Below are 57,671 nucleotides of genomic sequence, written 5' to 3' on the forward strand. Positions count from 1 at the left end.
GGCTGAGTTGCGGATCAGATCGAGAATGAGCACCAGCGATTGTGACAGAGGGTCGAGGCTGGACAGCCACTTGCCAACCTGTTCATCGCGATATTCCTGGGGCATATGCAACCAGATATGTAGCGTTGGGAGATCAAAGCTGCAGCAACCGCCAGGGATACTTAAGCGTTGACGTACCAGCCCGACCAGGCGATCTTCGCGCAGATATTGACCAATGCGAGGGGCTGAGATCAGCATGCTGGATAACTGCTTCAACTGCTGGCGCAGCGTATTGATACGTTCCTGATCGACACCAGGGACTTCTGCCCAGGATTGTAATTTCCGCTGTTGGCGTTCCAGCTCTTTCATCAGATCGGTACGGACTTCGCCACGTTCAAGGACATCTAAGAGATCGCCGATATTACGGAAAAAATGAAGCGCATCCGCATGGCTGGTGATAGTTGGGTATACGGATAGCTGCTGAAGCAAAAACTCAATACGCAGCCAGGTGCGCATTTTTTCATTGAGCGGATGTTCAAATAGAACAGGGGTATGCATTACGTTTTTTCCTGTGAGGCGGCCTGCAATGCCAGCGTTTGATACTTTTTATGCAGGCGGGCGACATCTGCTGCAATAGCCGCAGGTGGACCCATATTTTCAATAACATCATCCGCAACGGCAAGGCGCTGCTCGCGCGTGGCCTGAGCGGCGAGAATATGTTCCGCATGTTGGCGGCTGACCCGATCGCGGAGCATCGTGCGCTCTATTTGCGTCTCTTTTGGCACATCGACAACCAGTACGCGATCGGCTTTGGCGAACAAACGATTTTCGACCAGTAATGGTACGACCCAGAGAATATAAGACGAGGTTGCAAGCTGCATCTGTCGACGCGTTTCCTGCTGAATTTGGGGGTGCAACAGCGCGTTAAGCCAGGTTTTATCCTTAGCATGAGCAAAGATGTGTTCACGCAGAGCGCGACGGTTCAGCGTTCCGTCTACGTTGAGTATCTGCTGGCCGAAGCGTTCAGCGATAGCATCAAGCGCCGGGGTTCCGGGCTCTACAACCTGACGTGCGATAACATCGGCATCGATAACGTTAACTCCAAGATGTGCAAATGCATCGGCTACGGTACTTTTACCACTGCCGATGCCGCCCGTTAACGCTACCGTGTACTTCATAGGCTTCAATCCTGAAACTGACAACATGCACATTTTTCTTTGAGACAGTCCGCTATTCACGGGAGACTACACTGTGGTGGCGGTTTTTATCGGTTGGTTGTCAAACCGATAAATTGCTTTCACAACGCATTCTTGTTTTTTTGTACATGTAAATCAATTGGTTAAAAATGATACGTTGATGATTGAGTGTTGCAAAATCACTTTTGGCTATTCACCAGGTAAATTTATACGATTGTAGCGTAAAAAAAGTGAAAATCGCAGTCTTGCGCGGTCATGATTCGTGCGTATGATAACGTCACTGGAGTTGTGCTCTCACAATAATGCAATTAACCCCAGGAATTCGCACATGCGTATTGAAGAAGATTTGAAGCTTGGTTTTAAAGACGTTCTTATCCGCCCGAAACGTTCTACCCTCAAAAGCCGTTCTGATGTACAGCTGGAACGTGAATTCACCTTCAAACACTCTGGCCAGACCTGGTCCGGTGTGCCAATCATTGCGGCCAATATGGATACTGTCGGCACCTTTGCTATGGCTAAAGCTCTGGCCTCCTTTGGCGTTCTGACTGCAGTCCATAAGCATTACAGCGTTGAGCAGTGGCAGGCGTTTGTACAGGGCGAATCCGCAGATATAGTGAAACACGTCATGGTCTCGACCGGCACTTCCAATGCAGACTTTGAAAAAACCCAACAGATCCTGACCCAGAATCCGCAGCTTAGCTTCGTGTGTATTGACGTCGCAAATGGTTACTCCGAACACTTTGTGCAGTTTGTTGCCAAAGCCCGCGAAGCCTGGCCGCAAAAAACCATTATTGCGGGTAACGTTGTTACCGGTGAAATGTGTGAAGAATTGGTTCTTTCTGGCGCTGATATTGTGAAAGTCGGTATCGGCCCGGGCTCTGTGTGTACTACCCGTGTGAAAACCGGCGTGGGCTACCCTCAGCTTTCCGCTGTTATCGAATGTGCCGATGCGGCACATGGCCTGGGCGGGCAGATCATTAGTGATGGTGGCTGTACCATGCCTGGCGATGTGGCTAAGGCATTCGGCGGTGGTGCTGATTTCGTGATGCTGGGCGGTATGCTGGCAGGTCACGAAGAGAGCGGCGGTACCGTAGTTGAAGAAAATGGTGAAAAATTCATGCTGTTTTACGGTATGAGCTCTGAATCAGCAATGACCCGTCACGTTGGCGGCGTCGCTCAGTATCGTGCAGCAGAAGGTAAAACTGTTAAGCTGCCTCTGCGCGGTCCGGTTGAAAATACCGCGCGTGATATCCTCGGCGGCCTGCGTTCAGCGTGTACCTATGTGGGTGCTTCACGCCTGAAGGAACTGACCAAGCGTACTACCTTCATTCGCGTACAGGAACAAGAGAACCGCGTGTTCAATAGCCTGTAATGCCTCTCGCTGGCGCATTCGCGCCAGCGTTTATCCGCCCATCCCGCTAATGGCATCACCCAGATGAAAAATGGGTAAGTACATTGCCACAACCAGCACCCCGACAATCGCTCCAGTTATCACCAGAATCATAGGTTCAAGTAGGGTTGCCAGGTTATCTGCCTGCTGATGCGTTTGCTCACTATGATGGCGAGCCAGATTCTCCAGCATAGTATCCAACGAGCCTGAAGCTTCACCGGTACGAATGAGTTGTAGACAGAGCGGTGTAAAACCTCCGCTATGAGTCAGCGCCTGCCAGATGGGTTCTCCATGGGTAATTTGCAGACCGACCTGCTGGAGCCTTTGTCGCCATAACGGGCAGCTTAGGGTTTCCTCCACGCTTTGCAGGCCCTGTAAGAAGCTGATACCCGCGCTTTGCGTTAACGCAAGTACGGTGAAAATCTGGCTAAGCCGTTGCCCACTCAGCAATTTACCAAATACTGGCAGCGCGTGGAGTAGCTTTTGGCGATGCAGCAACCAGCCTGGTCTCTGGCGAATCAGCCGATTAATAATTGCAGGTAAAACGACCAGTACTGCCAGAACAGGCCAATAGTGAGTTAACCCATCGCCGACGCTCATCACCGCTCGGGTCAGTAATGGTAGCGGAGTATTGAAGGTTCGATAGATAGCGGCGAACTCCGGTAAGACGAAGCACAGCATCCCCATGACCACCAGCAGCGCCAGGGATAAAATAATAATCGGATAGCGCAGCGCTTTTTTCACTTTCTCGCTAAGACGCAGCTGTTCTCGCTGCTGAAGGGCTAACTGTGTGCAGCAAAGCTCCAGCTTGCCGGTGAGCTCACCGGTACGGATCATGGCCAAATAGAGTGGGGGAAATACTTCAGGCCATTTCTCCAGGGCAGCCGAAAGTGAAATGCCTTGCGCCAGGTCATCAGCCAACGTTTGCAGCAGGGCCTGCCATTGTGCGTTGGGTTGCTGTTGCGCCAGCAGTTCCAGCCCCTCCGCCAGTGGGAGGCCAGCTTGCAGTAGCGCGGCTAGCTGGCGGATGATTTCACCGCTGTGGCGTGGATGCCACAGTGAATTTTGCACGCTACAGCGGCGCAGCGTCAGTGGGATGATTCGCTCCTGTTGCAACATCTGCAATGCCAGCGGGCGATTCTCTTTCCAAAGCGTGCCCTGGCAGGGGACGCCCTGAACATCGATACCACGCCAGCGCCACAGCCGCTTAGTCGCCATGCGGGATCCCCAGAACGCGAACCACCTCTTCGAGGCTGGTCAGTCCTCGTTCCACGGCCAGACAGCCGCTCTCAAACAGCGTCATCATTCCCGCTTCTCGCGCCAGGGATTCGATTTCAGTAGCGCTAAGCTCCTGAGTGATGGCTTGCCGTAGCGCGGTGTTAACGGGTAAAAGCTCAAATAGCGCCAGTCGCCCGTAGTAGCCGTGATAACAGTGCTGGCAGCCCGGAGCCTGCCAGCGAGGAAGCGCTCGTGGCCACAGGCTATGCGGGACATCGGCCGAGCTGCCGGTTTCCCGGCGACAGTGTGGGCACAACCTGCGCACAAGGCGTTGAGCAACAACCAGCGAGAGTGCTGATGAGATCATCCAGCGAGCGACGCCCATTTGCTGCAGGCGCACCAGGGTTTCGCTGGTCGAATTAGTGTGTAAGGTAGAGAGGACCAGGTGTCCGGTTTGCGCCGCTTTTATCGCAATTTCAGCCGTTTCCGCATCGCGTATTTCGCCCACCATCACGATGTCGGGGTCCTGACGCAGCAGGGCGCGCAGTACGCTATGGAAGGTTAGCCCGGCACGGGGATTAATCTGCGTCTGATTCATCCCCACAATCGGAATCTCCAGCGGATCTTCCACGCTACAGATGTTTACCTCATCGCGATTTCTCGCCTGCAGCGCGCTATATAAGGTGACGGTTTTTCCGCTTCCCGTTGGGCCTGTGACCAACAGCAGACCCTGCGGTTGGTTAAGCGCCGAGCGAAAGTCAGCAAGCTGTTGAGAGGAGAGCCCTAGCGCTTCGAGATCCAGAGCTTGTTCGACCTGGTGTAATAAACGCAGAACGATTTTCTCTCCGCCGCGGCAGGGAAGCGTAGCGATACGAAAAGAGACCGGGCGATCGGCAAGCGTAAGAGTAAACTGACCGTCCTGCGGTAAACGGTGCTCGGCGATATCCAGATTACTCAACACTTTCAGCCGGGCCGTAATCGGTGCGGCAAGCTCCGGGGCCAGAGGCGAAAGCGGGTGCAGCACGCCGTCTACCCGCAGGCGAATTCTCAGGTGGTTTTCGCCGGGTTCGATATGAATATCGGACGCGCGTTGACGTAGGGCTTGTTCCAGGATGTGATTAACCTGTTCAACTACGCTTGCCGAGGCTTCATTATGCATTGGGGCTACCGCTATCCCTGGTGTCTGTAGCCGTTTGTCCATCCGGTCCTGACTCCAGCACTCAATATCGATTCGTTTCTGGGTCGCGAAGCGTAGTGCTTCCATAAGCCCTGGTGCTGGCGCATCTACAACGGCGATGGCAATAGTGTGTGCATCGCTATTGAGCAGTAATGCCTGGTAGCGCTGGCACAGAGGTATCAATTGTTCAGTTTTCATTGCCTCACCCTCAGTTAAAACGGAATACGTCTTCGCAGGCTTGCTTAAGCGCGCTGTCGCCGGTAATGCTGCAAACGCGCTGCCAGCCGGTGATGCCGTTAGCGTTATCCCAGCTTGGTGTCATCGTGACGCTTAAGCCATTGAGGCTTTCCTGGCCGGTGAGCGTGACAACGCCGGTGGCGACACTCATTGCCGAGACGTAACGCGTGGTAGCGGGTGAGGGGATGCCATTGCTGCCGCCATCACAGGTTGTTAATCCTCCGTGCTCTAGCGCGCAAAGCTCAATGGCGGTGCGAAAAGGTACAAATGTTTGCAGCATGTCGGTGAGAGCCGCTTTTCGCAGGTAGTTCTGGTAAGCAGGAATGCCGATAGCGCTGAGAATTGCGATGATCCCAATGACCACCATCAGTTCAATAAGGGTAAAGCCACGTTGTTTATCCATAAGTTGCTCCTTGTTGTTTTCGGGAGCACTTTGCCAGGCTTTAATACGCTGTGCGAGTCGCTGATCGCGCCTAAGGAAGCAAGGTTCCAGGCTTTTTTTGCGGGTTGCATTGAGGGATTATCGGTGTGCGAGTCGGCTCGCAAAAAGAGCCCCGGTGCAGGATATCAACCGGGGCAGGACAGTTAGCGGAAACGCATTGAGAGATCGAGCGCGCGAACGTGCTTGGTTAGTGCGCCAACGGAGATGTAATCGACGCCGGTTTCGGCAAATTCACGGATAGTATCGAAGGTGACGTTGCCGGAAACCTCCAGCGCCGCCTGACCATTGGTGCGTTTCACTGCTTCACGCATCAGGTCGGTGGTGAAGTTGTCGAGCATAATGATGTCAGCCCCCGCTTTCAGCGCTTCTTCAAGCTCCTCAAGGGTTTCAACTTCAACTTCTACCGGCACATCAGGATGCAGCCAAAACGCTTTTTCTACCGCCTGGCGCACTGAGCCGGAAGCGATAATATGGTTCTCTTTGATCAGAAAGGCATCGGACAGACCCAGGCGGTGGTTCGCTCCGCCTCCGCACAGGACCGCATACTTCAGCGCCGTGCGCAGACCAGGCAACGTCTTACGCGTATCGAGAAGTTGGGTTTTGGTTCCAGCAAGCAGGTCGACATAGCGGTGGACTTCGCTTGCCACCCCGGATAATGTCTGCACGAAATTGAGCGCGGTGCGCTCGCCGGTTAACAGAACACGGGAGGGGCCATCCAGTTCAAACAGCGGCTGATCTGCCTTAACCGCGTCGCCATCGGCAACATGCCAGGTGAGGTTGACATCATCTCCGGCGAGCTGAATAAAGACCTCTTCTACCCAGCGTTTACCGCAAAATATGCCGTCTTCACGAGTGATTACCACTGCATGCGAGCGCGCGTCTTGCGGCAACAATTGTGCGCTAATGTCGTTATTAGCATCTACTTCACCGCCCAGATCTTCACGCAGGGATTGGGCGACGGCGTCAGTAATATCATGATTAACACGTTCCAGCAGCGCGTCACGGCGGCGGTCGGGATTGTAGCGACGAGGCGACATGATAAAGCTCCAGATAGATAGGATTCAGAAGTGGGAAACATGCTAACCTGAACCACGTTTCTGTACCACATCCACTTCATCCTTCCGGCGGCTTCACCGTGGGTCTCAAGTTAGTTTTGTGATGAGTGATAGTGCGTATAACAGCAGGCATTCTTTGGCCCCCGGGCGCCGCGAATGCACAGGTTAGTAAAAGGAGACTCGACATGCAGTTGAACGGGGGATGGCTGGTAGATGCGCGTCGGGTTCCTTCGCCGCACCACGATAGCCGCCCGGATAATGAAACCCCTTCTTTGCTGGTGGTGCACAATATCAGTTTGCCGCCCGGCGAATTTGGCGGTCCATGGATTGATGCCCTATTCAGCGGTACGCTCGATCCCGATGCCCATCCTTTCTTTGCTGAGATAGCCCATCTTCGCGTTTCGGCGCATTGTCTGATTCGCCGGGACGGTGAAATCGTGCAGTATGTGCCTTTCGATAAGCGCGCGTGGCACGCGGGCGTTTCCAGCTACCACGGACGTGAGCGCTGTAATGATTTTTCAATAGGCATTGAGCTGGAAGGGACCGACACACAGGCCTATACCGAGGCGCAATATCAGCAACTGGCGGCTATTACCCGGCAGCTTATTTCGCTCTATCCGGCCATTGCAGACCATATCACCGGCCACAGCGATATTGCTCCTGTGCGTAAAACGGATCCCGGCCCGGCTTTTGACTGGGCAAAATTTCGCGATTTGTTAACCTCGTCGTCAGATAAGGAGATGCCATGACGTTGTTTACCACGCTGTTAGTGCTTATTGCCGAGCGTTTGTTCAAGCTGGGCGAACACTGGCAGCTTGATCACCGGCTGGAAGTGTTGTTTCGCCGGGTAAAGCATTATTCACTCTTTGGCACCGTACTGATGACGGCTGCAGCGGTAGCGGTGGTCTTTATTATTCAGCGCTTGCTACAAGGGCAGCTATTTAACGTTCCGCTGCTGGTGTTCTGGATTTTGCTCGGCCTGCTGTGCATTGGTGCTGGGAAAGTCCGCTTGCATTACCATGCGTATCTGAAAGCCGCTGCCCGTGATGATAGCCGCGCCTGCGACGCCATGGCCAGTGAGCTTACCCTTATCCACGGCGTGCCGCCGGGTTGCGATCAGCGTGAATATCTCAGCGAGCTGCAAAACGCACTGCTGTGGATTAACTATCGCTATTATCTTGCCCCGCTGTTTTGGTTCGTTGTTGGCGGGCCGTGGGGGCCGTTAACGCTAATCGCTTATTGTGTGCTGCGAGCCTGGCAAACGTGGCTGGCGCGTTATCAGACGCCACATCATCGTTTACAGTCGGGAATCGACGGTATCCTGCACGTAGTGGACTGGGTGCCGGTACGCCTGGTTGGCGTGGTTTATGCGCTGGTAGGGCACGGAGAAAAAGCTTTACCGGCCTGGTTTGCGTCGCTGGGCGATCGCCACTCTTCGCAATATCAGGTATTAACCCGTCTGGCGCAGTATTCGCTGGCTCGCGAGCCGCACGTCGATAAAGTGGCTACGCCGAAAGCGGCGGTTTCCATGGCGAAGAAAACGTCGCTGGTGGTAGTGGTGATTATGGCGCTGCTGACGATTTACGGGACGTTGATTTAACAACCTGAACGCGCTTTGCCGGGCGGCGGCTTACGCCTTGCCCGGCCTACAAAACCCGCCCCTGTAAGCGTAGTGCTACAATGTATCAGCCGCTGGGATGCCAAAATCAGGCATCCCATTTTCTTGCCAGCGAACCAATTTCAGACGGGTATGACGATTCGGATCGTACAGCGGATCGCCTTCGATTTCGGTGTAGTTGCGCGCGTGATACACCAGCACATCTTCTCCCTCCGACGTTTGCGTAAAGCTGTTGTGTCCCGGCCCATACTGACGATTTTCGTAGCTGGTGCGGAACACCGGCTGCGGTGCTTTATGCCAGTTTTCCGGCTGGAGCGGATCGGCGTTGACGTCTATCCACAGTAAGCCCATGCAATAGTTTTCATCGGTAGCGCTGGCGGAGTAGCTGATGAACAGTTTGTCATCGTGGAACAGCGCCGCCGGACCCTCGTTGACCAGAAAGCCGCGGCACTCCCAGTCAAACTCCGGCTTACTCAACATCACTGGTTTGCCTTTTAGCGTCCACGGGTTTTCAAGTTCAGCCAGATACAGGTTGGTGTTGCCCGCAATATCCGGGTCTTTTTGCGCCCACAGGTACCACTGCTTGCCCTGATGGTGGAAGGTGGTGGCATCCAGCGCAAAGGTATCAAACGGCGTTTTTACCTGGCCCTTTTCCTGCCACTTGCCGGTTAGCGGGTCGCTATCCGCGCATTCCAGAGCGAACATGCGATGCTGGAACATGCCCAATTCATCGAGATCATGCGTGTGGCTGGCGGCAAAGTAGATGTACCATTTACCTTCGATTTCATGTAGTTCCGGGGCCCAAATCAGCTGACTCATTGGGCCGCTCTCCGGCTTGCGCCAGACCACCACCGGCTGGGCGTCGCGCAGGCCTTCAAGGGTTGCAGAGCGGCGAATTTCCAGTCGGTCATACTCCGGAACCGAGGCAATAAAATAGTAGCAATCCTGATGGCGCAGAATAAACGGATCTGCGCGTTGTTCAATAAACGGGTTTGGCCAGTTTTTCATCAAGCTTTCCTTACGTGTTCACTGGTTTTGTGATCCTGGAACTCATTTAGTTCACTGTAGTTGATGCGGCGTTTCTCCAGGTCTGACTGAATTTGGCGCATGAACTCGCGGTTCACTTTCAGCATGCGTACGACACCGGCGGTAATCAGGTAACCGACGCCAGGGATGACGCTAAACAGCAGCACAATACCGTTAACAGCTGAGGCGCTCTGCTCTTTAGCGCCAGCATCGTAGCCATACCAGGAGAGCAGGAAGCCAACCATTGCCCCGGCAATCGCCAGTCCGACCTTCAGGAAGAACAGGTTACCGGAGAAGCTGATGCCGGTAATACGTTTGCCGGTCTTCCACTCGCCGTAGTCGTCAACGTCAGCCATTAGCGACCAGTGCAGCGGCGATGGGATTTGATGCAGAATATTCAGCAGGAAGTAGAGCACCATAATCATCATGGTGGCATGCGGATCGAAGAAGTAGAACGCGCAGGAGAAAATGGCGAGCACGATGTTGGTCCAGAAAAATACCTGCAGTTTGCACCAACGGTCGGTCAGTACTTTTGCCAGCATGCTGCCAATCATCATTCCCACCACGCCGAGGCTGATAAACAGCGTCGCGAAGTGGGTGCTTTGCTGCATGACCCAGGTGACGTAATACATGGTGGCGGCCATGCGGATAAAGCCCGGACAGACGTTGCACAGGGTTAGCAGCAGGATACGTACCCACTGATCGTTCTTCCAGACGTCTTTCAGATCTTTTTTCAGTTCGTCGTTAGTCTGCACTGCCGGGCGTACGCGTTCACGAACGGTAGCGAAGCAAAACAGGAACATACACATGCCGATAAAGGCGAGCACCGTCATCGCCATCTGGTAGCCTTTGGCTTTATCTTCACCGCCGAACCAATCCGCCATTGGCAGCAGCGTCAGAGAGAGCAGCAGGGTGGCGATACCGACCATGACAAAACGATAGGACTGGCAGGCTACGCGTTCCTGCGGGTCATTAGTAATCACGCTACCCAATGAACAGTAAGGAATGTTGATCGCGGTATAGGTCAGCGAGAGCAGGAAGTAAGTGACGAAAGCATAGATAACTTTGCTGTTGTAGGACCATTCGGGGGTGGTAAACATCAGCACGCTAAACAGCGCGTACGGGAAGGCAATCCACAGTAGCCATGGACGAAAACGGCCATATTTACTGCGAGTACGGTCAGCCATTGCGCCCATAATCGGGTCGGTCACGGCATCGATAACGCGTACGGAAAGCAGCAGAACGCCGACCAGGGCCGGTGCGAGCCCGAAGATATCCGTATAAAAATAGTTAACAAACAACATGATGGCGCCGAAGATGATGTTACATCCGGCATCGCCCATCCCGTAGCCAATTTTCTCTTTAACTGAAAGCTTATTGCCATTCATGGTGGAGATCTCCCCGTTGCGGTATGGAGAGAATTATTAGCTGGATAATGGATAAATGCGTTGCAGGAAAAGGTCAACGATATGGACAAATAGGTTGTTGCGAGGAAAGTGTGAAGCAGATAACAATGCTCTGTGCCCGCAAAATGGCGGCGGGCACAGATTCTGGAGATGTATGATTATGCTTTTATGGCGCTAGCTGTTTTTTGCTTAAACAGATAGCCAATGCCGAGGATCACAATCCATACCGGGATCAGGTAAACGGAAATTGCCATACCTGGAGTCATTAGCATGATGACCAGCACACCGACCATAAACAGTAGGCAAATCCAGTTTCCTAGCGGATAAAACAGCGCAGGGAAGCGGGTGACTACGCCCTGCAGCTGTTTGGCGCGACGGAATTTGATGTGTGCCAGGCTAATCATCGCCCAGTTGATTACCAGCGCAGAAACGACCAGCGCCATCAGCAGACCAAACGCGGATTCCGGTGCGAAGTAGTTAATCAGGACGCACAGTGCGGTCACTACCGCGGAAACCAGAATGGTGTTAACCGGTACGCCGCGTTTATCGACGTTCATTAGCGCTTTTGGTGCGTTACCCTGCTGTGCCAGGCCGAACAGCATCCGGCTGTTGCAGTAGACGCAGCTGTTGTAAACGGAAAGCGCCGCGGTCAGTACCACGACATTCAGCGCGTTAGCCACAAAAGTATCGCCCAGTTCGTGGAAGATCAGGACGAACGGGCTGGTGTCAGCGGTCACGCGGCTCCACGGCAGCAGGGAGAGCAGAACGGCCAGCGAGCCCACATAGAAAATCAGGATACGGTAGATAACCTGGTTGGTGGCTTTAGGAATGCTTTGCTCTGGATTATCGGCTTCTGCTGCCGTAATACCGACCAGCTCCAGACCGCCAAACGAGAACATGATAATCGCCATCATCATCACCAGCCCGGTGAATCCGTGCGGCAGGAATCCACCCTGCTCCCACAGGTTGCGTACGGTGGCCTGCGGGCCGCCGTTGCCGCTGAACAACAGCCAGCCGCCGAACAGGATCATCGCCACGACGGCGACGACTTTAATGATTGCGAACCAGAATTCCATCTCGCCAAACACTTTGACGTTGGTCAGGTTGATGGCATTGATGGCAACGAAGAAGATGGCTGCAGAAACCCAGGTCGGGATTTCAGGCCACCAGAACTGGACGTATTTCCCTACGGCAGTGAGCTCTGCCATGGCCACCAGAACGTAAAGAACCCAGTAGTTCCAGCCGGAAGCGAAGCCTGCAAAGCCGCCCCAGTATTTGTAGGCGAAATGGCTAAATGAACCTGCTACAGGCTCTTCTACCACCATTTCACCCAGCTGACGCATGATCAGAAAGGCGATGAAACCGGCAATTGCGTAGCCCAGAATAATACCCGGGCCTGCGTTTTGGATGACGGATGCACTACCCAGAAATAAACCGGTACCGATAGCGCCTCCCAGCGCAATAAGCTGAATATGGCGGTTTTTAAGGCCGCGCTTTAGCCGATCGCCATGCTGTTGACCTTCCATCATGAAACCTCGTGTGTGGTTATGGTTATTATGTTTGTACGCGTCATCCTTCAGGTGACTTCTTCACTGTCTGTCCCTGCCTGATAGCATAGTCAGCGAAATTTCAGCGAGCCTGCGCCCCGTTTTACCCTGAGTGATACGATGCACATATTGTTGTGTTTGTGTAATTATGAAATTCCGTTTCTGTACTGATTTCTTTACGCAAGGCAGGGTGGTAATTCATGAAAAGGCCTTTCGTATCATGGAGAATAGTGATAAGCGGCAGTGAATGCACCTGCTTTATGAAGGGATGATGACGAAGCGAGCAAAAAGAAACCATTTGTAAATCATGCCTGCATACCCACTACCTACCTCTTATTTTCTTTAAATTCATAAATAATGAATTTTTATTCACTTGATGGTGAGGTGAATCGGTTCAGATAGCGTATTATTTCGTTTCGATTACGTTAACGCTACCTCATTGTGGGTAAACATAACATTTGTGCAAAGTTACATTTTTGAAATGTTATTTCTGTATGTTTGTTAAAACATGCTGGGTTTACTGATTTCAATCAAAACCTGTATGGACAGAAGGTGAATACTTTGTTACTTTAGCGCTACGAACTATGAATTGGTAAGACCAATTGACTCCGGGCTAATGGCAGAGACAGGGAATATGGCCTACAGCAAGATCCGCCAACCAAAACTATCCGATGTGATAGAGCAGCAGCTGGAGTTTTTGATCCTTGAGGGGACGTTGCGCCCCGGTGAAAAGCTCCCGCCTGAACGCGAACTGGCAAAACAGTTCGACGTTTCCCGCCCCTCGCTGCGTGAGGCGATTCAACGCCTCGAAGCCAAGGGGTTGTTGCTTCGTCGCCAGGGAGGTGGAACGTTTGTACAAAGCCGCCTGTGGCAGAGCTTCAGCGACCCGCTGGTAGAGCTCCTGTCCGACCACCCTGAATCCCAATTTGATCTGCTGGAAACTCGGCACGCGCTTGAAGGCATTGCGGCTTATTACGCAGCGCTGCGCAGCAATGATGAAGACCGCGAACGTATTCGCGAGCTGCATCAGGCCATAGAGCGAGCCCAGCAGTCCGGCGACCTTGACGCCGAATCCGATGCCGTCGTCCAGTATCAAATTGCCGTCACCGAAGCGGCGCATAATGTGGTGTTGCTCCATTTGCTACGCTGCATGGAACCGATGCTGGCCCAAAACGTTCGCCAGAATTTTGAATTGTTGTATGCCCGCCGGGAGATGCTCCCGCAGGTCAGCAATCATCGCACTCGGATTTTCGAGGCGATAATCGCCGGGGAGCCGGAGCAGGCGCGTGAAGCCTCGCATCGTCACCTGGCGTTCATTGAGGAAATTTTGCTGGATCGCAGCCGTGAGCAGAGCCGTCGTGAACGCTCACTGCGCCGTTTACAGCAACGAAAAGATGAGAACTCCGGTTCTTAAGCGCCATTTTTAGAGCGCGGCAACTAAACGCAGAACCTGTCTTATTGCACTTTTAGTTGTTCAAAATAATTTTGGGTGTATCGCGGCGGCAAGCGCGCGAATCCCCGGGAGCATAGTGAACTATGTGACTGGGGTGAGGAAGCGAAGCCAACAAAGAGACAGCCAGAAGTATGAAGAACAAAGAGCGCAATGGGACAGGTTCCAGATTAATCAACGATTAGATAGATAAGGAATACCCCCCATGTCAGAACGTTTACCCAATGACGTGGATCCGATCGAAACTCGCGACTGGCTACAGGCGATCGAATCGGTCATCCGTGAAGAAGGTGTTGAGCGCGCTCAGTATCTGATTGACCAACTCCTTTCTGAAGCCCGCAAAGGCGGGGTGAAAGTGGCTGCTGGCACATCGACTGGCAGTTACGTAAACACTATTGCCGTTGAAGATGAACCGGAATACCCGGGAAATCTGGATCTGGAACGTCGTATCCGTTCTGCGATCCGCTGGAACGCTATTATGACCGTTCTGCGCGCATCGAAAAAAGATCTCGAACTGGGTGGCCACATGGCTTCCTTCCAGTCTTCCGCGACTTTCTACGAAGTGTGCTTCAACCACTTCTTCCGTGCACGCAACGAGCAGGATGGCGGCGATCTGGTTTACTTCCAGGGCCACATCTCTCCGGGCGTATACGCACGTGCATTCCTGGAAGGTCGTCTGACTGAAGAGCAGATGAACAACTTCCGTCAGGAAGTTCATGGCAAAGGCCTGTCTTCCTACCCGCACCCGAAACTGATGCCGACCTTCTGGCAGTTCCCGACCGTTTCCATGGGTCTGGGCCCAATCGGTGCAATCTACCAGGCTAAATTCCTGAAATATCTGGAACATCGTGGCCTGAAGGACACCTCCAAACAGACCGTTTATGCCTTCCTGGGCGATGGCGAGATGGATGAACCAGAATCCAAAGGTGCGATCACCATCGCTACCCGTGAGAAACTGGACAACCTGGTCTTCGTTATCAACTGTAACCTGCAGCGTCTTGACGGCCCGGTCACCGGTAACGGCAAGATCATTAACGAACTGGAAGGTATCTTCGCAGGTGCTGGCTGGAACGTTATCAAGGTTATCTGGGGCGGTCGTTGGGATGAACTGCTGCGTAAAGATACCAGCGGTAAACTGATCCAACTGATGAACGAAACCGTTGACGGCGACTACCAGACCTTTAAATCCAAAGACGGCGCTTACGTTCGTGAGCACTTCTTCGGTAAATATCCGGAAACCGCAGCGCTGGTTGCCGACTGGTCTGACGATCAGATTTGGGCACTGAACCGCGGTGGTCACGATCCGAAGAAAGTCTTCGCTGCACTGAAAAAAGCGCAGGAAACTACCGGCAAAGCAACCGTCATCCTGGCCCATACCATCAAAGGTTACGGCATGGGTGATACCGCTGAAGGTAAAAACATCGCTCACCAGGTTAAGAAAATGAACATGGACGGCGTGCGTCACATTCGCGACCGTTTCAATGTGCCGGTAACCGATGAGCAGGTGGAAAACCTGTCTTACATTACCTTCCCGGAAGGTTCTGAAGAACATACCTATCTGCACGCACAGCGTCAGAAACTGCACGGTTACCTGCCGACTCGTCAGCCGAACTTCGATGAGAAGCTGGAACTGCCTCAGCTTGCTGATTTCGGTCCGCTGCTGGAAGAGCAGAACAAAGAAATTTCTACCACTATCGCGTTTGTTCGTGCTCTGAACGTGATGCTGAAGAACAAGTCCATCAAAGACCGCCTGGTACCAATCATCGCCGATGAAGCGCGTACCTTTGGTATGGAAGGCCTGTTCCGTCAGATCGGTATTTACAGCCCGAACGGTCAGCAGTACACCCCGCAGGACCGTGAGCAGGTTGCTTACTATAAAGAAGACGAGAAAGGTCAGATCCTGCAGGAAGGTATCAACGAACTGGGTGCTGGCGCATCCTGGCTGGCGGCTGCGACTTCTTACAGCACCAACAACCTGCCGATGATTCCGTTCTACATCTACTACTCCATGTTCGGGTTCCAGCGTATCGGTGACCTGTGCTGGCAGGCTGGCGACCAACAGGCTCGCGGCTTCCTGGTCGGTGGTACCTCCGGTCGTACGACGCTGAACGGCGAAGGTCTGCAGCACGAAGATGGCCATAGCCATATTCAGTCTCTGACTATCCCGAACTGTATCTCTTACGATCCGTCTTACGCGTACGAAGTTGCGGTCATCATGCATGATGGTCTGGAGCGTATGTACGGTGAGAAACAAGAGAACGTTTACTACTACATCACCACCCTGAACGAAAACTACCACATGCCGGCAATGCCGGAAGGTGCCGAGGAAGGTATCCGTAAAGGTATCTATAAACTCGAAACCATCGAAGGTAGCAAAGGTAAAGTTCAGCTGCTGGGTTCCGGTTCTATCCTGCGTCACGTGCGTGAAGCCGCTGAGATCCTGGCGAAAGACTACGGCGTAGGTTCTGACGTTTATAGCGTCACCTCCTTCACCGAACTGGCGCGTGATGGCCAGGATTGTGAGCGCTGGAACATGCTGCACCCGCTGGAAACTCCGCGCGTTCCGTACATCGCCCAGGTGATGAACGACGCTCCGGCTGTGGCATCGACTGACTATATGAAACTGTTCGCCGAGCAGGTTCGTACTTATGTACCGGCTGATGATTACCGCGTACTGGGTACCGACGGCTTCGGTCGCTCTGACAGCCGTGAGAACCTGCGTCACCACTTCGAAGTTGATGCTTCCTACGTGGTAGTTGCAGCGCTGGGCGAACTGGCTAAACGTGGCGAAATCGATAAGAAAGTGGTTGCAGACGCAATTGCCAAATTCAATATCGATGCAGATAAAGTTAACCCGCGTCTGGCGTAAGAGGTAAAAGAATAATGGCTATCGAAATCAATGTACCGGACATCGGGGCTGATGAAGTTGAAATCACCGAGATCCTGGTCAAAGTGGGCGACAAAGTTGAAGCTGAACAGTCGCTGATCACCGTAGAAGGCGACAAAGCCTCTATGGAAGTTCCGTCTCCTCAGGCTGGCGTTGTTAAAGAGATCAAAGTCTCTGTTGGCGACAAAACTGAGACCGGCAAACTGATCATGATTTTCGATTCCGCCGATGGTGCAGCAGCCGCTGCACCTGCGCAGGAAGAGAAGAAAGAAGCGGCTCCGGCAGCAGCGCCAGCGGCAGCAGCGGCTAAAGACGTACACGTTCCGGATATCGGCGGCGACGAAGTTGAAGTTACCGAGATCATGGTCAAAGTGGGCGACACCGTTGCGGCTGAGCAGTCATTGATCACCGTAGAAGGCGACAAAGCGTCTATGGAAGTCCCGGCACCGTTCGCAGGTACTGTGAAAGAGATCAAAATCAGCACTGGCGACAAGGTATCTACCGGCTCCCTGATTATGGTCTTCGAAGTGGCGGGTAGCGCACCTGCTGCGGCTCCGGCGAAAGCGGAAGCTGCTCCGGCAGCGGCTGCACCGGCGGCTTCCGGGTCTAAAGAAGTTAACGTTCCGGATATCGGCGGCGACGAAGTTGAAGTCACTGAAGTGATGGTTAAAGTGGGCGATAAAATTGCCGCTGAGCAGTCACTGATCACCGTTGAAGGCGACAAAGCTTCGATGGAAGTTCCGGCACCGTTCGCGGGCACCGTGAAAGAGATCAAAATCAGCACTGGCGACAAAGTGTCTACCGGCTCCCTGATCATGGTCTTCGAAGTGGAAGGCGCTGCGCCTGCCGCAGCACCGGCTGCTGCACCGGCACCGACTGCTGCACCTGCTCAGGCCGCTAAACCTGCTGCTGCCCCTGCGGTAAAAGCGGAAGGCAAATCTGAGTTTGCTGAAAACGACGCTTACGTTCACGCAACTCCGCTGATTCGCCGCCTGGCGCGCGAATTTGGCGTTAACCTGGCGAAAGTGAAAGGTTCTGGTCGTAAAGGCCGTATCCTGCGCGAAGACGTTCAGGCTTACGTGAAAGAAGCGGTTAAACGCGCTGAAGCTGCACCGGCTGCTGCCACCGGCGGCGGTATCCCGGGCATGCTGCCATGGCCGAAAGTGGACTTCAGCAAGTTTGGTGAAATCGAAGAAGTGGAACTGGGTCGCATCCAGAAAATCTCTGGCGCTAACCTGAGCCGTAACTGGGTGATGATCCCGCACGTTACTCACTTCGACAAAACCGATATCACCGATCTGGAAGCGTTCCGTAAACAGCAGAACGCCGAAGCTGAGAAGCGCAAACTGGATGTGAAATTCACTCCAGTAGTCTTCATCATGAAAGCCGTTGCCGCTGCGCTTGAGCAGATGCCGCGCTTCAACAGCTCGCTGTCTGAAGATGCGCAGCGCCTGACGCTGAAGAAATACATCAACATCGGTGTGGCGGTTGATACCCCGAATGGTCTGGTTGTTCCGGTCTTTAAAGACGTGAACAAGAAGAGCATTACCGAACTGTCTCGCGAACTGACCGTGATCTCCAAGAAAGCGCGTGATGGTAAGCTGACTGCTGGCGAAATGCAGGGCGGTTGCTTCACTATCTCCAGCATCGGCGGCCTGGGTACCACCCATTTCGCACCGATTGTGAACGCGCCGGAAGTGGCTATCCTCGGTGTGTCTAAATCCGCGATGGAACCGGTGTGGAATGGTAAAGAGTTTGTTCCGCGTCTGATGATGCCGATCTCTCTGTCCTTCGACCACCGCGTTATCGACGGTGCTGATGGTGCGCGCTTTATTACCATCATCAACAACACCCTGAGCGATATTCGCCGCCTGGTGATGTAAGCGAAAAGCCGGCCTGACGGCCGGCTTTTTTCTGGTAATCTCTTCTGCGTTTTGAAGTTACCAGCAATAAAGGACAAAATCGTTTGCCGTTTGTTGTTTCAAAATTGTTAACAATTTTGTAAAATGCTTGCGGATAGAACGTCCCGGTGGACATGGGCGTAAAAACAATAGCGTCAGACCCGCCGGATACAAATTACAGAGGTCATGATGAGTACTGAAATCAAAACTCAGGTCGTGGTACTTGGGGCAGGCCCCGCAGGTTATTCTGCTGCCTTCCGTTGCGCTGATTTAGGTCTGGAAACCGTAATCGTAGAACGTTACAACACCCTGGGCGGTGTTTGTCTGAACGTCGGCTGTATCCCTTCTAAAGCACTGCTGCACGTTGCGAAAGTTATCGAAGAAGCGAAAGCGCTGGCCGAACACGGCATCGTTTTTGGTGAGCCGAAAACTGACATCGATAAAATTCGTACCTGGAAAGAAAAAGTTATCACTCAACTGACCGGTGGTCTGGCTGGTATGGCCAAAGGCCGTAAAGTGAAAGTGGTTAACGGTCTGGGTAAATTTACCGGTGCTAACACCCTGGAAGTCGAAGGCGAAAACGGCAAAACCGTGATCAACTTTGACAACGCGATCATTGCGGCGGGTTCCCGTCCGATTGAACTGCCGTTCATTCCGCATGAAGACCCGCGCGTATGGGATTCCACCGACGCTCTGGAACTGAAAACTGTACCAAAACGCCTGCTGGTTATGGGTGGCGGTATTATCGGTCTGGAAATGGGTACCGTGTACCATGCGCTGGGTTCAGAGATTGACGTGGTTGAAATGTTCGACCAGGTGATCCCGGCTGCCGATAAAGACGTGGTAAAAGTCTTCACCAAGCGCATTAGCAAGAAGTTCAACCTGATGCTGGAAACCAAAGTCACTGCCGTTGAAGCGAAAGAAGACGGTATCTACGTTTCCATGGAAGGCAAAAAAGCGCCGGCTGAAGCGCAGCGCTACGACGCCGTACTGGTGGCTATCGGTCGCGTGCCGAACGGTAAAAACCTCGATGCCGGCCAGGCAGGCGTTGAAGTTGACGAGCGTGGCTTTATCCGCGTTGACAAACAGCTGCGTACCAACGTGCCGCACATCTTTGCTATCGGCGATATCGTTGGTCAGCCGATGCTGGCGCACAAAGGTGTTCACGAAGGCCACGTTGCCGCCGAAGTTATCTCCGGCATGAAGCACTACTTCGACCCGAAAGTGATCCCGTCCATCGCCTACACTGAGCCAGAAGTTGCCTGGGTTGGTCTGACTGAGAAAGAAGCGAAAGAGAAAGGCATCAGCTACGAAACCGCCACCTTCCCGTGGGCTGCTTCTGGCCGTGCTATCGCTTCCGACTGCGCAGACGGTATGACCAAACTGATTTTCGACAAAGAATCACACCGCGTTATCGGCGGGGCGATTGTCGGTACCAACGGCGGCGAGCTGCTGGGTGAAATCGGTCTGGCTATCGAAATGGGTTGCGACGCTGAAGACATCGCGCTGACCATCCATGCTCACCCGACTCTGCATGAGTCCGTTGGCCTGGCGGCAGAAGTCTTCGAAGGTAGCATCACCGACCTGCCGAACGCGAAAGCGAAGAAAAAGTAAGTTTTTCTTTCAGGCAAAATCGATAAGCGGCTCTGTGAGCCGCTTTTTTTATGCCTGATGTTTAGAACTGTGTCGTCGGCAATGAAATTTCATACCTTATTAATACTTGAAAAATAATCACGATATAAACTTATAGATAGTTAACTATATGTGAGGTGTGTGATGAAACGACTTTTAACGACGACGCTGTTGGCCGCAACCCTGGTTTCCTGTATGGCTTGTGCAGCAGATGCTTCTATCCCATGGGCAGATAACAGCGGCGGCACGGAAAGCACCCATATTGCGGCCATGGGCCAAAATCTGAATATGCAGCATCAGCAGGTGACAAAAACCAGCGAAGGAGTATGGGCGACGAATTCCGGTAGCATCAGCTCCGATGAAGCCGATCTGACCAGCAACAAACCTCCGTTTGCTGGAGATCCGTCGCTGATGCCTCATCAGGGCTAAGTAAAAGATGGTAATGCCCGGCAGCGTAATCGCGTGCCGGGCATTTTTTTATTGATTGACGACCTGCCAGGCTGAATCAGGAGAAAATGCGGTGATTGCCTGTGCTTTGCTTTGCGTTTCCTCACCTAAGTTAGCCTGCCAGACCTGGTCATTTTGGTTAACCATAAAGCTCATTACACCAGTTTGCCCCCATTCTACAGGCCATGCCAGTAGGGCAACTCCCTGATTTTCACCATCTTTAATAATGCGGAAACGGTAGCCGTGATAGCCTTCTCCGGGTTCTATCGGGCTAAAAGCTGGCCCTAACGGACTGGGCGCTTCTCCAGGAGTCGCAGGCCAGTAGAGGCCATCTTTCTTGCCATCACTGCTGATAATCTTCTGCGCCCAGGCGTGATTTAACTGATAGAAATCCTGTTGGGCATCAACATAAGCATGCATCGCCTGAATCGCTGAGAGCTCATTGCGGCCAATAGCGCGGGTGAGAATTTCATCTTCTGCGGCAGCCATATCAAAATGCCAGCCATCATCGCCCTTGATGATGGGAATGGGCAGTCGCCATTCTTCCTGGCCGACGTCCAGCCACGCGCTATTGTCCTGGCGAACAACGTTATGTTTGACTTGCCAGTCGCGCTGAAAACGGTCTACCGCATCAGGCGCAATGCCGTCCGGCGGTAAGAACTGCTGCCAATTGTCACCGAGCAGCGTATCCAGCGCAGATTCATCATGCTGACTGATTGCTTCAGCCAGCGCGCTTGCAGCTTGTTCAGGCGTGGAGAATTGTTGCTGTGCCAGAGCCATCATCGGTGCCATGACCAGCGCCAGCAGCGTCATTTGTAGGTGCTTTTTCATCTTCTTATCCTCAGCGGCGACGCAATTCACGATGTTCGGAAAGATGTTCTCTGGCCGCGCTGCGCTGCTCGCTGTTTAAACCTGAGATATGACGACTCTGTTGCCCTCGCTCTTGTTGAGATTGCCAGGAGGGGGAGCGGCTGTCGTTACCGCTTAGCGCATTGGCATGCAGGTTACCGAGCTTCTGCTGACGCTGTTCAGGCGTTGCAGACTGGAACTGTTCACGGCGCTGTTGTTGCTGCGCAGTGGGGGGCTGAACCTGCGCTTTCACCGTCTCCCGATGCTGCTGCTGTTGGGCTGTCGGGTGTTGAAGCTGGTTTTTGGCTGCTTCCCGACGCTGCTGCGTGGCGCTATTTTTTACCGCAGGCGTATTGTCATAGCCACGATAGTTATTACGCTGGGTGACCTGGTGTAGCTGCTGTGAGGCGGCCTGGCGCTGCGCGTCGCGGGAAGGGGAGTGCGTTGCCAGATTACCCGCCGTTGCCGTGGTACCAGTGCGCTGCTGCAACTGGGTCATTGCCGCCTGACGCTGCTCATTACGATCGACCGGTGGATGCTGGGTGGCGCTAAGCCCGCCAGGAACACTGGTCTGATGGAAATGCTGCGTGACGGTGTTATTCGGGTAAGGAATATTGCCGCGATAGGCTGGGTTATGCTGCCAGTTGGCATTATTGCCCGGCAAGTTTTGTCCCGTTATGTGATTGAAGTTGTTTACATTGATGTTGATGTTATCACCGTTATGCGAGTAGCCGTCATGATGGCCATCATCGTGATGGTGATAGTCATCGTCATGGTGGTGATCGTCATCATCCCAATCGATGTTGCTAAATAGCGCGTACGTTGTGGCGACGCCAAGGCTGTAACCAAAACCTTTGACGAAGCTATCGGCGAACTGCTCCCCCGGAGGCGGCGGTAAATAGACCGGTGGATAGGCGGTGTTGGCCCAGGTACCGTAAACGACGGCTGGATTGTAGTTGGGAACATAGACAACCTGCGGATCGGCGGATTCAATTTTGATGACCGTCGGAGCCGGTGGAGCCGTCGAAACGACCGTTACCCCATTCTTGGTTTGGGCGCGCGGTGGTGGGACATTTTTCACGCTGGTACTGACTTTCTGCTGCGGTGTCGATTTCAACGTTCCGGTTTGCTGGGCGATAGCGCGCAAGCGCTGTACCGAATCCATCACATCCTGCGGTTGGGCGAGAAACGCGTTACCCAGATTCTCCACCCATGGCGGGTTTTCTCCCATTAACGCTAGCAGCGATGGGAAGGCGACCAGCGATTTTACGCTGGGATCCCAGGGTTGATTGGCCACCGCCTGTACCGCCGGATCGCCTTTCATGGTGGGATTATCCTGCGACCACTGCACCGCCTGTATTACGTTGCTTGGGTAGGTGGAGGCCATCAGCACCTGTGACAATAGGTTGTCCGGATACAGCGCGATTGGCGCCACCCACTGATCGATCTGCGCTGGGGTATAAGTGGTCGTCACTGGTTGAGCAGCGGCTGGCACAGGCGCGGCCTGCGCCACGACCGGAGGTTCGGGAACGGATTGTGGTTCCCGGCTTTTAATATAGAGCGTACCCGCGGCGGCTAATAACCCGGCGCTGCAAAGCAGTGCGAGCACATGGGGTTTGAAAGGCAGCGTCATGATGACTCCTGGCACAGAAGTTGGCCCGTTTCGACATAGTATTGTCGAAATACGGGGGATTGCCTGAGTATAAAGAGACCCTATTTGCGTTTTTGATTTTTGTTGGGATTTTGGTCAGCGATGTGTAACAGAATTAATTTTATATTCCAGTAAACTGACAGAAAACCTGCAATATTCTGCCCTTAACGATTCAGCTAATTTTTAATGTTGCTTTTTTGTAAACAGATTAACACCTCCCTAAAATCCTGCTATGCTGCCGACGCGGTATCGGGCATTTACCCTACAAACTGCTGTCTCACAGGAGCGTGAAGAGATCGCCGACCGCATATGACAATGAGAGCGAGGAGATACCGTCGTGCTAAAAGAATATCGTGAGCACGTAGCTGAGCGTGCCGCCGAAGGGATTGTTGCAAAACCCTTAGATGCAACCCAAATGGCCGGCCTGGTTGAGCTGCTGAAGAATCCGCCTGCTGGCGAAGAAGAATTCCTGTTAGACCTGTTAATTAACCGCGTACCGCCGGGCGTCGACGAAGCCGCCTATGTTAAAGCCGGATTCCTTGCCGCCATCGCCAAAGGCGAAGCGACTTCCCCGCTGGTGACCCCTGAAAAAGCCATCGAACTACTGGGCACCATGCAGGGCGGTTACAACATTCATCCGCTGATTGATGCGCTGGACGACGCAAAACTGGCGCCGATTGCCGCGAAAGCGCTGTCCCATACCCTGCTGATGTTCGATAACTTCTACGACGTAGAAGAGAAAGCCAAAGCGGGCAATGAATATGCACAGCAGGTCATGCAATCCTGGGCCGACGCCGAGTGGTTCCTGAACCGTCCGCAGCTGGCTGACAAAATCACCGTCACCGTTTTTAAAGTCACCGGCGAAACCAACACCGATGACCTGTCTCCGGCCCCTGATGCCTGGTCCCGCCCGGATATCCCGCTGCACGCTCTGGCGATGCTGAAAAACGCCCGTGAAGGCATCGACCCGGATCAGCCGGGCGTTGTTGGCCCGATCAAACAGATCGAAGCGTTACAGCAGAAAGGTTTTCCGCTGGCCTACGTTGGCGATGTGGTGGGGACCGGTTCATCACGTAAATCCGCCACCAACTCGGTACTGTGGTTTATGGGTGACGATATCCCGAACGTGCCGAACAAGCGCGGCGGCGGTCTGTGCCTCGGTGGTAAAATTGCCCCTATCTTCTTCAACACCATGGAAGATGCGGGCGCGCTGCCGATTGAAGTGGACGTCAACAAACTGAACATGGGTGACGTGATTGACGTTTATCCGTTCAAAGGTGAAGTGCGCAACCACGAAACCAACGAACTGCTGGCTAACTTCGAACTGAAAACCGACGTGCTGGTCGACGAAGTGCGTGCCGGTGGCCGTATTCCGCTGATTATCGGTCGCGGCCTGACCACTAAAGCGCGTGAGGCGCTGGGTCTGCCGCACAGCGACGTTTTCCGCCAGGCGAAAGACGTTGCGGAAAGTAGCCGTGGTTACTCTCTGGCGCAGAAAATGGTGGGCCGCGCCTGCGGCGTGGCCGGTATTCGTCCGGGTGCTTACTGCGAGCCGAAGATGACCTCCGTCGGTTCTCAGGACACCACCGGTCCAATGACCCGAGATGAACTGAAAGATCTGGCGTGCCTGGGCTTCTCGTCTGACCTGGTGATGCAGTCCTTCTGCCACACGGCGGCGTATCCGAAGCCGGTTGATGTCACCACACACCACACGCTGCCGGACTTCATTATGAATCGTGGCGGCGTATCGCTGCGTCCGGGCGATGGCGTTATCCACTCCTGGCTGAACCGTATGCTGCTGCCGGATACCGTCGGTACCGGCGGTGACTCCCATACCCGTTTCCCGATTGGCATTTCCTTCCCGGCGGGCTCGGGTCTGGTGGCGTTTGCTGCCGCGACCGGCGTGATGCCGCTGGATATGCCGGAATCCGTTTTAGTTCGTTTCAAAGGCAAGATGCAGCCGGGTATCACCCTGCGCGATCTGGTGCACGCGATCCCGCTGTATGCGATCCGTCAGGGCCTGCTGACCGTTGAGAAGAAAGGCAAGAAAAACATCTTCTCCGGCCGCATCCTGGAAATCGAAGGTCTGCCGGATCTGAAAGTCGAACAGGCGTTTGAACTGACCGATGCTTCCGCCGAACGTTCCGCTGCGGGCTGTACCATCAAGCTGAACAAAGAGCCGATTGTTGAGTACCTGACCTCCAACATCGTTCTGCTGAAGTGGATGATCGCGGAAGGCTACGGCGACCGTCGTACGCTGGAACGTCGCGTGCAGGGCATGGAAAAATGGCTGGCGGAACCTGAACTGCTGGAAGGCGATGCGGATGCCGAATATGCGGCAGTGATCGACATCGATCTGGCTGATATTAAAGAGCCCATCCTGTGTGCGCCGAACGATCCGGACGATGCGCGTCTGCTGTCTGACGTCCAGGGCGAAAAGATCGACGAAGTGTTCATCGGCTCCTGCATGACCAACATTGGTCACTTCCGTGCTGCCGGTAAGCTGCTGGACAGCCACAAAGGGCAGCTGCCAACCCGCCTGTGGGTGGCTCCGCCAACCCGTATGGACGCGGCTCAGTTGACCGAAGAAGGTTACTACAGCGTGTTTGGTAAGAGCGGTGCGCGTATCGAGATCCCGGGTTGCTCCCTGTGCATGGGTAACCAGGCGCGGGTAGCGGACGGTGCGACGGTCGTTTCGACCTCTACCCGTAACTTCCCGAACCGTTTAGGTACCGGTGCGAACGTCTTCCTGGCCTCAGCTGAGCTGGCGGCAGTCGCGGCGCTTATCGGTAAGCTGCCGACGCCGGAAGAGTACCAGACCTATGTTGCGCAGGTAGAGAAGACGGCGGCAGACACCTACCGCTATCTGAACTTCGATCAGTTGGGTCAGTACACGGAAAAAGCGGACGGCGTGATTTTCCAGACAGCGGTGTAATGTGATAAGTCTATTTCGTACATAAACCCTTCAATGCCCGGTGAACTTTGCATCACCGGGCATTTTTATTTCCAATCCCTCCGCTCGCTACGCTTTTTTTCTCTCTTACTGCTGCGATAATTACCTTATGGGTACAGTGCAGCGGTGACGCATTGCCCTTGCAGAGGAAAAGACTATGGATTACGAATTTCTGCGCGATATTACCGGAGTGGTAAAGGTGCGAATGTCGATGGACCATGAAGTGATAGGCCACTGGTTCAATGAAGAGGTTAAAGATAACCTCGCCCTGCTGGATGAAGTGGAGCAGGCCGCACGCACCGTCAAAGGCAGTGAACGATCCTGGCAACGTACTGGTCATGAATACACATTATGGCTGGATGGTGAAGAAGTGATGATCCGCGCTAATCAGCTGGATTTTTCTGGCGATGAGATGGAGGAGGGGATGAGCTATTATGACGAAGAAAGCCTCTCTCTGTGCGGCGTTGAGGATTTTTTACAGGTCGTTGCCGCATACCGTGAGTTCATGCAGCAGCGTTGATGACCGCCTCCCAATCGGGAGGCGGTTTTCGTTTAGTGGGTGAAGGTAAGATGAAACAGCCTGGCGGTCAGTTTCTCCGGTAGTGAAATCATCAATTCATGTTTGTTGAATTCAGGCAGACAGAGCGCTTTGGCAAAGCGCGGGTAAACGCAGCTGGCTTGTGAGACGTCATCAAGCGGCAGCGTGATTGAGCCCTGTTCACTTTCCATTCGCCAGACCGCCAGCCAGGCTTCATTTTCGTTACGCAGGCCGAATGCCAGCCATGGTGAAGCGAAAGAGGGCATTCCTAGCGGCCAAAAAGGCTCCAGGTGGGGGATTTGCTGGCGAAACGATTTATACAGTGCGATTCCTTCCTGAACCAATGTGAAACGCTCTTCGCTCAGTTCCGCCAGATGCCCGCTTTGATGAACCCGCAGCAGCATGCTGTTAACCATGTTCATCACCACTTCTTCACGGTCGCCTTCACGTAAGGGATAAGACCAAATGGCGGCCTGTTCAGGCGTGACCGCCGAGGCTGCCGCGGCGGCGATAGATGCCATTAAGCGGTAATCAGTCTGATCGGTTACGGATTGAATGCTGTGCTGCTGCAAAAGCGCGTAATCCATGCGCAATCCGCCGCTGCCGCAGTTTTCAATCACCAGTTGCGGGTAGCGAGCCATGGTGTTTTTCAGCCAGCTAAGATAAGCCCTATTGTGCTGTAGCAATCCGTCGCCGGGGCTATCGGCGGCGTAGTCGGTCCCGCTGCCCGCATTGATGTTGTAATCCATTTTGATATAGCTGATGCCATACTCCTCGACCAGGCGGAAAATAACCCGGTCGGCATGCTCCAGCACTAAAGGGTGGCGAAAATCCAGCTGATAGCGCTGGTGATCAATGACCCGTTTGCCGTGGCGCAGGAAAAAACACTCATCAGGTAAGGATTGCGCCAGCGGACAGGCAATTCCCATCACTTCCAGCTCCAGCCACAACCCTGATTTCATGCCTTTGGCGGTAATATAATCGAGCGGTTCGCGGATCCCTCCAGGGAAGCGCGTTGGTGCGGGGAGCCATTCGCCGACCCCATCCCACCATTCACCGTCAGAGTACCAGCCGCAGTCGATACAAAAGTATTCACATCCCGCTCTTGCGGCGGCGTCAATCAACGGCAGCAGCTTCGCGGTGGTCGGATCGCCGGACAAACAGTTCATATAGTCATTGAATATCACCGGGAGCCGCTGGTTATCCGCCGACGGGCGCACTATTTTTCGCCGATAACGAGTGATTTCCTGTAGCGCTTCTTGTAATCCCCCCCGGACCAGCGCAACGGCGACCGGCACGGAGGTGAAGGTTTCCCCCGGTGCAAGATTTTTCCACCAGTGGCTTTCATTCTCGGTTGGTCCGCTGACCTGCAAGTAGAGTCGATCGCGGAAATCGCCAATTTCCCACTGCCATGAGCCGCTATGTTCAATCTGCCACAGTAGCGTGGTGCCTGCTGAGGTATCCTCAAAAGCGGCGCAGGGTAAATAACCGATGCTGGACCAGGTGCCGGTGTTTTCTATCGAGAGACGATCGAGTGAAAAATGATTTACCTTATCCAACCCGAGTTCCGGGAGCGTGCGGCTCTTCCATTGAGCTTCGCCATACCAGTTATTGTGCGGTAAGTGCAGAAGCGTGGTTTTTTCCCACGGCTTGCTGTCAATGGCAAACAGCGTTAAGGAGCTGACATATTCCAGGCCGATGTGTTCGGGGGAGTCATTGCGTACATCGCTCCAGACTCGCACTGAGTGCGTGTCGCGAAAATGCTGAAGATGCCAGCATACGCCGATCGCTTCACCGCTAAGGCTGATTTCAAGCTTCTTGCCCAGCTTATTTTCGCTAAAATGATGGGACTGGTAGCGTAACGATGAACCCGGCTCGCTACCGGTATGCTTCCGGGCGTGGTGATCGTTTTGGTTGTAGCCGCTGGCATGTACCTGTACCAGCGGAAACTCTCCGTGCGCTGCAGAATCCGAGGTTGTTGAAAACCGGCTAATATAAATTTGCTGTTTTTCATTAAGCGAAAAAGAAATATGCAAATTATCTTCAGTAAATTCTATAAAACTCATGTCCGATACTCCCTTTTATCATCGGCCAATGTTGCGTAATTTTTTTCCTGCCATTAGATTCTGTTCGATTTTTTCTAGTGAAATGTTTTTTGTTTCAGGAACAAAGAAATAAATAATGATAATGGCTGTAAGGTTTAATAAAGCATATAAGTAGAATGTATGAGCGCTACCTAATGTATTGAGTAGCGACAGGAAGGTCGCACTGACAATCATCCCGGCGATATGGCAGGTAAACGTGGAACAGGTAATACCAAATTCACGCCCTTTTAATGGCTGAATTTCGGAGCACAATAACCAGATTAACGGGCCTGCTGACATAGAAAAACCGACGATAAACAGCAGTAACATGGTGACGGTAACGCCTTTCTCCAGAGTCGATAATGCGTCACCGCCCAGTAGTGAACCAACCACGCTCATCGCAATACCCATGGTGATAAAACCAATATACAGCATAGGTTTACGTCCCCAACGGTCGACGAAGCCGACGGCGATAAAGGTAGCGATAGTCATCACCAGGCCAACGATTACCGTTCCCCACATTTGGTCTGCCGTGGAGCTAAAGCCAATTTCGTGGAAGATGCGTGGCGCGTAGTACATCATCACATTGACGCCGGAGAACTGTTGCATGATTTGCAGGACGACCCCTAATCCGACGCTACGGCGAAAGTGTTTATTTTCTTTAAATAAATGCCAGCCGTGTTGTTTAACTTTAAGCTGTTCTTTAATTTCCCGCAGCTCGCTTTCAACCTCTTCGCGGCTGTTGCGAAGGCGCAGCAATACGGCTCTGGCATCCTCTTCTCTGCCATGCATCATCAGCCAGCGTGGGCTGCGAGGCAGGAACAAAGCGCCAAAAAGGAAAATCAGTGATGGGATAGCCACAACCAACAGCATTCCACGCCAGTTGCCGCTATAGCTAAACGCGGTATTGGTCAGAAAGACGATTAAAATTCCGAGAGCAATCATTAACTGATAAGCGGAAATCATCGCGCCGCGGATATTTTTTGGCGTAATTTCAGAGAGATACAGAGGCGTTGCGTAAGATGCGACCCCGAGTCCTATGCCGAGAATCAGGCGCCCGGCGATTAACATATCCGCGCTGACGGCACAGGTGCAAATAATGGCACCGATACAGAATGAGCCTGCGGCAATTAACAGGGCATATTTACGTCCTAAGCGATAAGCCAGAAAACCGCTGCACAGGGTCGCTGCTGCAGCACCGACCATCATTGAACTGACGATCCATTCTTGTTGGTTATCAAGCAGATGATATTCTTTGGCGATAAGCGGGAGCGCGCCGGAGATGACGCCGATATCCAGGCCGAATAACAAACCGGCAAGGGCCGCCAGCAGACAAATCCAGATCACCTGCGGCCGTGTTTTATTGACGGATGCCGCAACAGGAAGCGGGCTATCTAATTGCATAGGGATTACCTTTGTTAGTTTTGTTTATACCCGTCATACTTCAAGCTGCATCTTTGTTGGCTGCCTGCGCTTACCCCGGTCACGTACTATTTGTACGTTCCCAGGGATGCGCTTAGTTGCCGCCGTGATGCAACTCGGATTATTTAGGCTATAGAGATATCTAATAAAAATACTTAATCGATTTCGTATTATTTATGCTAGATCTGAAAAATATCGATGGCAATGGTTTTGTCTGCGTAAATGTGATCTCGGCAACATTATGATGTCGTGTTAAAACGCTTTTTTATTGTCATCGGAAAATTAATGGTTTAGATTGGCAAGAATATCCTTGTCTGAAGCAATTTAGTCCATAAAGAAAAATGAATATTAAAGAACTGGCTGAGTTTCTGAATCTTTCGACAGCGACGGTCTCGAAAGCGTTGAATAACAAAAGCGATATCAGTAGCCATACGCGTAAAAAGGTCCTTGAGGCAGCGGAAAAACTGGGGTATCGGCCAAATGCTTCCGCTCGCTATCTGCGTAGCGGTAAAGTTGGTGTCGTGGCGTTGCTGCTGCCTGCCGCCGATGGTGGAAATATTCATACCGCATCCTTCTTTATGCGTATTGCCAGAGGGTTACAATCCAGTCTTAAAGAGAGCGGTATTGACCCGGTTATCCACATCACCACGGACCGACAGGGCGAGCACCTGCTGTTGCAAAAAATCATTGAGCAAAACCGTGCTGATGTGGTCATCCTGACGGATACGCGTATTGATGATGAGCGTATTTTGCTGCTGAACGATCTGCGGTTTCCTTTCGTCACGATGGGACAAAGTCGGGCGCTGAACGGTCATTTTAATTGGGTTGATTTTCATCATGAAGAAATGGGGCGTCAGTGCGTTCGCTATGCATTGCGCCAGGGAGCAAAGCGTATTGCTATTGCGACGCTAGGCGCTGACAGCATGCATGGGCAGCAGTTTCTTGATGGGTGCTTACAGGAGTTACATCTGCAGGGTCAACAACCTGACGATGGGCTGATCTTTTTTGGCGCGGTGACCGAGCAGTCTGGAGAAGAGGCTGCCAGACAGTTTATGCATCAGGCTGAAAAACCGGATTTTATTATCTTCATCAACGATTTTCTTTTGATGGGGGCCAGTCATTATCTGGCGGCATTGCCTGATTGCGGGCTGACGGATAAATCAATGCTGTGCGCTGCGGCGAGCAGTGATTTCTCGGGCAAGCTGTCATCGACAACCTGCATGTTTATCGTCGATCATGAAGAGATCGGCCGTCAGCTTGGCGAGGCGGTGCTGCGGGTGACTGAGGGAAATAACGAAGCAAGGGCGGTTTTGTTAGACCTGCAGGTTAATATTTGATAAGCGGAGCTTCCCTGCTCCGTCAGAGATTTATACCGTCGGAATATTTCTGGCGTAGTAAATTTCGCGCATCTCTTTCCAAAGCTGGTCGGTAATGACCTTGCGCTCTTCTTCTGTTAAATCTTCCGGTTTAGTGTGGAACATATAATGTTTAAGGTCGAATTCCTTAAGCAACATCTTGGTGTGGAAGATATTTTCCTGATAAACGTTCACGTCCACCATGTCATACAGGGACTTAATATCGTCAGACATGAAGTTCTGAATGGAGTTGATTTCATGATCGATGAAATGCTTCATGCCGTTCACATCGCGGGTAAAACCACGAACCCGATAATCGATGGTGACGATGTCTGATTCAAGCTGATGAATCAGATAATTCAGGGCCTTTAGCGGCGAGATGACCCCACAGGTGGAGACTTCAATATCGGCACGGAAGGTACACAATCCACCTTCAGGGTGGCTTTCCGGGTAGGTATGAACGCAAATATGGCTTTTATCGAGGTGCGCGACAACGGTTTCCGGCAGCGGACCTGGGTGTTCGGTTTGATCGATAAGCTGCGGATCAATCGGCTCTTCGCTGACCAGTATCGTTACGCTTGCGCCCTGAGGCTCATAATCCTGGCGTGCGATGTTAAGAATATTTGCGCCGATAATGGAACAGGTTTCTGACAAAATTTCAGTCAGACGGTTGGCATTATAGAGTTCGTCGATATAGGCGATGTAACCATCACGCTCCTCTGCCGTTTTCGCGTAGCAGATATCATAAATGCAAAAACTCAGGCTCTTGGTCAGGTTGTTAAAGCCGTGCAGCTTCAATTTTTTCAATTTAGATCACCCCCTTACTTAACGGTGGACAGCGCATCCTGTAGATATTGCGGTAAAGCAAATGCCGCCGCATGAATTGCCGGATTGTAATAACGGCACTTCAGATTCAATTTATGAAAGCGCGCCTGGATGATTTCACTGGAGAGGTGGCGCAGGGCTTCGTTATCCGTGGCCCATGCGAAGGTCATAATGCCGCCGTAATAGGTTGGAATCGCCGCCTGGTAGAAGCTCACATCGCTAAAGTAATGGCTCAGCTTGCGGTGGCTACCGATAGCTTCATCTTGCTGTAAGAAGCAGACGCCGTTCTGAGCAACGAAGATCCCACCAGGGTTCAGGCAACGCTTACAGCCTTCATAAAATGCGGAGGTGAATAAGCTCTCACCAGGACCAATAGGATCGGTGCAATCGGAGATAATAACGTCAAACGTTTGCGTCGTCTGATTAACAAAATTGACGCCATCATCAATAACCAGTGTAAAACGCGGGTCGTCATATGCGCCTGCGTTGTGGTTAGGGAGATATTGGCGACAGAATGAAACGACTCCAGCATCGATTTCCACCATGGTGATGGTTTTGATATTGCGATGACGGGAGACCTCACGCAGCATAGCGCCGTCGCCGCCGCCAATAATCAGCACATGTTCCGCCTGGCCGTGGGCCATCAGAGGAACATGGGTCATCATTTCATGATAGATAAATTCATCGCGCTCGGTGGTTTGCACCACGCCATCCAGTGCCATCACGCGGCCAAAGGCGGCGTTTTCGAAAATGATCAAATCCTGATGATCGGTTTTTTCATGATACAGCACGTTATCAACGCTGAAATACTGACCAAAATGGTCGTGCAACGTTTCATGCCACAGATTGTTATCGGCCACAGGCAGATCCTCCTTTGTTAACATCTGTTACACCCATAAAAAATGAGCGCAACATCATAGCCAACTATACATGAGGATGCACGATGGATGTTTCAGCAGATGAAGTATGACGTATATTGCCATGCAGAAAATGGGGGAAACGCCTCCTTTGACAGGAGGCGTCAGGATCAGGGTTTTTTAGCCTGGGGTTCCGCCGCAGTAGCATCAACGATTCTGACCGAATAAATCATAGTCGCTCCCGGTGGGATTTTGGGTGGCCGGCCTTCACTACCGTAAGCCAGATCTGGAGGGATCACTACCGTAATCGAACCATGATTACCCAGGCGCTTTATGGGGCCGAGGAATATGGGAGGATAGGATTTTAGCGTCTGAGACCAGACTTTGCCTTCTGCTTCCATATCGTTAATGACGGTTCCGTCGACAAGTGTTTCCTTGATAGTTACGGTGACGGTATCGCTGTCGAGAATCCTGCCTTCGCCAGCATAATCAATCCGACTGTAGACGCCATCTTTGAATACAACCCCTTTTTGTTTAGCGAACTTCTGCTGATATTTTTTTCCATCGCTAACGGTTTGTTGTTCAATCTTATTCAGATTTTGAAAGACTTTTTTAGAAACATCGAACAAAGCTTTATTGCGAGTTTTCTCATCAATGGCAATTTTTCCTGAAAATGAATCCAGAATGCCTTGTAGTACGGTGTTTTTGTCGATTTTGATGCCTTGGGTATTTCGGGTGGACAAAACCTTGAGCGCTTCATCACCCATTGATACACCGATAGAGTAAGCCTGCTGCTGGGGCTCTTTAGCAAGATCGATAGTCGTAGATTTCTTATCCGGTTTATTCTCAGCATCAGCCAGCCTGCTCTTTAACTGGTTAATTTCATCTAAGCTGGTTTGCAGTAGGGCTTTATCTTTTTCAGCCTGAAGGCGAGAAGAGCCCTCGTCACGAATTGACTGCTGTTTGCTGATGGTCAATGAATCCAGTTTTGCCGTGAGTGCCTGTTTTTCTGTTATCGCCGCCGCTAGTTTGCCAGCCAAATCTTGTTTTTCTGCTGTACTGGCGGTGAGTTGAGTTGTCATCTCTTTCTGAGCAGTTTCAGCGGTGTCCAGCTTAGTTTTCAGCACCTGCTGTGCTGCATCTGTTACTGCGAGTTTTGTCGTTAGAGCTTGTCTGGCTGTTTCAGCGGCGGCCAGTTTCGCTTTCAGTGCTTGCTGCGCTGCGTCCGCAGCCGCGAGTTTCGTTGTCAAAGCCTGCTGGGATGTCTCTGCCGCAGCCAGTTTTGTTGCGAGCGCTTGTTTATCCGGGGCTGAGGTCGCTAATTTCTCTGCAAGTACTTGTCTTTCTTTTGTCTCAGCGGCGAGCTTTGTCATGAGCGCTTGTGTCTCTGATATAGCAGTCGCGAATTTTTTTGCCGTATTTTGCTTTTCTGTTTCTGCAACAGCAATTTTCTTTACCAGCGTCTGTTTTTCAGTGGTAACTTCAGCCAGCAGAACCTCAAGCTTTTGTTTTGCTGATTCTGCTGAAGTCAGCCTTTGTTCTTGCAGCAGGATTTTATTTTCTGCAGCATCAAGTTTTGATGTGCTCTTTTTTTCTTCAGCGACAACAGAGCGTTCTTTATCTATTAGTTTTTGTTTTTCTGTTACAGCAACTGTTAATTCTGCCTGAAGCTGATTAATTTTATTTGTCAGCTCTTCTTGATTGCCTGGTACAGCGCTAATCGTTGCTGGTTTAGCATCAAGTTGCTGCCGGAGTTGGCGGATAGTTTTATCTTTTTGAGCAATTATTGCAGCCTGACGGGAAGCTTTATTGGTTTTCTGGATGTTTTTTTTATTCGTTGTTTTCGTATTATTGTTTTTGTCCTCAGTGGCTTTAACAGACTCATTATTTTTCTGAGTCTGCTGTTCTTTGGCATAGTTCAAAAAAGCAGGGCCTGAATCGTCACTATTTGAACTGGCCGTGACGTTTATCAGAGCGTCTTTCTCTGCATATGCATCAGGTGATGATAGCGCCAGCACAAGCACTGCTGCCAACGGTATCGCTTTGAAACGCCAGGCCATTATCCTGTTCATGGTTGAACATTTTCGCCGCGTTTAACAAGGCTATCGATCAGTTCTTTTTCAATGTCAGCGCACAGCTTGATTGATTTGAACTGATACATCGAATCGATCCCCTGCTTTGTGGGTTCTGCAACTTTACTACGTACAGAGTTATATTGAGACGCGGCGCTAATGAGGGCCGTAAAATCATTACTGAGTTTCGCAGCCTGCTTTGGATTTACTTCTTTCAACGATTCCAGCGCCTGGCGGCAGGCATCAATACGCTGCTGTTCCTCGGCGATTCTTTGTTGTTCCGTTTGTTGCTGGCTTGATGTTGCATCTGGTAATGGTTTCATTAATCTGGAAGATTGTCGGGATTGAGTTGAATTACACCCAACCAATAAAATGACGGCCAGAGGCGCTATGCGTGTAAATAAGGATATGTTCAAGGTTTCATTCCATTGATTGATAAAAATGTCGTTATCGAGCGATAATAGTGCGCAAAAAAAGAGAATGCAATAATAGAGTCGTTGTTTTTTTAATGGGCTTTTAATATTCGATTTATTAATTAGCTAAACATTTAATGAATTAATTGAATTGAGATGTGAATTAGTGATGGTTGTTAAATGAATAACTATTATGGCAAAACATTATAGCCGTATTCGAACGGCTATTTATTTTTAGACAGACGAGGGGGTTATTTCACGTACGCAAGCAGGCTAAGTGAGTCACGCGCCAGTGCTTTGCATTTTTTGGTCGTTGGGATTTTGATTCCGCTGAGATCGCGGTAGCTATCTTCGCCCAGCGCTTTCATATTGAAATTATCGTAATTGCTTAAATCCCACTGATTCTGCTGAGCAAAGAAGACCAGCGCGCGGCGGATTTGAGTATTTGGTAAATTTTGATAACCACAGTCATTTTTCAGAAAGACAAATACTGCTGTTAAATCAGCCATATCTTCCGCTTCGGACTCGCTTAATGCATAGCTATTGGCGGATAGAGTAAGCAGGCTGCCAAGCACTATTGTTCTGAAAAGCGTCTTCATTTTCTCTACCATTGAATCACGGACAAACAACGTTAGCATACTTCTTTACACTAAGCCGAGCTTTATTCTTACTCTTCTGCTTGACCTTCCCGTTGGTGGAAGGTTTAAGCTCAAATATTCGCCAGCAGAATAAAAAGGATGTGAAAATGCAACGTCGTGAATTTCTCAAATTAACCGCTGCGGTCAGCGCGGCCAGTGCCTTGCCGCTATGGAGTCGCTCGGTTTTTGCCGCCAGTCGTCCGGTATTGCCCATACCGGAGCTGCTGACTGCCGACGCACGTAATCGCATCACCTTAACTATCCAGGCAGGCAAAACACAATTCGGTTCCCACCTGGCTACCACCTGGGGCTATAACGGCAATTTGTTGGGGCCCGCGCTACAGCTTAAGCAGGGAGAAACGACAACTGTTGATATCCATAACCGCCTTGCGGAGGAGACTACCGTTCACTGGCATGGTCTGGAAGTTTCCGGCGAGGTCGATGGAGGTCCACAGGGAGTGATTGCGCCTGGTGGTTCGCGTACGGTGAGTTTTACTCCCACACAGCGAGCGGCAACCTGCTGGTTCCACCCTCACCAACATGGGAAAACGGGTCGTCAGGTTGCGATGGGACTGGCTGGATTGGTACTGATTTCCGATAAGGAGAGCGAAAAACTGCTGCTGCCAAAGCAGTGGGGAATCGATGATGTACCGGTGATTGTGCAGGATAAGAAATTTACCCCAGCAGGAGAGATTGATTATCAACTCGATATCATGAGTGCAGCCGTTGGCTGGTTTGGCGATACGCTGTTGACTAATGGATCGCTTTACCCCGAGCATGCTGCGCCTCGCGGATGGTTGCGTTTGCGCCTGCTTAACGGCTGCAATGCCCGCTCTTTGAATTTCTCAACCAGTGATAATCGGCCCATGTACGTAGTAGCCAGTGATGGTGGCTTGCTGGCTGAACCTGTGAAACTTAATGAGCTACCGGTGTTAATGGGGGAGCGTTTTGAAGTCCTGGTGGATACGACGGACGGTAAACCTTTTGATCTGATAACGCTGCCGGTGAATCAGATGGGAATGGCGATTGTCCCGTTCGATAAGCCGCAGCCGGTATTGCGTATTCAACCGCTGACTATTCAGGCCTCCGGCAAACTGCCTGATGTTCTGGCCGCGATGCCAGCGCTACCCTCTCTGCAAGGGCTAACTCAACGTACGCTGCAGCTCTCTATGGATCCGATGCTTGATATGATGGGCATGCAGGCGCTGATGCAAAAATATGGCGGCCAGGCGATGTCCGGAATGGACCATGGGATGATGAATCATGGTGCGATGGGAAATATGAATAATATGAACCACGGTGACATGAGCCAGATGAATCATGGCGGTATGGCGCAAATGAAGCACAGCGATAAAGGCTTTGATTTCCATAATGCTAACCGGATTAACGGAAAAGCATTTGATATGAATGTTCCTATGTTTGCTGCGACAAAAGGGCAATATGAGCGGTGGGTTATTTCCGGTAAAGGTGACATGATGCTCCACCCGTTCCATATACACGGTACTCAGTTCCGTATTTTGTCGGAAAACGGCAAAGCACCAGCAGCGCATCGTAGCGGCTGGAAAGATACTGTACGAGTTGAGGGCGATGTCAGTGAAGTGTTGGTGAAATTTGATCATGATGCACCGAAAGAGCATGCCTATATGGCGCACTGTCATCTGCTGGAGCATGAAGATACGGGAATGATGTTGGCTTTTACCACCGTGTGATGTGATACCCCAGCCTGCTCGCCCGTGGGGGGAGCAGGTGCTTTTCCTAAATACCTTTCTGTTTGTATTGTTTAAAAAAAACGAGAATATACTGGCGTGGTTATTTAACAATCACGAGGTTGAAATGGATATTTTCCGCAAAGTCATTGCCGCATCGCTGGCACTATTCGTTACGCTTTCCGCGCATGCCGGAATGACGATGGATCGCAAGGATGTACCTGAATTAAAACTGAGTATCGAAGTTCCACAGGGGTTGACCCCGATGTCTGAAGAGATGGCGAAGATAAAATATCCTTCAGAAAATCGTCCTCAGGTGATTTATGGGGATGAAAAAGGCAAAGCCTCTTTGGGGATCACTGCCGGTCGTAACCCACTACCAGCTGATAAGCTTGATGTTTTCAAAGATATGATGCTTAAGATGCTGGAAAGTTTAAAACCGCAGGCTGAGGCCGTTACCGTGGATGGTCATAAAGGCTGGCTACTCACTTTCCGCTCGCAGACACCGGATTCCGAAATTCTCAATATGATGTTAATCACATCCCAGGATGAAAAAGCGGTGCAGATGACGTTTAACATGACTACAGATTTGATCGAGCAGTATCAGGAAGCGGCAAAAGCCTCTTTGCTGTCCCTCAAGTTTGATAAATAACGTCAATTTCTGATGAAAAAACGCCCGCGAAGGGCGTTTTTTATGGCCTCTCCTAAACGAAGAGAGGTTATTTTTTACTTCGCGTCGTCAGGTAAAGCGTAAGCAACGATATAGTCACCCATCTTCGTGCCAAACGAACCGTGACCGCCTGCGGAGATGACAACATACTGCTTGCCATTCACTTCATAGGTCATCGGCGTCGCCTGACCGCCTGCTGGCAAGCGTGCCTGCCATAGTTTCTCACCGTTGCTCATATTATATGCGCGCAGGTAGTTATCCGCAGTTGCACCAATAAACAGCACATTACCCGCTGTGGAAATTGGGCCGCCCAGCATCGGCATACCCATCGTGAACGGCAGCTTAATCGGCATCGGGAACGGCAGGCTATCCTGCGGTGTACCGATGCGTTTTTTCCATACCACTTCATTGGTCTTCAGATCCAGCGCGGAGATATAGCCCCAGGCAGGCTGTTTGCACGGCAGGCCAAACGGCGACAGGAACGGATTTAGCGTAACACCGTAAGGGACGCCGTACTGCGGCTGAATACCGGCTTCGGTACCAGAACCTTTGGCGTCCTTCGGCTGCTCCATCGGATTACCGGGGCCGCGAGGGATCAGTTTTGATACAAACGGCAGCGCCATTGGGTTAGCAATTGCTACCTGACGATTTGGATCGACGGAGATGCCGCCCCATTCGAACATCCCTAAGTTACCCGGGAAGACTAGCGTACCTTGCTCTGATGGCGGTGTGAAAATACCTTCATAGCGCAATTTATGGAAAATAACGCGGCACACCAGTTGGTCGAACATGGTGGCGCCCCACATATCGGCACCGGTCAGATCTTTCTTCGGTCGGAAACTCAGGTCGGAGAACGGCTGAGTTTTCGAGACGTAATCACCTTTGGCAGCACCTTGTGGGACCGGTTTTTCTGGCGCCGGGACAACCAGTTCGCCAGTACGACGGTCGAGGACAAAAATGTTGCCGGTTTTCGCCGGGGCGTAGATAACCGGAACGGTTTTGCCGTTAACATCGATATCCGCCAGCGTCGGCTGTGACGGCATATCCATATCCCACAGATCGTGGTGAACGGTCTGATAGCTCCACGCCAGTTTCCCGGTTGTCGCATTCAGCGCCACGATGGAACTGGCATAGCGTTCCTGCTCTGGCGTACGATTGCCGCCCCAGATATCTGGGGTGGTCACGCCCATGGGCAGATAGACCAGGTCCAGCTTCGCGTCGTAGGCAGCAGGCGCCCAGGAGTTTGGTGAATTGAGTGTGAAATGATGTTCATCATTCGGGATAGCATTCGGATCTTTCGCGCCCGGATCGAATGCCCACAGCAGTTTACCGGTATTGACATCAAAACCACGAATAACGCCAGAGGGTTCGCGGGTTGAGAAGTTATCGGTGACGGCTCCGGCGATAACGATAGTTGTATCGGTAATAATCGGCGGTGAAGTGGGTTCATACATGCCAGGAGTGGTGACCGGCATATTGGTTTGCAAGTTGAGAATGCCTTTGTTGGCAAAGGATTCACATAGCTTACCGTTGTCGGCGTTGATAGCGAGCAGGCGACCATCGTTGACCGGTAGAATGATACGGCGCGGGCAATCTGCAACCACATCCGCCGGTGCGTTATCCGCTTTGGCTTCGTGATAAGAGACACCGCGGCAGGTCACGTGCTGGAAGGACGGATCCGAGTTAAGCTGCGGATCGAAGTGCCATTTCTCTTTACCCGTCGCAGCATCAAGCGCAAACAAACGCTGGTGGGCAGTACACAGATAGAGCGTGTCGCCAACTTTAATTGGCGTCACTTCATTGGTGATTTCACCCGGATCGTTAGGTTGCTTGAGATCGCCAGTGCGGAAGACCCAGGCTTCTTTCAGATCCTTCACGTTGTCAGCATTAATCTGCTTCAGAGGTGAGTAGCGTTGGCCTTCCTGATTACGGCCATATGCTGGCCAGTCGCTGTCGGCAACGGTAGAAATTGGTGCGGCAGACGTGGCATCGGCGCTCAGCGTGCCGTTGACTTCCTGCGGGTCGTTGAAACCAGCCCAGGTCAGAATACCACCACTGATAAGCAGAGCGACAACCAATCCGGCAACCGCACCACCAGATGGGATTGGCAGACGACGCCAGACAAAAGGCAAAATAAGCCAGATGCCGAAGAAGACCAGGATGTCGCTACGAGGCGTCAGCGCCCAGAAATCGAAACCAACTTCCCATACTCCCCAGATCATAGTGGCAAGCAGCAGTGCGGCATACAGCCAAAGCGCAGAACGCTTGCCGCGCAAGAGCATGACGGTGACGCCCAGCATCACCAGACCGGCGATAGGGTAGTACCATGAGCCGCCAATCGCGACCAGCCAGGCTCCGCCCACTAAAAGATACAAGCCACAGAACGCCGCAAAAAGAGCTGTCAGCGTCACGAGTAGCCGTGATTGTTGAGATTTTGTTTCTGCCATAGAAAGATACTCGTTTGTTTGTTAATTTTTTAAATGCAATTAATTATAGGATTTAACAAGTGTGATCGGAATCACAAAATTGGCTTTATTAATCCCTGCACCGCAGATTTCTTTTTGCTGGTATACTTTATGGCTTGCCGGTCAACGTCGGTGCTACCGCAGCGGCTTTGATGATTTACATTAAGAATCAAATGGTTAGTTTTATGAAACATACTGTAGAAGTGATGATCCCGGAAACCGAGATCAAAGCCCGTATTGCCGAGTTAGGTCGTCAAATCAACGAACACTACAAAGATAGCGGCAGCGAAATGGTGCTGGTGGGGCTGTTGCGTGGGTCATTTATGTTTATGGCCGACCTTTGCCGCGAGGTTCAGGTGCCGCATGAAGTCGATTTCATGACCGCCTCCAGCTACGGCAGCGGCATGTCCACCACTCGCGATGTCAAAATCCTCAAAGATCTTGATGAAGATATCCGTGGTAAAGATGTACTGATCGTGGAAGACATCATCGATTCCGGCAATACGTTGTCGAAAGTGCGCGAAATTCTGAGCCTGCGCGAACCTAAATCCCTGGCGATTTGTACGCTGCTCGATAAACCAAGCCGTCGTGAAGTTAACGTCCCGGTTGAGTTTGTTGGTTTTGCGATCCCGGATGAGTTCGTGGTGGGTTACGGCATTGATTACGCTCAGCGCTATCGTCACCTGCCGTATGTTGGCAAAGTGATTTTGCTGGACGAGTAAACTTTGGCGATATATCCCGGATAGCGATGCGGTATAACGCGTCTTATCCGGGATAAAAAGTGAGTGCGTCGGTTACTTGTGATTGGCGTGCTTACTTTTAAGGTTGGAAATTCCCTGGCGATAACGCTGCTCCAGCGTTTCGCGGCTGACGGCGGTTACGTCGAGATCGCGTAACATGCCATCGTGGATACCGTAAGCCCAGCCGTGGATAGTCACTTTCTGCCCGCGTTTCCACGCTGACTGCATGATAGTTGAATGACCAAGGTTGTAGACTTGCTCCATCACATTCAGTTCACACAAAGTATCAAGGCGACGCTCTTCCGGCATTTCGCCAAGCAGCGAGCTGTGCTTAAACCAGATATCACGAATATGCAGCAGCCAGTTATCGATAAGGCCGAGCTCGGTATTTTCAATCGCTGACTGCACGCCGCCGCAGCCATAGTGACCGCAGATGATAATATGCTCGACTTCCAGTACGTCAACGGCATACTGCACAACGGAAAGACAGTTCAGGTCGGTGTGAATCACCAGGTTTGCGACGTTACGGTGCACGAAAAGTTCGCCAGGCTCCAGGCCGGTCAAGCGCTCAGCGGGGACGCGGCTATCAGAACATCCAATCCACAGAAAGCGCGGCTTCTGCGCTTGCGCCAGTTTTTCAAAAAAACCGGGGTCTTCCTCCACCAGCATTTTTGACCATAGTGCATTATTGCTGATGAGTGTATCTATATCGTTCATGGATGTTTACGGGCCTGTAACCAAGTAAGTGCGTTGCGCTAATATAGGTTAACCTCACATTTTTTAAAACAACCCATCGCGTGTCACGACGTGAGAAGAGACATTTAATGACCATTGCTCTGGAACTAAAACAGCTCAAGAAAACCTACCCCGGCGGGGTTCAGGCGCTGCGTGGAATCGATCTGCAAGTTGAAGCGGGCGACTTTTATGCGCTCCTCGGGCCAAACGGTGCGGGTAAATCGACCACTATCGGTATTATAAGTTCGCTGGTGAATAAAACCTCCGGCGAGGTCAACGTGTTTGGCTATGATCTGCAAAAAGATGTGGTGAATGCCAAGCGCCAGCTCGGCCTGGTGCCGCAGGAGTTCAACTTTAACCCCTTTGAAACCGTACAACAGATTGTGGTGAATCAGGCGGGTTACTATGGCGTTGAGCGCAAAGAAGCGATTATTCGTAGCGAAAAATACCTTAAACAGCTCGATCTTTGGGGAAAGCGCAATGAACGTGCGCGGATGCTCTCCGGTGGGATGAAGCGCCGCCTGATGATTGCGCGCGCGTTAATGCATGAGCCAAAATTGCTGATCCTCGATGAGCCGACCGCAGGGGTGGATATTGAACTCCGTCGTTCGATGTGGGGGTTCCTGAAAGATTTAAACGATAAAGGCACCACGATTATCCTGACTACCCACTATCTGGAAGAGGCCGAAATGCTATGCCGCAATATCGGCATTATTCAGAGCGGCGAGCTGGTGGAAAATACCTCGATGAAAGAGCTGCTTTCCAAGCTGAAATCAGAAACCTTTATTCTCGATCTGGCGCCGAAAAGCCCGTTACCGGTGCTGGAAGGTTACCAGTATCGCCTGGTGGATACGTCAACGCTGGAAGTGGAAGTGCTGCGTGAGCAGGGAATTAATAGCGTGTTTAGCCAACTGAGCGCGCAGGGAGTACAGGTTTTAAGTATGCGTAACAAAGCTAACCGTCTTGAAGAGCTGTTTGTCACGCTGGTACATGACCGGAAAGGAGAGTCAGCATGATGCAGCTTTATTGGGTTGCGCTGAAAAGCATCTGGACCAAAGAGATCCACCGTTTTATGCGTATCTGGATCCAGACTCTGGTCCCGCCAGTGATTACCATGACGCTCTATTTTGTCATTTTCGGCAACCTTATCGGCTCGCGCATCGGTGAAATGCACGGTTTTACCTATATGCAGTTTATCGTGCCGGGCCTGATCATGATGGCGGTGATCACCAACGCCTATGCCAACGTGGCCTCATCTTTCTTCAGCGCGAAATTTCAGCGTAATATAGAAGAGCTGCTGGTAGCGCCGGTCCCCACGCACGTGGTGATTGTCGGGTATGTCGGTGGTGGGGTTGCACGCGGCCTGTTCGTAGGGATTCTGGTGACGGCAATTTCGTTATTTTTTGTCCCGTTCCAGGTTCACTCCTGGCTGTTCGTCGCCCTGACGCTGATACTGACCGCGATACTGTTTTCGCTGGCGGGCCTGCTGAATGCGGTGTTTGCCAAAACCTTTGATGATATCAGCCTGATTCCTACCTTTGTTCTGACGCCGCTAACCTACCTCGGTGGGGTGTTTTATTCTCTGACCCTGCTGCCGCCGTTCTGGCAGGCGCTGTCGCACCTGAATCCGATTGTTTATATGATCAGCGGTTTCCGCTACGGTTTCCTGGGGATTAACGATGTTCCGCTTGTCACCACTTTCGGCGTGCTGGTGGTATTTATTACCGCGTTTTATCTGCTGTGTTGGTATTTGATCCAACGCGGGTGCGGCCTGCGTAGCTAAGTTATCCATCAATAGCGCTTCGTCGCCGATCAAGCGAAGCGCTATCCAGTAATCTTTGATTGCCATCACCTATATTTATCACTTCACCTGCTAAATTGTTTGCCTGCTAAGGAGGTAGGCGATGTTAGGTTGGGTGATTACCTGTCATGACGAGCTGGCGCAGGAGATGCTGGATCGTCTGGAGAAAAAGTTTGGGCCGATGGCGCAATGTCGGGCGGTAAACTATTGGCGTAATCTCAGCAGTAATATGCTGAGCCGCATGATGTGCAACGCGATGCATGAGGTGGACAGCGGTGAGGGCGTCATTTTTCTGACCGATAAAACCGGAGCGGCACCTTATCGCGTAGCCTCGCTGATGAGCCATAAACATACCCATTGCGAAGTGATTTCCGGGATTAGCTATCCATTACTGGAGAGTATGTATCTTTTGCGTCAGACGCTGAGCAGCGAAGCTTTCCGTAATACGATAGTCAGCACCGGAGGTCCCGCGGTGAGCAGCCTCTGGCATCAGCAGCAAAAAAATCCGCCTTTTCGACTGCTGCATGAGCCGTACGGGAATTAAGCATTGGTATTGATACCGCTTTTGTTACAATAACGGCAGGTTTGTCTATCGGCTTGATGCGCATGTTTGCCCGAATTTTCGTTTTGCTCCTCCTCCTGATGTCTCTCAGCGCTTCCGCCAGTCTGTTAAGCCAGCAGGGAGTGCCTGCGCATTATATGCAGACCACCGAAGATGCCGATATTTGGGCGCAAGTGGGTAATCAGGTCGTCAGCGTGGGTAACGTGCGGGCAGGGCAAATTCTCGCGGTAGTGCCAACGGCGGCGGATTACTATGAGTTCAATTTTGGTTTTGGCACCGGTTTTATTGATAAGGGCCATCTGGAGTCGGTACAGGGCAAGCAGCGGGTTGAGGATAACCTGGGCGACCTGAATAAGCCGCTGAGTAATCAAAATCTCATTACCTGGAAAGATACGCCGGTTTATGACGCGCCTTCCGTCGGCAGCGCCCCGTTCGGCACGCTGACGAGTAATCTGCGCTATCCCATTATCAGCAAGCTCAAAGACCGGCTTAATCAAACCTGGTTTCAAATCCGCATTGGCAATCGTCTGGCGTGGGTGAGCAGTCTGGATGCGCAGGAAGATAACGGTATTCCGATTCTGACTTATCACCATATTCTGCGTGATGAAGAAAATACCCGCTTTCGCCACACCTCAACCACCACTTCCGTCCGCGCCTTCAGCAATCAGATGACCTGGCTTCGTGACCAGGGTTATACGACTCTGAGTATGTATCAACTGGAAGGCTATCTGCGCAATAAAGTGAATCTTCCTGCACGCTCGGTAGTCATCACCTTTGATGATGGTCTGAAGTCGGTCAATCGCTATGCGTATCCGATTCTTAAGCAGTATGGCTTTCACGCCACGGCCTTTATTATCTCGTCGCGCATTAAGCGCCATCCGCAGAAATGGGCACCGAAATCTCTGCAGTTTATGAGTATTTCCGAACTCAAGCAGATTCAGGACGTCTTCGACGTGCAGTCGCATACCCATTTTCTGCATCGGGTTGATGCTTACCGTCATCCTATTTTGCTAAGCCGCAGCTACCACAATATTTTGTTTGATTTTGAGCGTTCGCGGCGGGATCTGGCGCAGTTTAATCCGCACGTGTTGTACCTTTCATATCCCTTTGGCGGCTACAACGCGACGGCGGTCCAGGCGGCGAACGATGCCGGCTTTCATCTGGCGGTGACGACGGTAAGAGGGAAGGTAAAACCGGGAGATAACCCGTTCTTATTGAAAAGACTCTATATTTTAAGAACAGATTCGCTGGAAACGATGTCGCGGCTGATTAGCAATCAGCCGCAGGGGTAATATCACGCAACCTGTACAGGAATCGCTTTGGCCTGGCGTTTCATTTCGTTGTCGCCTTCAAAATAGGCCACTTTCGGCTGCCAGGTGCGGGCTTCTGCATCTGGCATCATAACGAAGCTGGCGATAATTAAAATGTCGCCGACGTTTGCACAGTGCGCAGCTGCACCGTTAACGGAAATAATTCTGGAACCGCGCTCTGCGGCGATGGCGTAGGTGGAGAAACGATTACCGTTGGTGACATTCCACAGGTGAATAGCTTCATTCTCCAGAATACCGGATGCATCAAGAAAATCCTGATCAATAGCGCAGGAGCCTTCGTAGTGCAGGTCGGCCTGCGTGACTTTAACGCGGTGTAGTTTGCCCTGCAGCATATTACGAATCATAACGTTTTACCTTTGAAGCTTAACGATAACGAAGCGGATGTAACATCCGCTTTGAGGAAATTCCAGGCAGTATTGCCTTATTTTTAACCGATGTCTACTGTGCGAGCACGACGCTTTGATTGTCGATCAAACGCGCCTGGCCGAGCCATGCCGCCATCAGAATCACCGCGCGCTGACTGTTTTCCGTGAGTTCAAGCAGCGTATCCGCATCGCGAATTTGAATATCGTCGGCGCGGAAGCCTTTCTCGTTCAGTTCCTGGGCGGCAATGGCGATAACTTCGTCCAGATTGCGTTCACCAGCCACCAGCTTCTCCGCCACGCGACTCATCACCTTATACAGCCCCGGTGCAATTTTACGCTGATCGGCAGTGAGATAACCGTTGCGCGAGCTGAGGGCCAGACCATCTTTGGCACGCATAATTGGCACGCCAATAATTTCGATGTCGTAGCCCATATCGGCCACCATCTTGCGAATCAATGCCAACTGCTGGAAATCTTTCTCGCCAAAGCAGGCGACATCCGGCTGCACGAGGTTAAACAGCTTGCTGACGATAGTGGAGACGCCGCGGAAGTGGCCCGGACGGCTGGCGCCTTCAAGCATCGTTGACAGACCCGGCACATCAACGTAAGTCTGACTTTCGGTACCCTGTGGGTAGATTTCCGCCGTAGCTGGAGCAAAGACAAAATCGACTTTGCGTTTGTTTAGTTTCTCACAATCGTCCTGCAGCGTGCGCGGATAGCGCGCCAGATCCTCGGGGCGGTCAAACTGCATCGGGTTGACGAAGATACTGACCACCACGATATCTGCGCTGGCTTTCGCTGCATCAACCAGCTTCATATGACCATCGTGCAGGTTGCCCATGGTGGGAACCAGCGCGATGCGTTTACCTTCCTGACGTAAACGGCGGATATGCTGGCGCAGCAGCGGCAGGGTTTCAATAATCAGCACAACAACACTCCTTAATGGAAACTGTGTTCTTCGCCCGGATAGACGCCGGACTCCACTTCGGCAACATACTGACGCACTGCGGCGCGCATGTCGCCTGCCGTGCTAAGGAAATTTTTAGCGAATTTGGGAATATGGCCGCCGGTAATACCGAAGGCGTCATGCATCACGAGGATCTGCCCGTCGGTGACGTTGCCTGCGCCAATGCCGATCACCGGAATAGTTAAGGCTTCGGTAACGCGTTTTGCCAGCTCAACCGGCACGCACTCCAGCACCAGCAACTGCGCGCCAGCCGCTTCTAACGCCAGCGCATCATCAAGCAGAATTTGCCCGGCGTCGCCGCGGCCCTGAATTTTATAACCGCCGAAGACGTTCACCGACTGAGGGGTCAGGCCCAGATGTCCGCACACCGGTACCGCGCGTTCGGCAAGCATTTTTACGGTATCCGCCAGCCACGCACCGCCTTCGATTTTGACCATATTGGCCCCCGCGCGCATCACGATGGCAGCGTTCTCGAAGGTTTGTTCTGGCGTGGCATAAGCCATAAACGGCAGGTCGGCGAGCAGCAGGCAGTTCGGCGCACCGCGACGCACGGCGCGAGTGTGGTAGGCAATGTCTTCTACGGTGACCGGTAGAGTGGAGTCGTGGCCCTGTACCGTCATGCCCAGCGAGTCGCCGACCAGCAGCACGTTGATGCCTTCGTCGGCAAACAGTTTGGCAAAGCTGTAGTCGTAGGCGGTGATGGTGGCGAAGCGCTTCTTCTCTTGCTTACATTTTTGCAGCAGGGAGATAGTGGTCGGTTTCATAACGTTTCCTGATGATGAAAGTCATATTAATCGGCATTCTAACAGCAGCATTCAGGGGGGCAATGGTTTTGGGCAATCGATTACCACGATCGCCGTAATTGCTAAAATACGAAAGGATATTACCAGATGGCGGGTTTATCTGCGGCGAGGTTCGCCAGCACAGTACGTAATGCTATCCCGTCAGGGAAAAACAGCTCCGGGGCGACTTCAAACAGCGGCCACAGCATAAAACCGCGGTTTTTCATATCGTAGTGCGGTATGGTCAGGCGCGGAGTATTTATCACTTCATCGCCAAATAGCATGATGTCGAGATCCAGCGTGCGCGGTCCCCAGCGTTCCGCTTTACGCGTGCGGCCCTGCTGCAGTTCGATGCGCTGAGTGTGATCAAGCAGCTTTTCAGGCGCGAGCGAAGTTTCCAGCGCCACGGCGGCGTTGAGGTAATCAGGCTGATCCTGCGGCCCCAGCGGCGGTGTGCGATAGAAAGAAGAAACGCTTATCACCCGGCTGTCAGGAATTTCATCCAGCGCGCTAACGGCAGCGTTCACCTGTTCCAGAGGAGAGGCCAGATTGCTGCCGATGGCGATATAGACTAACGTCATGCGCTGCCTTCGCGGCGCGGCGCGCGCTTGCGTGGACGACGGTGACGGCGGCGCGGGGCCGGATCGTCGCCCAGATCGTCAAGCATATCTTTCTGATCTGGCGGCATGGCCACCTGGAACTCGCCCCACCATTTGGTCAGACGCAGAAGCTCGCCGTTATTCTCCGCACCCGCGCGCAGTTCGAGAAGATCGTAGGCGGCGCGGAATTTCGGATGCTCCATCAGCTTCCACGCGCGTTTGCCCTGACGGCGAGACATCCGCAGCTGAAGCTGCCAGATGTCGCGCACCAGCGTGGTAATGCGCTTAGGGATTGCCAGCGTGCGGCAGGCTTCATCCAGCACGTCGTTCATCGCCAGCGCGAAGGCGTCGTGGTAGGCCAGACCGCTCTCCTGGGCAATTTTTTGCGCCATCTCAAGCAGCGGATACCAGAACATCACCGCGAACAGGAACGCCGGATTAACGCGCATATCGTTACGGATGCGGTTATCGGTATTCTTCAGCACTTGGCTGATAATGCGCTCCATCGGGCTATCACCGCGCTCGGTAAAGTAGCGGGTGATGGTTGGGAACAGCGGCTGGAATAGATTGTATTCGCGCAGCAGCATGTAGGTTTGATAGCCATCACCCGCTTGCAGCAGCTTCAGGACTTCTTCAAACAGACGCGCCGGAGGTACGTCGTGCAGCAGCGTCGCCAGGCGTGGGATTGGCTCGGCGGTCTCTTCGCTGATGCTCATATTGAGCTTCGCTGCAAAACGCACCGCGCGCAGCATGCGCACTGGATCTTCGCGATAGCGGGTTTCCGGATCGCCAATCAGACGGATAACGCCATCCTGCAGATCCTTCATGCCGCCGACGTAGTCGCGCACGGTGAAATCAGCGACGCTGTAATAAAGGCTGTTGATGGTGAAGTCGCGGCGTTGGGCATCTTCTTCGATTGAACCGAAGATGTTGTCGCGCAGCAGCATGCCATTCTGGCCAAGCTGCGAGGTGACGCGATCGGTGGTATGCCCTTCGTGATGACCACGGAAGGTGGCGACTTCAATAATTTCTGGCCCGAACATCACGTGCGCCAGGCGGAAGCGACGCCCGACCAGACGGCAGTTGCGGAACAGCTTGCGTACCTGCTCCGGAGTTGCATTGGTCGTGACATCGAAATCTTTCGGCTTTTTGCCCAGCAGCAGGTCGCGTACGCCGCCGCCGACAAGCCACGATTCGTAGCCCGCCTTATTGAGTCTGTACATGACCTTGAGGGCATTTTCACTGATATCTTTGCGGGAAATTGCATGCTGATCACGCGGGATAACCGTCATATGTCGTTGTTCGACGGCGGCTTCTGCCTCGCGCTCTTCACGGCTTAGCACCTTACGGCAAAAATTAGCGACTCGGGTAAAAATGGTACACCTCGTAGTGTCAGACGGACTTCAGGACAAAAAAATAGCGGCTAATCATAGCTCAGCAGAACGCATTTGAGAATGCTGGATTTTCTCCGGCTGCCAGTTCACTACCGCATGCTTGAGTAAATCGTCAATATTCAGCTCTCGCCATTCCTGAATGACATCCTGGTTAAGAAACGTTAACGCTCGCACAATTTCCGGGCGTGGATCGCCTTGCGATAGCGCTGGAGCATGATTTTGCTTCGACAGTTTATTTCCCTGAGCATTTAGCGCCAGAGGTAGATGAATATAGTCCGGCGGCTGCCAGCCAAAATGCTGATACAACGAAATCTGCCGCACCGTGGGTTCAATCAGATCGGCACCGCGGACAATTTCGCTGATGCCCTGGAAATGATCGTCCACCACGACCGCAAGATTATAAGCGAACAGCCCATCGCGACGATGAATAATGAAATCTTCCCGAGCCAGCGGCTCATCCGCAACGAGAGTACCGCGCAGTCGATCGTAAAACTCGAGAACCGGCCGCGTTTGCCGCAGGCGCAGGGCTGCGTTTTGCGCACCGAGCTGTAAATCCCGGCAGTGGCCGTCGTAAAGACCGCCGACGGCATGAATGCGCGCGCGGGTACAGGTGCAGTAATAGCAGAGTCCCTGCTCGTGCAGCCAGGCCAGACGCTCACGATAGGCTTCGTGACGCTGCGATTGCCAAAGCACTTCACCGTCCCATTGCAGGCCGTAATGTTCTAATTGACGCAGAATAGTTGCGGCGGCGCCGGGGACTTCACGCGGCGGATCGATATCTTCAATGCGCACGCGCCAGATACCGCCCTGCGCCCGAGCTTGCAGATAGCTGCCAAGCGCGGCAATCAGTGAGCCGAAGTGGAGTTCGCCAGAAGGTGAGGGGGCAAAGCGCCCAATATAGTGTGAGTCTTTCATGATGTGACTGATAAAGCATCAAGGCGGGAGCGAACTCCCGCCGGAGATACACCAGCGAAGTGGATTAGCCTGCCATCTGTTTTTCGCGAATTTCCGCCAGCGTTTTGCAATCAATGCACAGGTCAGCGGTCGGACGCGCTTCCAGACGACGGATGCCAATCTCGACGCCACAGGATTCACAGTAGCCGAAATCTTCGTCTTCGACTTTTTTCAGGGTTTTTTCGATCTTTTTGATCAGTTTACGTTCACGATCGCGGTTACGCAGCTCCAGGCTGAACTCTTCTTCCTGGGCGGCACGGTCTACCGGGTCCGGGAAGTTGGCAGCTTCATCCTGCATGTGCGACACGGTGCGATCCACTTCATCCCTAAGTTGATTACGCCACGCTTCAAGAATGCGCCTGAAGTGCGCCAACTGGGCTTCGTTCATGTACTCTTCGCCCGGTTTTACTTGGTACGGCTCCACCCCTGCGATGGAGAGAATACTCAGGGACGATGTTTTACGGTTTTGCCCTTCTTGCATGTTGCTTCTCCTTAACACGCACTATCGATCCCCGTGTAGGGGGAAAAATCAGGCCGCTATAAATAGCAGATGCTTTTCCGGATAGCAATTATCTAAACGTTACACTTGACAACCCTGTGAGGAAAAGCGTATTTGCGCTCGCGACCAGAATACTATTTAGCCGTTTATTTACCGGGGGTTAACACCACGGTAATCGGCTTATTCAGAGTCATTGTTTCGGTAGAAAGTTCCGCCTTGTATGCGAGAATTTCTACCCCCTTGGTTTGCGCCTCAATCAATAGCTGTGCGTATCTGGCATCAATATGATGCGCGGGTGAGAAACGGTCGATCGCCGAATGCAGTACGGCGAACAAAATTACCGCCCGATCGCCCGCCGCCGCTACGCTCATCAGCTCCCGCAGGTGCTTCTGACCGCGCTCGGTGACCGCATCGGGGAAGTAACCGTATTCTTTCTCCGCCAACGTAACCGATTTCACTTCAATATAGCAGTTTTGTTGGTAATCTGCCTGTAACAGAATATCAATGCGGCTACTTTCAGAACCATACTTCACTTCACTTTTCAGCGTGTTATAACCCAAAAGTTCAGGAATGTTTCCTGCCAGAATCGCCTCTTTCGCCAACGTATTAGCGCGTAGAGTATTAACACAAATTATTGCGCCTTGTACGGTTTCAGTTAATTCCCAAGTGTGCGCATATTTGCGCTTAGGATTATCCGATGTGGAATACCAGACGGTATCGCCCGGCGCGGCGCAACCGGTCATTGCGCCGGTGTTGGGGCAGTGCAGGGTTAGCTCACGGCCATCGGGGGTGACAACATCGGCAAGAAACCGTTTGTAACGTTTAATTAAGATGGCGGACTGTAGCGGGGGAGTGAACTGCATCAGCTTTCCTTGTCGAAAGGGTAACGTTCCAGAGCGGTGTAGCGGGTGCGCCCGCGGCTAAAGCTGGACTCGTAGAGGACAAATTCGTTGACCGCAAACGCCCAGTTGAAGCCGGGCGGCGGAATAGGCACCGCATGGCGCGCATCACGCAGCAGGGTGATATGCGGATGAAACGGCTGCGGGCTTTGATAGCAGCCGCTGCGGGCCGCCTGAGCGCGCAGCATATTCGCCAACTGTAGCACCCCGCGCGGCGGCTGGCGGGTGCCCAGCCACACGACGCGTGAACGCAGCCATTGTCCGGCGTCATCAAGCGTTAAAGTAAAGCCCGGCTGGCGAATACGCCCGGCCATCGCTGACAGTGCGCGCTGTTTCTCCGTGCTCACCTCGCCGAGAAACGCCAGCGTCAGATGGAGATTATCCGCCGCCACCGGTCGACCTGCATCGTCGGGAAAGCTGGCGGCGCGCCAGTGAACAATTTGCCGCTGAACCTCTTTAGGCAGCTCAAGGGCGAAAAACAGCCTTTTCGGTTCGGACATGATAGAGACTCGGTAATGAATTATCAGGATGCTACAATGCTTGCCCTCAAATGTTAACCTCCGGAGCCCTTCGTGTCCTCATTGCCGGTTGCCGCCGTTCTGCCTGAACTTCTCACTGCCCTGCAGCATGCGCCGCAGGTTCTGCTCAATGCGCCAACCGGTGCCGGGAAATCCACCTGGCTGCCGTTGCAAATTCTCGCGGAAGGTAAAATCAACGGACGCATTATTCTGCTGGAGCCGCGGCGGCTGGCTGCACGCAACGTGGCGCAAAGGCTGGCGGAGCTGCTGGGGGAGAAACCCGGCGAGACCGTGGGCTATCGCATGCGCGCCGAGACCTGCGTCGGGCCGAAGACGCGCCTCGAAGTCGTCACGGAAGGTATTTTGACGCGGATGATCCAGCGCGATCCCGAACTGACCGACGTTGGGCTGGTGATCCTCGATGAATTTCACGAACGCAGTCTGCAGGCGGATCTGGCGCTGGCGCTGCTGCTCGATGTGCAGCAGGGATTGCGCGACGATCTCAAGCTGCTGATCATGTCGGCGACGCTGGATAACGAGCGTTTGCAACAGTTGCTGCCGGACGCGCCAACGGTGACATCCGCAGGGCGCGCGTTTCCGGTTGAACGGCGTTTTTTGCCGCTGCCAACGCATCAGCGATTTGACGAGGCGGTGGCGATTGCCGCAGCAGAACTGCTGCGCAGCGAAAGCGGCTCGATGCTGCTATTCCTGCCCGGCGTTGGGGAGATTCTGCGGGTGCAGGAGCGGCTGGAGGAACGGGTGGCGAACGATGTGGTTCTCTGTCCGCTATATGGCGCGCTGCCGCTGAACGAGCAGCGCAGAGCGATACTCCCTGCGCCTGCCGGGATGCGCAAAGTGGTGCTGGCGACCAATATCGCTGAAACCAGTCTGACTATCGAAGGTATTCGGCTGGTGGTGGATAGCGCCCAGGAGCGCGTCGCCCGCTTTGACGCTCGCACGGGATTGACTCGTCTGATCACGCAGCGCATTAGCCAGGCCTCGATGACCCAGCGCGCCGGGCGTGCCGGACGTCTGGAACCGGGGATCTGCCTGCATTTGATCGGTAAAGAGCAGGCTGAGCGCGCGGCGGCGCAGGGCGATGCGGAAATCCTGCAAAGCGATCTGTCGGCGCTGCTGCTGGAGCTTTTGCAGTGGGGATGTCAGGACCCGTCCCAGCTTAGCTGGCTGGACCTGCCGCCTGCGGCTAACCTGGCGGCGGCCCGTCGCCTGCTGACAGCGCTCTCGGCGCTGGAAGGCGAGCGACTCTCGGTGCACGGGCGCAAAATGGCCGCGTTGGGTAGCGACCCGCGCCTGGCGGCGATGCTGACCGCGACGGAAGATGCTGATGGTGTCGCGACGGCGGCTAAGCTGGCGGCGATCCTGGAAGAGCCGCCGCGCGGCGGTAATAGCGACCTTAGCTCGGCGTTTGCCCGTCAACAGACCAACTGGCAGCAGCGAGCGCAGCAGTTGATGAAACGGCTGGCGACCCGCGGTGGTCAGCCCGATGCTGAGCAAATGGCGCCGCTGTTGGCTGCGGCTTTTGCCGACCGCATTGCCCATCGTCGTGGCCAGGAGGGGCGCTACCAGCTGGCGAACGGGATGGGGGCGATGCTTGACGCTGACGATGCGCTGGGCCGTCACGAGTGGCTGATTGCGCCGCTATTATTGCAGGGCAGTTCGTCGCCGGATGCGCGGATTTTACTGGCGCTGCCGGTGGATATTCATGCGCTGATTGAGCAGTGTCCGGCGTTGGCTCAGCGTTCTGATACCGTCGAGTGGGACGAAGCGCTGGGCACCCTGAAGGCCTGGCGACGCACTTGTATCGGGCAACTGGTGATCAAGACCCAGCCGCTGGCGAAGCCTTCGGAAGAGGAGCTGCATCAGGCGATGCTCAACGGCATCCGGGATAAGGGCCTGAGCGTGCTTAACTGGACCCCGGAAGCAGAACAGCTGCGCCTGAGACTGCACTGCGCCGCGCAGTGGCTGCCGGAAGAGGCGTGGCCCGCTGTTGATGAAACATCGCTGCTGGAGTCGCTTGAGGAGTGGCTGTTGCCGCAGATGGTGGGCGTTCACTCGCTGCGCGCGCTCAAGGCGCTGGACGTGCGTCAGGCGCTGCAAAACTGGCTACCGTGGTCGCTTCGTCAGAAGCTGGATAGCGAGCTGCCCACACATTACACGGTGCCGACCGGCAGCCGCATCGCCATTCGCTATCATGATGAAAACCCGCCTGCGCTGGCGGTACGGATGCAGGAAATGTTTGGCGAGGCGACGACCCCGGTTATAGCTCAGGGGCGCGTGCCGCTGGTGCTGGAGCTGCTTTCGCCCGCCCAACGACCGCTGCAAATCACCCGCGATTTAGGCGCGTTCTGGCAGGGGAGCTACCGCGAGGTGCAAAAAGAGATGAAAGGGCGCTATCCGAAGCACGTCTGGCCGGACGATCCGGCCAATACCGCCCCGACCCGGCGTACCAAGAAGTATTCGTAATCTCCGGACAGGCCCACAGTTTGCAGCGGACCCGTAGCCCGGTCAGCGCACCGGGAAGATAACCTGAAGCTGGATTGCGCACTGTTTCCCGGAGGCGGCGCTGGCGCACCTGTCCGGGCTACCAGACCGGCACTGTACCCGTAGCCCGGTCAGCGCAGCGCCACCGGGAAGATTGATGTGGTTATATCTGATTCCACAAAAAGATCCCGCCGCCAGCCAGCGCCAGCCAGGGGCCGAAGGCCAGCGGTTGTTGCAGCGATTGCCGGGTCACCAGCCGCTGTAACAGCGTCCAGACCAGACCGCTGGCGGAAGCCAGCAGCAGCGTCTGCGGCAACCACTGCCAGCCGGACCACGCCCCGAGCGCCGCCAGCAGCTTAAAATCACCGTAGCCCAGCGCCTCCTTACCGGTTAGCAGACGAAATACCCAAAACACCGTCCATAGCGACAAATACCCGGCCATCGCGCCGATGACCGCATCCGCCAGCGGCACGAAGGTATCGTTAAGATTAAACAGCAGCCCGGCCCATAGCAGCGGTAGGGTCAGCCGATCGGGCAGCAGTTGCGTTTGCGCGTCGATGGCGGCAAGGATTAGCAGAACCGACAGCAGAAGCAGGCCGCCCAGCAGCGGTATCCCCGGAGGCATCAGGTATCCGACCAACGCAAACAGCATGCCGGTCGCCAGCTCTACCAGAGGATATCGACGCGATATCGGTAGTCCGCAGCAGCGTGAATGCCCCTTCAGCCACAGAAAGCTCAAAAGGGGAATATTATCCCGCCAGGCGATGGACTGATGGCACTGCGGGCAGAACGACGCAGGAAAGCAGAGATTAACGGTCTCGGTTTGCTCCATCATCAGCGGTAAGCGGTGTATAACGACGTTAAAAAAGCTGCCGAACGTCAGACCGAAAAGGAGTAAAAAACCGCTCCAGACGAGTGGGAATTGTGCGGCAAACTCCTCCAGCCGCGTGATATTTTCTATCATCATCGTGTCCCCTGCGATAACCACTGCCCTTGCCACTGCCACGGCGTGCGCCCCTGCTCATCTTTACGTGCATTTTGTGCCGCCAACAGGCTGAGCAGCGCCGGGGCCGCCTGGCGGGTTTGCCATGTCCCGCTAAACGTATAGTGGCCGTCTGGCGTGAAAGAACCTTGTCCGCTGAGGCTAAGCTGATGAGAATCCTGGGTTAGGGCAATACCCAGTGCGCCCGCTGGGGTGCAGCTTAATTTGCCGTCTACGCGAGCCAGTTCAAGCGCTCCTGCCGGGGAGTTGAGCGCTGCATCCCGCCACTGTATATTACCGCCGGTAATCTGCTGGCAGCCGCTGGCGTTAAAGCTGGCTTCAGGTAATGTCAGCACCACCTGACCGCTGGCTTCCAGCGGTATTCCGAACGCTAATCGCTGGCTGATAAAACGGGCCGGGACCGTGAGACGCCCCTCGTGTACCACAAATTCGTTCAGACCGTGCAGCCAGGCCTGGCCGCGCAGCCCGGACGGGTCGTTAAAACGGATATGCCAGCCGGGAAGCCAGGACGAGAAGCCAAACTCCCAGCGCAAATAGGCTATTTCAACGCCGCGCCAGCTGGCCTGCCAGGCTTCCCCTTGCCATAGGGTGCCTGAGGTTTCAGAGAGCCGTGCGCCTTCCGGCAGCGCCAGGGTCAGCAGCCGCGCCGGAGCGCTCAGCAATAGCCAGAAGAGATATACCGCCGCCAGCAGCAGGCCAATGATAAGTTTATTTTTCATTACTACGCTCCAGCACCAGCGCATTGACGGTAACCCAGCCGGGCTGCTGCGCTACAGCAGCGACAGCCAGCGTGGCGGTTGTCATCCCCGACTGTCCCAGCGCATCCAGCCATAACATCAGCGACTGGAAATCGGCGGGCTGCACGGTGAGGCTCAGGCGAGCCCCTTGCGGCTGCAGGCGAACGATGGTGATGC

General features: G+C 53.0%; 52 protein-coding genes (2 of these 52 cut by a window edge). 20 read left to right on the top strand and 32 right to left on the bottom strand.

Translation table 11 applies throughout. The features are described 5' to 3' along the window. On the bottom strand, positions 1 to 537 hold the 5' portion of the coding sequence (gene zapD / locus HV127_RS12290) for a cell division protein ZapD (protein WP_182236336.1). It extends 207 nt beyond the left edge of the window; only the first 537 of its 744 coding nucleotides appear in the window; its start codon is at positions 535 to 537; its stop codon lies off the left edge, out of view. Beyond that, complete coding sequence (coaE, locus tag HV127_RS12295; RefSeq protein WP_182236337.1) at positions 537 to 1,157, bottom strand: dephospho-CoA kinase; 621 nt, start codon at positions 1,155 to 1,157, stop codon at positions 537 to 539. The genes zapD and coaE overlap by 1 nt, the downstream gene beginning before the upstream one ends. A gap of 346 nt (positions 1,158 to 1,503) precedes the next feature. Between coaE and HV127_RS12300 the strand changes: the two genes are divergently transcribed. Further along, positions 1,504 to 2,547, top strand: coding sequence for a GMP reductase (locus HV127_RS12300; protein WP_112215517.1), 1,044 nt, complete (start codon positions 1,504 to 1,506; stop codon positions 2,545 to 2,547). Positions 2,548 to 2,577: 30 nt separating this feature from the next. On the opposite strand, the gene hofC is transcribed toward HV127_RS12300, so the two are convergent. The 4 genes from hofC to nadC form a co-directional block, all read right to left on the bottom strand. Beyond that, complete coding sequence (hofC, locus tag HV127_RS12305) at positions 2,578 to 3,783, bottom strand: protein transport protein HofC (RefSeq protein ID WP_182236339.1); 1,206 nt, start codon at positions 3,781 to 3,783, stop codon at positions 2,578 to 2,580. Next, positions 3,773 to 5,158 carry a type II secretion system protein GspE gene (gene gspE / locus HV127_RS12310; protein WP_182236341.1) on the bottom strand — a complete coding sequence of 462 codons (1,386 nt, stop codon included), beginning with the start codon at positions 5,156 to 5,158 and terminating at the stop codon, positions 3,773 to 3,775. Before gspE ends, hofC begins: the two co-directional genes overlap by 11 nt. A 10-nt stretch (positions 5,159 to 5,168) precedes the next feature. Beyond that, positions 5,169 to 5,600, bottom strand: coding sequence for a prepilin peptidase-dependent pilin (ppdD, locus tag HV127_RS12315; RefSeq protein WP_110272542.1), 432 nt, complete (start codon positions 5,598 to 5,600; stop codon positions 5,169 to 5,171). Positions 5,601 to 5,782: 182 nt separating this feature from the next. Continuing rightward, on the bottom strand, positions 5,783 to 6,676 hold the full coding sequence (nadC, locus tag HV127_RS12320) for a carboxylating nicotinate-nucleotide diphosphorylase (protein ID WP_182236342.1): 894 nt from the start codon (positions 6,674 to 6,676) through the stop codon (positions 5,783 to 5,785). Positions 6,677 to 6,879: 203 nt separating this feature from the next. Here nadC and ampD point away from each other — a divergent pair, with 203 nt between their 5' ends. Next, on the top strand, positions 6,880 to 7,443 hold the full coding sequence (gene ampD, locus HV127_RS12325) for a 1,6-anhydro-N-acetylmuramyl-L-alanine amidase AmpD (protein WP_182236343.1): 564 nt from the start codon (positions 6,880 to 6,882) through the stop codon (positions 7,441 to 7,443). Next, positions 7,440 to 8,294 (top strand): beta-lactamase regulator AmpE, encoded by an 855-nt coding sequence (gene ampE, locus HV127_RS12330; protein WP_112215511.1) that lies wholly within the window; start codon positions 7,440 to 7,442, stop codon positions 8,292 to 8,294. Before ampD ends, ampE begins: the two co-directional genes overlap by 4 nt. Positions 8,295 to 8,369: 75 nt before the next feature. Here ampE and HV127_RS12335 read toward each other — a convergent pair whose 3' ends face one another. The 3 genes from HV127_RS12335 to aroP form a co-directional block, all read right to left on the bottom strand. After that, positions 8,370 to 9,320: a family 43 glycosylhydrolase gene (locus tag HV127_RS12335; protein ID WP_182236344.1), complete on the bottom strand. Its 951-nt coding sequence runs from the start codon at positions 9,318 to 9,320 to the stop codon at positions 8,370 to 8,372. After that, positions 9,320 to 10,726 (bottom strand): MFS transporter, encoded by a 1,407-nt coding sequence (locus HV127_RS12340; RefSeq protein ID WP_182236345.1) that lies wholly within the window; start codon positions 10,724 to 10,726, stop codon positions 9,320 to 9,322. The genes HV127_RS12335 and HV127_RS12340 overlap by 1 nt, the downstream gene beginning before the upstream one ends. A gap of 176 nt (positions 10,727 to 10,902) precedes the next feature. Further along, positions 10,903 to 12,273 (bottom strand): aromatic amino acid transporter AroP, encoded by a 1,371-nt coding sequence (aroP, locus tag HV127_RS12345; protein ID WP_182236346.1) that lies wholly within the window; start codon positions 12,271 to 12,273, stop codon positions 10,903 to 10,905. 652 nt (positions 12,274 to 12,925) lie between these two features. On the opposite strand from aroP, the gene pdhR reads away from it, so the two are divergent. From pdhR to HV127_RS12370, 5 genes are all read left to right on the top strand, one after another. Further along, entirely contained in the window at positions 12,926 to 13,705 is a 780-nt protein-coding gene (pdhR, locus tag HV127_RS12350; protein ID WP_004098632.1) for a pyruvate dehydrogenase complex transcriptional repressor PdhR, read from the top strand. Positions 13,706 to 13,946: 241 nt separating this feature from the next. Continuing rightward, complete coding sequence (aceE, locus tag HV127_RS12355; protein WP_110272535.1) at positions 13,947 to 16,610, top strand: pyruvate dehydrogenase (acetyl-transferring), homodimeric type; 2,664 nt, start codon at positions 13,947 to 13,949, stop codon at positions 16,608 to 16,610. A gap of 14 nt (positions 16,611 to 16,624) precedes the next feature. After that, a complete protein-coding gene (aceF, locus tag HV127_RS12360) occupies positions 16,625 to 18,511 on the top strand; it encodes a pyruvate dehydrogenase complex dihydrolipoyllysine-residue acetyltransferase (protein WP_182236348.1) in 1,887 nt (628 codons plus the stop codon). Between the two features lie 207 nt (positions 18,512 to 18,718). Then, entirely contained in the window at positions 18,719 to 20,143 is a 1,425-nt protein-coding gene (gene lpdA, locus HV127_RS12365; protein ID WP_110272779.1) for a dihydrolipoyl dehydrogenase, read from the top strand. 162 nt (positions 20,144 to 20,305) lie between these two features. Further along, a complete protein-coding gene (locus HV127_RS12370) occupies positions 20,306 to 20,590 on the top strand; it encodes a hypothetical protein (protein WP_182236350.1) in 285 nt (94 codons plus the stop codon). Between the two features lie 48 nt (positions 20,591 to 20,638). On the opposite strand, the gene HV127_RS12375 is transcribed toward HV127_RS12370, so the two are convergent. Both HV127_RS12375 and HV127_RS12380 read right to left on the bottom strand, forming a co-directional pair. Further along, positions 20,639 to 21,439: a DUF2950 family protein gene (locus HV127_RS12375; RefSeq protein ID WP_182236352.1), complete on the bottom strand. Its 801-nt coding sequence runs from the start codon at positions 21,437 to 21,439 to the stop codon at positions 20,639 to 20,641. Positions 21,440 to 21,449: 10 nt separating this feature from the next. Next, positions 21,450 to 23,090, bottom strand: coding sequence for a DUF3300 domain-containing protein (locus tag HV127_RS12380; protein WP_182236354.1), 1,641 nt, complete (start codon positions 23,088 to 23,090; stop codon positions 21,450 to 21,452). Positions 23,091 to 23,445: 355 nt separating this feature from the next. Between HV127_RS12380 and acnB the strand changes: the two genes are divergently transcribed. Both acnB and yacL read left to right on the top strand, forming a co-directional pair. Then, entirely contained in the window at positions 23,446 to 26,043 is a 2,598-nt protein-coding gene (acnB, locus tag HV127_RS12385; RefSeq protein ID WP_182236356.1) for a bifunctional aconitate hydratase 2/2-methylisocitrate dehydratase, read from the top strand. A gap of 175 nt (positions 26,044 to 26,218) precedes the next feature. Then, on the top strand, positions 26,219 to 26,581 hold the full coding sequence (gene yacL, locus HV127_RS12390; RefSeq protein WP_110272529.1) for a protein YacL: 363 nt from the start codon (positions 26,219 to 26,221) through the stop codon (positions 26,579 to 26,581). Positions 26,582 to 26,613: 32 nt separating this feature from the next. Here yacL and HV127_RS12395 read toward each other — a convergent pair whose 3' ends face one another. Both HV127_RS12395 and HV127_RS12400 read right to left on the bottom strand, forming a co-directional pair. Continuing rightward, on the bottom strand, positions 26,614 to 28,665 hold the full coding sequence (locus tag HV127_RS12395; RefSeq protein WP_182236358.1) for a glycoside hydrolase family 36 protein: 2,052 nt from the start codon (positions 28,663 to 28,665) through the stop codon (positions 26,614 to 26,616). Positions 28,666 to 28,683: 18 nt separating this feature from the next. Beyond that, complete coding sequence (locus HV127_RS12400) at positions 28,684 to 30,087, bottom strand: sugar porter family MFS transporter (RefSeq protein WP_182236360.1); 1,404 nt, start codon at positions 30,085 to 30,087, stop codon at positions 28,684 to 28,686. A gap of 359 nt (positions 30,088 to 30,446) precedes the next feature. Here HV127_RS12400 and HV127_RS12405 point away from each other — a divergent pair, with 359 nt between their 5' ends. Further along, positions 30,447 to 31,442 (top strand): LacI family DNA-binding transcriptional regulator, encoded by a 996-nt coding sequence (locus HV127_RS12405; RefSeq protein ID WP_182236362.1) that lies wholly within the window; start codon positions 30,447 to 30,449, stop codon positions 31,440 to 31,442. Between the two features lie 30 nt (positions 31,443 to 31,472). Here the strand turns inward: HV127_RS12405 and speD are convergent, their stop codons facing one another. From speD to HV127_RS12430, 5 genes are all read right to left on the bottom strand, one after another. Then, on the bottom strand, positions 31,473 to 32,267 hold the full coding sequence (gene speD / locus HV127_RS12410) for an adenosylmethionine decarboxylase (RefSeq protein ID WP_181483551.1): 795 nt from the start codon (positions 32,265 to 32,267) through the stop codon (positions 31,473 to 31,475). A 14-nt stretch (positions 32,268 to 32,281) separates the two neighbouring features. After that, the gene (speE, locus tag HV127_RS12415) at positions 32,282 to 33,145 is read right to left on the bottom strand and encodes a polyamine aminopropyltransferase (protein ID WP_182236364.1); all 864 of its coding nucleotides are present in this window, start codon (positions 33,143 to 33,145) and stop codon (positions 32,282 to 32,284) included. Positions 33,146 to 33,312: 167 nt separating this feature from the next. After that, positions 33,313 to 35,202, bottom strand: coding sequence for an FKBP-type peptidyl-prolyl cis-trans isomerase N-terminal domain-containing protein (locus tag HV127_RS12420; RefSeq protein WP_182236366.1), 1,890 nt, complete (start codon positions 35,200 to 35,202; stop codon positions 33,313 to 33,315). 8 nt (positions 35,203 to 35,210) lie between these two features. Beyond that, positions 35,211 to 35,630: a permease gene (locus tag HV127_RS12425; RefSeq protein ID WP_228727459.1), complete on the bottom strand. Its 420-nt coding sequence runs from the start codon at positions 35,628 to 35,630 to the stop codon at positions 35,211 to 35,213. 248 nt (positions 35,631 to 35,878) lie between these two features. Then, a complete protein-coding gene (locus tag HV127_RS12430; RefSeq protein WP_182236370.1) occupies positions 35,879 to 36,226 on the bottom strand; it encodes a YacC family pilotin-like protein in 348 nt (115 codons plus the stop codon). Positions 36,227 to 36,372: 146 nt separating this feature from the next. Between HV127_RS12430 and cueO the strand changes: the two genes are divergently transcribed. Both cueO and HV127_RS12440 read left to right on the top strand, forming a co-directional pair. After that, positions 36,373 to 37,974 carry a multicopper oxidase CueO gene (gene cueO / locus HV127_RS12435; RefSeq protein ID WP_182236372.1) on the top strand — a complete coding sequence of 534 codons (1,602 nt, stop codon included), beginning with the start codon at positions 36,373 to 36,375 and terminating at the stop codon, positions 37,972 to 37,974. A 124-nt stretch (positions 37,975 to 38,098) separates the two neighbouring features. Next, entirely contained in the window at positions 38,099 to 38,623 is a 525-nt protein-coding gene (locus HV127_RS12440; RefSeq protein ID WP_182236374.1) for a hypothetical protein, read from the top strand. A gap of 74 nt (positions 38,624 to 38,697) precedes the next feature. On the opposite strand, the gene HV127_RS12445 is transcribed toward HV127_RS12440, so the two are convergent. Further along, the gene (locus tag HV127_RS12445) at positions 38,698 to 41,088 is read right to left on the bottom strand and encodes a glucose/quinate/shikimate family membrane-bound PQQ-dependent dehydrogenase (RefSeq protein WP_182236376.1); all 2,391 of its coding nucleotides are present in this window, start codon (positions 41,086 to 41,088) and stop codon (positions 38,698 to 38,700) included. Positions 41,089 to 41,167: 79 nt separating this feature from the next. Here HV127_RS12445 and HV127_RS12450 point away from each other — a divergent pair, with 79 nt between their 5' ends. Both HV127_RS12450 and hpt read left to right on the top strand, forming a co-directional pair. Next, a complete protein-coding gene (locus tag HV127_RS12450; RefSeq protein WP_182240641.1) occupies positions 41,168 to 41,272 on the top strand; it encodes a hypothetical protein in 105 nt (34 codons plus the stop codon). Positions 41,273 to 41,291: 19 nt separating this feature from the next. After that, complete coding sequence (gene hpt / locus HV127_RS12455; RefSeq protein ID WP_110272777.1) at positions 41,292 to 41,828, top strand: hypoxanthine phosphoribosyltransferase; 537 nt, start codon at positions 41,292 to 41,294, stop codon at positions 41,826 to 41,828. Positions 41,829 to 41,900: 72 nt separating this feature from the next. Here hpt and can read toward each other — a convergent pair whose 3' ends face one another. Continuing rightward, the gene (gene can, locus HV127_RS12460) at positions 41,901 to 42,563 is read right to left on the bottom strand and encodes a carbonate dehydratase (protein ID WP_110272520.1); all 663 of its coding nucleotides are present in this window, start codon (positions 42,561 to 42,563) and stop codon (positions 41,901 to 41,903) included. Positions 42,564 to 42,670: 107 nt separating this feature from the next. Between can and HV127_RS12465 the strand changes: the two genes are divergently transcribed. From HV127_RS12465 to HV127_RS12480, 4 genes are all read left to right on the top strand, one after another. After that, positions 42,671 to 43,597, top strand: coding sequence for an ABC transporter ATP-binding protein (locus HV127_RS12465; protein ID WP_181483545.1), 927 nt, complete (start codon positions 42,671 to 42,673; stop codon positions 43,595 to 43,597). Next, complete coding sequence (locus tag HV127_RS12470) at positions 43,594 to 44,364, top strand: ABC transporter permease (protein ID WP_182236378.1); 771 nt, start codon at positions 43,594 to 43,596, stop codon at positions 44,362 to 44,364. The genes HV127_RS12465 and HV127_RS12470 overlap by 4 nt, the downstream gene beginning before the upstream one ends. 121 nt (positions 44,365 to 44,485) lie before the next feature. Further along, complete coding sequence (locus HV127_RS12475; RefSeq protein ID WP_182236381.1) at positions 44,486 to 44,926, top strand: PTS sugar transporter subunit IIA; 441 nt, start codon at positions 44,486 to 44,488, stop codon at positions 44,924 to 44,926. 56 nt (positions 44,927 to 44,982) lie between these two features. After that, positions 44,983 to 46,236: a polysaccharide deacetylase family protein gene (locus HV127_RS12480; RefSeq protein ID WP_182236383.1), complete on the top strand. Its 1,254-nt coding sequence runs from the start codon at positions 44,983 to 44,985 to the stop codon at positions 46,234 to 46,236. A gap of 2 nt (positions 46,237 to 46,238) precedes the next feature. On the opposite strand, the gene panD is transcribed toward HV127_RS12480, so the two are convergent. From panD to thpR, 9 genes are all read right to left on the bottom strand, one after another. Beyond that, positions 46,239 to 46,619 carry an aspartate 1-decarboxylase gene (gene panD, locus HV127_RS12485; RefSeq protein WP_182236385.1) on the bottom strand — a complete coding sequence of 127 codons (381 nt, stop codon included), beginning with the start codon at positions 46,617 to 46,619 and terminating at the stop codon, positions 46,239 to 46,241. A 94-nt stretch (positions 46,620 to 46,713) separates the two neighbouring features. After that, positions 46,714 to 47,568: a pantoate--beta-alanine ligase gene (gene panC / locus HV127_RS12490; RefSeq protein WP_182236387.1), complete on the bottom strand. Its 855-nt coding sequence runs from the start codon at positions 47,566 to 47,568 to the stop codon at positions 46,714 to 46,716. Positions 47,569 to 47,579: 11 nt separating this feature from the next. Next, complete coding sequence (gene panB, locus HV127_RS12495) at positions 47,580 to 48,371, bottom strand: 3-methyl-2-oxobutanoate hydroxymethyltransferase (RefSeq protein WP_182236389.1); 792 nt, start codon at positions 48,369 to 48,371, stop codon at positions 47,580 to 47,582. 119 nt (positions 48,372 to 48,490) lie between these two features. Beyond that, complete coding sequence (gene folK / locus HV127_RS12500) at positions 48,491 to 48,970, bottom strand: 2-amino-4-hydroxy-6-hydroxymethyldihydropteridine diphosphokinase (protein WP_182236391.1); 480 nt, start codon at positions 48,968 to 48,970, stop codon at positions 48,491 to 48,493. Beyond that, on the bottom strand, positions 48,967 to 50,364 hold the full coding sequence (gene pcnB, locus HV127_RS12505) for a polynucleotide adenylyltransferase PcnB (RefSeq protein ID WP_182240643.1): 1,398 nt from the start codon (positions 50,362 to 50,364) through the stop codon (positions 48,967 to 48,969). Before pcnB ends, folK begins: the two co-directional genes overlap by 4 nt. A 51-nt stretch (positions 50,365 to 50,415) precedes the next feature. After that, positions 50,416 to 51,297 (bottom strand): tRNA glutamyl-Q(34) synthetase GluQRS, encoded by an 882-nt coding sequence (gluQRS, locus tag HV127_RS12510; protein WP_182236393.1) that lies wholly within the window; start codon positions 51,295 to 51,297, stop codon positions 50,416 to 50,418. Positions 51,298 to 51,361: 64 nt separating this feature from the next. After that, on the bottom strand, positions 51,362 to 51,817 hold the full coding sequence (gene dksA, locus HV127_RS12515) for an RNA polymerase-binding protein DksA (protein ID WP_110272509.1): 456 nt from the start codon (positions 51,815 to 51,817) through the stop codon (positions 51,362 to 51,364). A 164-nt stretch (positions 51,818 to 51,981) separates the two neighbouring features. Then, on the bottom strand, positions 51,982 to 52,698 hold the full coding sequence (gene sfsA, locus HV127_RS12520; protein ID WP_110272508.1) for a DNA/RNA nuclease SfsA: 717 nt from the start codon (positions 52,696 to 52,698) through the stop codon (positions 51,982 to 51,984). Further along, on the bottom strand, positions 52,698 to 53,234 hold the full coding sequence (gene thpR, locus HV127_RS12525; RefSeq protein WP_139537010.1) for an RNA 2',3'-cyclic phosphodiesterase: 537 nt from the start codon (positions 53,232 to 53,234) through the stop codon (positions 52,698 to 52,700). Before thpR ends, sfsA begins: the two co-directional genes overlap by 1 nt. A gap of 72 nt (positions 53,235 to 53,306) precedes the next feature. Between thpR and hrpB the strand changes: the two genes are divergently transcribed. Then, positions 53,307 to 55,736, top strand: a complete 2,430-nt coding sequence (hrpB, locus tag HV127_RS12530; RefSeq protein ID WP_182236395.1) for an ATP-dependent helicase HrpB — start codon at positions 53,307 to 53,309, stop codon at positions 55,734 to 55,736. A gap of 181 nt (positions 55,737 to 55,917) precedes the next feature. Here hrpB and HV127_RS12535 read toward each other — a convergent pair whose 3' ends face one another. The 3 genes in view from HV127_RS12535 to HV127_RS12545 are tightly spaced (each overlapping or abutting the next) and all read right to left on the bottom strand, a layout consistent with a single transcriptional unit that may run on beyond the window. Continuing rightward, complete coding sequence (locus tag HV127_RS12535) at positions 55,918 to 56,718, bottom strand: A24 family peptidase (protein ID WP_182240645.1); 801 nt, start codon at positions 56,716 to 56,718, stop codon at positions 55,918 to 55,920. After that, positions 56,718 to 57,476: a type II secretion system protein N gene (locus HV127_RS12540; RefSeq protein WP_182236397.1), complete on the bottom strand. Its 759-nt coding sequence runs from the start codon at positions 57,474 to 57,476 to the stop codon at positions 56,718 to 56,720. Before HV127_RS12540 ends, HV127_RS12535 begins: the two co-directional genes overlap by 1 nt. Next, positions 57,466 to 57,671, bottom strand: partial view of a type II secretion system protein M gene (locus tag HV127_RS12545; RefSeq protein WP_182236399.1) — the final stretch only. Its footprint extends 280 nt past the window's final position; 206 of the gene's 486 nt are visible here — the last part of the coding sequence; its start codon lies beyond the right edge, outside the window; its stop codon occupies positions 57,466 to 57,468. Before HV127_RS12545 ends, HV127_RS12540 begins: the two co-directional genes overlap by 11 nt.

Origin of the sequence: Klebsiella sp. RHBSTW-00215, from assembly GCF_014103785.1 — a bacterium.
Lineage (GTDB): Bacteria > Pseudomonadota > Gammaproteobacteria > Enterobacterales > Enterobacteriaceae > Klebsiella.

What these genes read in the sequence shown, in the direction of transcription:
- HV127_RS12395 (WP_182236358.1), bottom strand. Translation starts at nt 28,665, where the DNA reads ATGAGTTTTATAGAATTTACTGAAGATAATTTGCATATTTCTTTTTCG.
- HV127_RS12405 (WP_182236362.1), top strand. Translation starts at nt 30,447, where the DNA reads ATGAATATTAAAGAACTGGCTGAGTTTCTGAATCTTTCGACAGCGACG.
- yacL (WP_110272529.1), top strand. Translation starts at nt 26,219, where the DNA reads ATGGATTACGAATTTCTGCGCGATATTACCGGAGTGGTAAAGGTGCGA.
- HV127_RS12475 (WP_182236381.1), top strand. Translation starts at nt 44,486, where the DNA reads ATGTTAGGTTGGGTGATTACCTGTCATGACGAGCTGGCGCAGGAGATG.
- panD (WP_182236385.1), bottom strand. Translation starts at nt 46,619, where the DNA reads ATGATTCGTAATATGCTGCAGGGCAAACTACACCGCGTTAAAGTCACG.
- aceE (WP_110272535.1), top strand. Translation starts at nt 13,947, where the DNA reads ATGTCAGAACGTTTACCCAATGACGTGGATCCGATCGAAACTCGCGAC.
- gspE (WP_182236341.1), bottom strand. Translation starts at nt 5,158, where the DNA reads ATGAAAACTGAACAATTGATACCTCTGTGCCAGCGCTACCAGGCATTA.
- folK (WP_182236391.1), bottom strand. Translation starts at nt 48,970, where the DNA reads ATGACGTTAGTCTATATCGCCATCGGCAGCAATCTGGCCTCTCCTCTG.
- hofC (WP_182236339.1), bottom strand. Translation starts at nt 3,783, where the DNA reads ATGGCGACTAAGCGGCTGTGGCGCTGGCGTGGTATCGATGTTCAGGGC.
- HV127_RS12465 (WP_181483545.1), top strand. Translation starts at nt 42,671, where the DNA reads ATGACCATTGCTCTGGAACTAAAACAGCTCAAGAAAACCTACCCCGGC.
- nadC (WP_182236342.1), bottom strand. Translation starts at nt 6,676, where the DNA reads ATGTCGCCTCGTCGCTACAATCCCGACCGCCGCCGTGACGCGCTGCTG.
- HV127_RS12370 (WP_182236350.1), top strand. Translation starts at nt 20,306, where the DNA reads ATGAAACGACTTTTAACGACGACGCTGTTGGCCGCAACCCTGGTTTCC.
- hpt (WP_110272777.1), top strand. Translation starts at nt 41,292, where the DNA reads ATGAAACATACTGTAGAAGTGATGATCCCGGAAACCGAGATCAAAGCC.
- ampE (WP_112215511.1), top strand. Translation starts at nt 7,440, where the DNA reads ATGACGTTGTTTACCACGCTGTTAGTGCTTATTGCCGAGCGTTTGTTC.
- can (WP_110272520.1), bottom strand. Translation starts at nt 42,563, where the DNA reads ATGAACGATATAGATACACTCATCAGCAATAATGCACTATGGTCAAAA.
- HV127_RS12340 (WP_182236345.1), bottom strand. Translation starts at nt 10,726, where the DNA reads ATGAATGGCAATAAGCTTTCAGTTAAAGAGAAAATTGGCTACGGGATG.
- HV127_RS12540 (WP_182236397.1), bottom strand. Translation starts at nt 57,476, where the DNA reads ATGAAAAATAAACTTATCATTGGCCTGCTGCTGGCGGCGGTATATCTC.
- HV127_RS12445 (WP_182236376.1), bottom strand. Translation starts at nt 41,088, where the DNA reads ATGGCAGAAACAAAATCTCAACAATCACGGCTACTCGTGACGCTGACA.
- HV127_RS12420 (WP_182236366.1), bottom strand. Translation starts at nt 35,202, where the DNA reads ATGGCCTGGCGTTTCAAAGCGATACCGTTGGCAGCAGTGCTTGTGCTG.
- pdhR (WP_004098632.1), top strand. Translation starts at nt 12,926, where the DNA reads ATGGCCTACAGCAAGATCCGCCAACCAAAACTATCCGATGTGATAGAG.
- cueO (WP_182236372.1), top strand. Translation starts at nt 36,373, where the DNA reads ATGCAACGTCGTGAATTTCTCAAATTAACCGCTGCGGTCAGCGCGGCC.
- panB (WP_182236389.1), bottom strand. Translation starts at nt 48,371, where the DNA reads ATGAAACCGACCACTATCTCCCTGCTGCAAAAATGTAAGCAAGAGAAG.
- HV127_RS12430 (WP_182236370.1), bottom strand. Translation starts at nt 36,226, where the DNA reads ATGAAGACGCTTTTCAGAACAATAGTGCTTGGCAGCCTGCTTACTCTA.
- HV127_RS12440 (WP_182236374.1), top strand. Translation starts at nt 38,099, where the DNA reads ATGGATATTTTCCGCAAAGTCATTGCCGCATCGCTGGCACTATTCGTT.
- HV127_RS12480 (WP_182236383.1), top strand. Translation starts at nt 44,983, where the DNA reads ATGCGCATGTTTGCCCGAATTTTCGTTTTGCTCCTCCTCCTGATGTCT.
- dksA (WP_110272509.1), bottom strand. Translation starts at nt 51,817, where the DNA reads ATGCAAGAAGGGCAAAACCGTAAAACATCGTCCCTGAGTATTCTCTCC.
- HV127_RS12470 (WP_182236378.1), top strand. Translation starts at nt 43,594, where the DNA reads ATGATGCAGCTTTATTGGGTTGCGCTGAAAAGCATCTGGACCAAAGAG.
- HV127_RS12400 (WP_182236360.1), bottom strand. Translation starts at nt 30,087, where the DNA reads ATGCAATTAGATAGCCCGCTTCCTGTTGCGGCATCCGTCAATAAAACA.
- HV127_RS12535 (WP_182240645.1), bottom strand. Translation starts at nt 56,718, where the DNA reads ATGATAGAAAATATCACGCGGCTGGAGGAGTTTGCCGCACAATTCCCA.
- thpR (WP_139537010.1), bottom strand. Translation starts at nt 53,234, where the DNA reads ATGTCCGAACCGAAAAGGCTGTTTTTCGCCCTTGAGCTGCCTAAAGAG.
- gluQRS (WP_182236393.1), bottom strand. Translation starts at nt 51,297, where the DNA reads ATGAAAGACTCACACTATATTGGGCGCTTTGCCCCCTCACCTTCTGGC.
- aceF (WP_182236348.1), top strand. Translation starts at nt 16,625, where the DNA reads ATGGCTATCGAAATCAATGTACCGGACATCGGGGCTGATGAAGTTGAA.
- HV127_RS12335 (WP_182236344.1), bottom strand. Translation starts at nt 9,320, where the DNA reads ATGAAAAACTGGCCAAACCCGTTTATTGAACAACGCGCAGATCCGTTT.
- HV127_RS12380 (WP_182236354.1), bottom strand. Translation starts at nt 23,090, where the DNA reads ATGACGCTGCCTTTCAAACCCCATGTGCTCGCACTGCTTTGCAGCGCC.
- coaE (WP_182236337.1), bottom strand. Translation starts at nt 1,157, where the DNA reads ATGAAGTACACGGTAGCGTTAACGGGCGGCATCGGCAGTGGTAAAAGT.
- ppdD (WP_110272542.1), bottom strand. Translation starts at nt 5,600, where the DNA reads ATGGATAAACAACGTGGCTTTACCCTTATTGAACTGATGGTGGTCATT.
- HV127_RS12375 (WP_182236352.1), bottom strand. Translation starts at nt 21,439, where the DNA reads ATGAAAAAGCACCTACAAATGACGCTGCTGGCGCTGGTCATGGCACCG.
- lpdA (WP_110272779.1), top strand. Translation starts at nt 18,719, where the DNA reads ATGAGTACTGAAATCAAAACTCAGGTCGTGGTACTTGGGGCAGGCCCC.
- HV127_RS12300 (WP_112215517.1), top strand. Translation starts at nt 1,504, where the DNA reads ATGCGTATTGAAGAAGATTTGAAGCTTGGTTTTAAAGACGTTCTTATC.
- aroP (WP_182236346.1), bottom strand. Translation starts at nt 12,273, where the DNA reads ATGATGGAAGGTCAACAGCATGGCGATCGGCTAAAGCGCGGCCTTAAA.
- ampD (WP_182236343.1), top strand. Translation starts at nt 6,880, where the DNA reads ATGCAGTTGAACGGGGGATGGCTGGTAGATGCGCGTCGGGTTCCTTCG.
- sfsA (WP_110272508.1), bottom strand. Translation starts at nt 52,698, where the DNA reads ATGCAGTTCACTCCCCCGCTACAGTCCGCCATCTTAATTAAACGTTAC.